Raw genomic sequence first — 57671 nt, forward strand, 5'->3', positions numbered from 1 at the left:
CGGCCGTCGGCGATCCTCCGCCAGTTGGTACGGGCCAGGACCTGCTGGACCGCGAGCACCTGGGCGGCCTGCAGATGCGCCCGGACACCCCCACCCGGCCCCCCACCCCCTCCAGCGCCAGCAGCCTCTCCTTGCGGTCGAGCCCGCCCCCGTACCCCGTCATGCTCCCGGAGGCCCCGATCACCCGGTGGCAGGGCACCACGATGCCGATCGGGTTCTTGCCGTTGGCGAGCCCCACCGCCCGGGAGGCGTTGGGTTTGCCCAGCCGCGCGGCGAGCTCCCCGTAGGACCAGGTCTCCCCGTAGGGGATCTGCCGGAGCTGGTCCCACACGCTGCGCTGGAACTCGGTGCCCTCCAGCCGCAGCGGCAGGTCGAAGACGGTCAGCTCGCCCGCGAAGTACGCCGTGAGCTGCCGCCCCACCTCCGCGAACGGCTCCTCTTCGGGATCCACCCGCGGGCCGAAGGTCTCCTCGGCCGGCCGGTGCCGCTGTCCGGTCATGTAGAGCCCGCTGAGGACCCCGTCGGTGGCGACGAGGGTGAGCGGCCCGTACGGGCTGTCGACGACGGTGTGCTGTCGGTTCTGCTGCTCCATGGCGGTGCTTTCTGTGCTGACCGGCCGGGACCGGCGGGAACGGGTCGGGGGTCGAGGGGGCCCGGGGCGGCGGAGTGCTCGCGGCCGGGCCGGTCAGTCCGGCAGCAGGTTCACCGGGTGCGAGTCGGTGGCCCACAGGTACTGCACGGCGTAGGCCCGCCAGGGCCGCCAGCTCGTGGCGCGGGCGGTGAGCGCCGCCGGGGTGTGCGGCAGTCCCAGGGCCTGTGCGGCCTTGCGCACGCCGAGGTCGGAGGCGAGGAAGGCGTCCGGGTCCCCGAGGGCCCGCATCGCGATCACCTCCACGGTCCAGGGCCCGAATCCGGGCAGCGTGCCGAGCTGGGCGCGGGCCCGTTCCCAGTCGCTGTCGATGCCGAGCGGCAGGGAGCCGTCGGCGAGGGCCGCGGCCAGGGTGGTGAGGGTGGTGCGGCGGCTGCGGGGGAGGGCCAGGGTCTCCGGGTCGAGCCCGGCCAGGGCAGCCGGTGCGGGGAAGAGCCGGGTGAGGCCGCCCTCCGGGTCGGAGACCGGCTCGCCGTGAGCGGCCGCGAGCCGCCCCGCGTGGGTGCGGGCGGCCGCCGTGGACACCTGCTGTCCCAGGACGGCCCGGACGGCGAACTCGGCGGCGTCCACGGTGCGCGGGACGCGGCGGCCGGGACCGGCCGCGACCAGCGGGGCGAGCAGCGGGTCCGCGGACAGCTGGGCGTCCACGGCCTCCGGGTCGGCGTCCAGGTCCAGCATCCAGCGGCAGCGGCTGATGGCGATGGTGAGGTCGCGCAGGTCGGTCAGGGTCAGCCGGCACTCCACGTGGCCCTCCCGAGGGGCGAGGGCGACCACCCCGGTCCCGTAGGGGAGGCGCAGGGTCCGCCGGTAGGCGCCGTCCCGCCATTCCTCGACCCCGGGCACGGCGGTGGCCGCGAGGTGCCCGAAGAGGTTGGAGGGGTTCAGCGGGGCCCGGTACGGCAGCCGCAGGGTCAGCGTGCCGGGGGCCGGCGCGGCGGTCGGGCCGCCGGATCCGCCGCCGGACTTCGCGGCGCGGGCCCGCAGCTCGCCCGGGGCCAGTGCGAAGACCTCGCGGACCGTCTCGTTGAAGGTGCGGATCGAGGAGAACCCGGCGGCGAAGGCCACCTCGGCCATGGGCAGCGCCGAGGTCTCGATGAGCAGCCGGGCGGTCTGGGCCCGCTGGGCCCGCGCCAGGGCCAGGGGGCCCGCGCCCAGCTCGGCGTTGAGCTGCCGTTCGATCTGGCGGGTGGAGTAGCCGAGCCGGGAGGCGAGCCCGGGGACCCCTTCGCGGTCCACGACGCCGTCGCGGATCAGCCGCATCGCGCGGGCCACGGCGTCGGCCCGGGCGTTCCACTCGGGGGAGCCGGGGCTGGTGTCGGGGCGGCACCGCTTGCAGGCCCGGAAGCCGGCCTGCTGGCAGGCGGCGGCGCTGGGCAGGAAGGTCATGTTCTCGGTCTTCGGGGGCACGGCCGGGCAGCTGGGTCGGCAGTAGATCCGGGTCGTCAGGACGGCGGTGAAGAACCATCCGTCGAAGCGGGCGTCCTTGGACCGCACGGCGCGCACGCAGCGCTCGGTGTCGGTGTGCATGACTCCAGCATCCGGTACCCGGACACCCGGGGCTGGCGGTTTTCCGACATCACGCTCACGGGTGAGCCGTCGCGGGGGAGCCCCTTTCACCCGGCCCGCGGACCTCGTGCGGCGCGGGCCCGGGCACGCCGGAGCCCCGGTCGCCCCGGAGCCGCCGAAGCCCCCGCGCCCCGAAGCCCCCGGGCACGCCGGAGGCCCCGGACACCGTGGGTGTCCGGGGCCTCCTCGTGATCCTCGGTTCCGCGCCCCGGGGGGGCGCGGGTACCGCTAGCGCAGCTCGGTGGCCCGGGCCTCGCGGCGGTTGTGGCGGAAGGTGTTGACCCGCCGGGTGGTCGCGAACAGCGGAATGGTCGCGGCCAGCACGATCTGCAGGGCGCAGCCGGTCTGGAGCAGGGCCTGACCGCCGGGGGCGTCGAAAGCCCAGGCGGCCAGCAGGCCCATGGCGCCGACGATCCAGCTGAGCATCGCCACCGCGAGGACGCCCCGCGGCTTCGGGTACTCGACCCGGCTCACCATCAGCCAGGCCACACCGATGATGGCCAGCAGGGTGGGCACGAAGGGCAGCTCCAGCAGCACGATCGACACGACCGTCAGCGCGCCGAAGGGGCTCGGCATGCCCTGGAACATGCCGTCCTTCATGGTGACGCAGCTGAATCTCGCGAGTCTGAGCACCACGGCGAGCAGCACCACGATCGCCGCCAGCGCCGACACCCGCTGGTGCGCGTCGTCGGCGACCATGCCGTAGACGAGCACGAAGTACGCGGGGGCCAGGCCGAAGCTGATCAGGTCGGACAGGTTGTCCAGCTCGGCGCCCATCGGCGAGCTGCGGAGCTTGCGCGCCACGAGCCCGTCGAAGAGGTCGAAGACCGCCGCGAGCAGCATCAGTATCACCGCGGTGGCGGCGCTGTGACGGGCCATGCCCGTCTCGTCACTGCCGGTGAGGTGCGGGATCAGGATCCCGGTGGTGGTGAAGTACACCGCCATGAAGCCACAGGTGGCGTTGCCGAGGGTGAGGGTGTCCGCTATCGACAGCCGCAGCGAGAGGGGCATCTCCTCGCCGTCGGTCTCCTCCTCGGCCTCCGGGACCCAGCCCGCCTGGGGCTTGGGGTGAGTCTCGGGGTCAGTCACGGTCAATTCGAGTCACTCCCGCCGTGGTGGCCTGACCGACCTCGACCGCGACCTCGACACCTTCCGGGAGGTAGATGTCGACGCGCGAGCCGAAGCGGATCAGACCGATCCGATCGCCCTGCTCCACCTTCGTGCCCGCGGGCACGTACGGGACGATGCGTCGGGCCACCGCGCCCGCGATCTGCACCATCTCGATGTCTCCGAGCTCGGTGTCGAAGTGCCAGACGACGCGCTCGTTGTTCTCGCTCTCCTTGTTGAACGCCGGGACGAAGCCGCCGGGGACGTGCTCGACCGCGGTCACCGTGCCCGCCAGCGGGGCGCGGTTGACGTGGACGTTCAGCGGGCTCATGAAGATCGCGACCCGGGTGCGGCCGTCCTTCCACGGCATGATGCTCTGCACCACGCCGTCGGCCGGCGAGATGACGCGGCCCTGGGCGATCTCGCGCTCGGGGTCGCGGAAGAACCACAGCATGCCCGCCGCGAGGGCGGTGGTGGGCACGGCCGCCGCGGCCCAGCGACCGGACTTGCGGGCGCGGGTCAGGCTGAACGCGGCCGTGGCCAGGGTCGGCAGGAGCCACGGCGATGCTCCGCGGGCGAGGCGTACGCCGGAGACGCTGTCTCGATGTGCAGAGGTTTGGCTGTGGGGCATGGATGACCTTCGTAGCGGGTGATCGCCGCGCCGCAAACAGGGGGACGGGACGGCGGCTTTACTGGAATGCTAGCGGTTACGTGTAACAACTGGGCAAGCCAGAAGCCGAGTCGATGGCCCGAAGCCGGTGACAGGGTGTGACCCTTTCGCGAACATTTTTCGGACAAAGCCCGGCGAAAGGGACGTTCAGCCCTGGAGTCGGTACTCCTCCAGCAGGCGTCGCCCAATGATCATTTTCTGGATCTCGGCGGTACCTTCACCGATCAGCAGCATCGGCGCCTCCCGGTAGAGCCGCTCGATCTCGTACTCCTTGGAGAACCCGTATCCACCGTGGATGCGGAAGGCGTCCTCCACCACTTCCTTGCAGTACTCGGAGGCGAGGTACTTCGCCATCCCGGCTTCGAGGTCGTTTCGTTCCCCGGAGTCCTTTTTGCGTGCCGCGTTCACCATCATCGCATGGGCGGCCTCGACCTTGGTAGCCATCTCGGCCAGCTTGAACTGGATCGCCTGGTGCTGGGCGATGGGCTTGCCGAAAGTGTGACGTTGCTGGGCGTAGGAGACACCCAGTTCGAAAGCACGCTGAGCGACCCCGCAGCCACGCGCCGCCACATTCACGCGGCCGACCTCGACCCCGTCCATCATTTGGTAAAACCCACGACCCGTGACCCCGCCCAGCACGCGATTGGCCGGAATGCGCAGTCCGTCCATGATGAGCTCGGTCGTGTCGACCCCCTTGTAGCCCATCTTGTCGATCTTGCCCGGAATGGTCAGGCCCGGACGGACCTCACCGAAGCCCGGCTCCTTCTCGACCAGGAAGGTCGTCATCGACTTGTGCGGGGCGGAACCCTCCGGGTGTCCTTCGTCACTCCGCACCAGCACGGCCACCAGCGTGGAGCTGCCGCCGTTGGTCAGCCACATCTTCTGACCGTTGAGGACGTACTCCTCGCCGTCCCGCACCGCCTTCGACGTGATGGCCGACACATCGGAGCCCAGCCCCGGCTCGGACATCGAGAAGGCCCCGCGCACCTCGCCCAGCGCCATCCGCGGCAGGAAGTGGTCCTTCTGCTCCTGCGTGCCGTGCTGCTTCAGCATGTACGCCACGATGAAGTGGGTGTTGATGATGCCGGAGACCGACATCCAGCCGCGCGCGATCTCCTCCACGCACAGGGCGTAGGTGAGGAGGCTCTCGCCCAGGCCGCCGTACTCCTCCGGGATCATCAGACCGAACAGCCCGAGCTCCTTGAGACCGTCCACGATCTCCTGGGGGTACTCGTCGCGGTGCTCCAGCGCCGTGGCGACCGGGATGATCTCCTTGTCGACGAACTCCCGGACGGTCTTGAGGATCTCCTGCTGGACGTCGGTGAGTCCGGCGGTCTGGGCGAGACGGGCCATCGTTACTTCCCCTGTTCCTTCAGCTGGGGCCGGCCGGGCTGCTCGCCGCCGCGCTCCTTGACGTAGGTCTCGGTCGGGACCATCACCTTGCGCCGGAAGACGCAGACGAGGGTGCCGTCCTGCTTGTAGCCCTTGGTCTCCACGTACACGATGCCGCGGTCGTCCTTCGACTTCGACGGGGTCTTGTCGAGGACCGTGGTCTCCCCGTACAGCGTGTCGCCGTGGAAGGTCGGCGCCACGTGCCGCAGCGACTCGATCTCCAGGTTGGCGATGGCCTTCCCGGAGACGTCCGGCACCGACATGCCCAGCAGCAGCGAGTACACGTAGTTGCCCACCACGACGTTCTTCCCGAAGTCGGTGGTGTTCTCGGCGTAGTTCGCGTCCATGTGGAGCGGGTGGTGGTTCATGGTGAGGAGGCAGAAGAGGTGGTCGTCGTACTCGGTGACCGTCTTCCCGGGCCAGTGCTTGTAGACCGCCCCGACCTCGAACTCCTCGTAGGTGCGTCCGAACTGCATGGCCCTACGCCTCCGGGATCTCGAACTTGGTGGTGCGCTGCATGCCCGCCGCCCGGCCCTTGCCCGCGATGACCAGCGCCATCTTCCGGCTGGCCTCGTCGATCATCTCGTCGCCGAGCATCGCCGAGCCCTTCTTGCCGCCCGCCTCGGAGGTGCACCAGTCGTAGGCGTCGAGGATCAGCTCGGCGTGGTCGTAGTCCTCCTGGGAGGGGGAGAAGACCTCGTTGGCGGCCTCCACCTGGCCCGGGTGCAGCACCCACTTGCCGTCGAAGCCCAGGGCGGCGGCGCGCCCCGCGACCTCGCGGTAGGCGTCCACGTCCCGGATCTGGAGGAAGGGGCCGTCGATGGCCTGGAGGTCGTGGGTGCGGGCCGCCATCAGGATCCGCATCAGGATGTAGTGGTAGGCGTCCGCCGGGTAACCGGGCGGCTGCATGCCCACGACCAGCGACTTCATGTTGATGGAGGCCATGAAGTCGGCCGGGCCGAAGATGATGGTCTCCAGGCGCGGCGAGGCGGCGGCGATCGCGTCGACGTTCACCAGGCCCTTGGCGTTCTCGATCTGCGCCTCGATGCCGATCCGGCCGACCTCGAACCCCATGGTCTTCTCGATCTGGGTGAGCAGCAGGTCCAGGGCCACCACCTGCTGGGCGTCCTGCACCTTCGGCAGCATGATGCAGTCCAGGTTCGGGCCGGCGCCCTCGACCACCGTGATCACGTCGCGGTAGGTCCAGTGGGTGGTCCAGTCGTTGACCCGGACCACCCGGGTCTTCCCGGTCCAGTCGCCCTGGTTCAGGGCCTCCACGATGGTGTGGCGGGCGCCCTCCTTGGCGAGCGGGGCGCAGGCGTCCTCCAGGTCCAGGAAGACCTGGTCGGCGGGGAGCCCCTGGGCCTTCTCCAGGAACCGCGGGTTCGAACCCGGGACCGCCAGGCAGGAGCGGCGCGGCCGGAGCCGGTTCACGGGCGTGGTCATGCGGGGACCTCCGTACTGATCAGGGGGCTGAGCTTGTTGGCTGTGCGGATCTCGTCGACGATACGGCCGATGATCTCCGTGATGCCGAAGTCCTTCGGGGTGAAGACGGCGGCCACTCCCGCGGCCTTCAGTTCCTCGGCGTCGGCGTTCGGAATGATGCCGCCGACGATGACGGGCACGTCACCCGCCCCCGCCAGGCGCAGTCGCTCCAGGACGTCGGGGACCAGCGCGCTGTGCGAGCCGGACAGGATGGACAGTCCCACGCAGTGCACGTCCTCCGCCAGGGCGGCCGTGGCGATCTGCTCGGGGGTGAGCCGGATGCCCTGGTAGACCACCTCGAACCCGGCGTCGCGGGCGCGGACGGCGATCTGCTCGGCCCCGTTGGAGTGTCCGTCCAGTCCGGGCTTGCCGACGAGCAGCCGCAGCCGTCCGGCGCCCAACTCCTCCGCGGTCCGGGTCACCTTGGCGCGGACCTCGGCCAGCGGGGTGCCGGGCTCGGCGGCGACCGCCACGGGGGCCGAGGAGACCCCGGTGGGGGCCCGGAACTCGCCGAAGACCTCGCGGAGGGCCCCGGCCCACTCGCCGGTGGTGACACCGGCGCGGGCGCACTCCAGGGTGGCCTCCATCAGGTTCTCGGTGCCCGCGGCGGCCTCCTTGAGGCGGTCCAGGGCCTGGCCGACGGTGGGGAAGACGAACGGGTCGCCCTCGCCCTGCCGGTCGGTGGACTCCTGCCGCTCGCCGCGCCAGCGCCCGATCCGCTCGACGATCTGCTGCTCCACCCGCCCGTCGACGGTCATGATGGCCGTGTCCAGGTCGGAGGTGAGCGGGTTGGGCTCGGTCTGCCGGAAGCAGTTCACTCCGACGATCTTGTCCTCGCCGGCCTCGATCCGGGCCCGCCGCTCGGCGTGCGAGGAGACCAGGCGGGACTTCAGGTAGCCCGACTCCACGGCCGCCATCGCGCCGCCCATCTCCTGGATCCGCTCGATCTCCTCCAGGCACTCCGCCACCAGGGCGTCGACCTTGGCCTCGATCACGTGGGAGCCGGCGAAGATGTCCTCGTACTCCAGCAGGTCGCTCTCGTGCGCCAGGACCTGCTGGATCCGCAGCGACCACTGCTGGTCCCAGGGGCGGGGCAGGCCCAGGGCCTCGTTCCACGCGGGCAGCTGCACGGCGCGGGCCCGGGCGTCCTTGGAGAGGGTGACGGCCAGCATCTCCAGGACGATCCGCTGGACGTTGTTCTCCGGCTGGGCCTCGGTCAGCCCGAGGGAGTTGACCTGGACCCCGTAGCGGAAGCGCCGCTGCTTGGCGTCCTCGATGCCGTACCGCTCCAGGGTGATCCGGTCCCAGATGCGCCCGAAGGCGCGCATCTTGCACATCTCCTCGATGAAGCGGACGCCCGCGTTCACGAAGAAGGAGATCCGCGCCACCACCTCGCCGAACCGTTCCGGCGGGACCTGCCCGGAGTCGCGGACCGAGTCGAGCACCGCGATCGCGGTGGACATCGCGTACGAGATCTCCTGGACCGGAGTGGCCCCCGCCTCCTGCAGGTGGTAGCTGCAGATGTTGATCGGGTTCCACTTCGGGATGTTGTTGACCGTGTACGCGATCATGTCCGTGGTCAGGCGCAGGCTCGGCCCGGGCGGGAAGACGTGCGTCCCGCGGGAGAGGTACTCCTTGACGATGTCGTTCTGGGTGGTGCCCTGGAGCCGGGAGACGTCCGCTCCCTGCTCCTCGGCGGCCACCTGGTAGAGCGCCAGCAGCCACATGGCGGTGGCGTTGATCGTCATCGAGGTGTTCATCTGCTCCAGGGGGATGTCCTGGAACAGCCTCCGCATGTCCCCGAGGTGGGAGACCGGCACGCCGACCCGGCCGACCTCGCCGCGGGCGAGGACGTGGTCGGGGTCGTAGCCGGTCTGGGTCGGGAGGTCGAACGCGACCGACAGACCGGTCTGCCCCTTGGCGAGGTTGCGGCGGTACAGCTCGTTGGACGCCTCGGCCGTGGAGTGGCCCGCGTACGTCCGCATGAGCCACGGCCGGTCCTTCTGGCGCTCAGTCATCTCAGGCGATCCTCAAGGCCGTTGTGGGATGGTCGGCGGTGTGGAGGGGCGGGGTCAGATGTCGCGGAAGCGGTTGATGGCGTCGAGGTGCCGGGCGCGCATCTCGTGGTCGCGGACGCCGAGGCCCTCCTCGGGCGCGAGGGCGAGCACGCCGACCTTGCCCTGGTGGAGGTTGCGGTGGACGTCGTACGCGGCCTGGCCGGTCTCCTCCAGGGAGTAGACCTTGGACAGGGTGGGGTGGATCCTGCCCTTGGCGATGAGGCGGTTGGCCTCCCACGCCTCGCGGTAGTTCGCGAAGTGGGAGCCGATGATGCGCTTCAGCGACATCCACAGGTAGCGGTTGTCGTACTCGTGCATGTAGCCCGAGGTGGAGGCGCAGGTGGTGATGGTGCCGCCCTTGCGGGTGACGTAGACGGAGGCGCCGAAGGTCTCCCGGCCGGGGTGCTCGAAGACGATGTCGATGTCCTCGCCGCCGGTCAGCTCGCGGATGCGCTTGCCGAAGCGCTTCCACTCGCGGGGGTCCTGGGTCTGCTCGTCCTTCCAGAACCTGTAGCCCTCGGCGTTGCGGTCGATGACGGCTTCGGCGCCCATCTTCCGACAGATCTCGGCCTTCTCGGGGGAGGAGACCACGCAGATCGGGTTGGCGCCGCCGGCGAGGGCGAACTGGGTGGCGTAGGAGCCGAGGCCGCCGCTGGCGCCCCAGATGAGGACGTTGTCGCCCTGCTTCATGCCGGCGCCGTTGCGGGAGACCAGCTGGCGGTAGGCGGTGGAGTTGACCAGGCCGGGGGAGGCGGCCTCCTCCCAGCTGAGGTGGTCGGGCTTGGGCATCAGCTGGTTGGACTTGACCAGGGCGATCTCGGCGAGGCCGCCGAAGTTGGTCTCGAAGCCCCAGATCCGCTGCTCGGGGTCGAGCATGGTGTCGTTGTGGCCGTCGGAGGACTCCAGCTCGACGGAGAGGCAGTGCGCGACGACCTCGTCGCCGGGCTTCCAGGCGTTGACGCCGGGGCCGGTGCGCAGGACCACGCCCGCCAGGTCGGAGCCGATGACGTGGTACGGCAGGTCGTGGCGCTTGGCGAGGTCGGAGGTCCGGCCGTAGCGCTCCAGGAAGCCGAAGGTGGAGAGCGGCTCGAAGATCGAGGTCCAGACCGAGTTGTAGTTGACCGAGGAGGCCATCACGGCCACCAGGGCCTCGCCCGGGCCCAGTTCGGGCAGCGGGACCTGGTCGACGTGCAGGGACTTGCGGGGGTCCTTCTCGCGGGTGGTGAGCCCGGCGAACATCTCCGTCTCGTCCTTGTGCACGGTGACCGCGCGGTAGGACTCGGGGAGCGGCAGGGCCGCGAAGTCCTCGGCCGTGGCGGCCTGGGACTGGATCGCTTCGAGGATGTGCTTCACGGTGGTGCCTCCGGCGAGGATGCGTCGAGGGAACGCTGAGGGTGGTCCGTTGGAGGTGCTGCCGTCGGTGCGGCGGTGCTGTGGTGCGAAGGCGCTGTGATGGGCGCGGAGCTGCCTGGTGACGCAGGCATCCGGGGCGCGTTCCGTGCACGGGTGAGGTGGACCGCGGGGACATCCGGACGCCTTCAACGTATGGCACCCCGTGTCACTCGGCAAGGCACTGCGTGCCAAAAACTTCTCTCATTTGCCGATTGACCTGCGCAGATGAGCGATGATCGATCAGAGTTACCGGCGAGTAGGGCCAACTCGGACAAACGGAAGTGGCCGCCCCCACACGGGAGCGGCCACTGTGATCCGGATCGCTTTTCGCTACGCCTGCGGTTCCTGCGACCGCTTGTTCCTGAGGGCTTCCTCGATGGTCCGCATGACCTCGTCCAGCGGGGCGTCCGTACGGGCCACCGCCACCAGCACCTCGCCCTCCGCGCGGGCCGTGGCGGCCGGCGCGGGCTCCGCCGCCGGCCCCTCCCCCTCCACCGCGGCCTGGCCGCGGCCGGCCCCGATCCCGGTGCCGAAGGTCTTGCGGACGATCCCGAAGGCGTGGTCGAGCTGGGTCTCCACGTCCCCGCGACCCCCCGCCCGCAGCCAGCGCCGCAGCACGTGGTTGTGGGCCGTCACCACGGCGGAGGCGGCCACCTCCGCCAGCAGCGGGTCGTCGTTGCCGTCGTGGTGGTCCTGCTCGTCGAAATGGGCCAGCAGGTAGCGGGTGAACAGCCGCTCGTAGCGGGCCACCGAGGCGATCTCCCGCTCCCGCAGCGTGGGCACCTCGCGGGTCAGCCGGTACCGCTCCACCGACACCGCGGGAGAGGCCGCGTACATCTTCATGACCTCTTTGATGCCCCGGCACACCGTGTCCAGCGGGTGCTCGGAGGCCGGTGCCGCCTCCAGCACCGCCTCGGCCCGGGTCAGGGTGTCGTCGTGGTCCGGGAAGATCGCCTCTTCCTTGGAGCGGAAGTGCCGGAAGAAGGTCCGGCGGGCCACGCCGGCCGTCGCGGCGATCTCGTCCACCGTCGTCGCCTCGTACCCCTTGGAGGCGAACAGCTCCATGGCGGCGGCGGCGAGCTCCCGGCGCATCTTCAGCCGCTGGGCGGCGGCGCGGGTCCCCGCGGCGCTCTCCGGGGCGTCCGGCGCGGCGGCGCGAGTGATCTTGGCGGACTGGGACATAAGGCGAACGTACTGCATGGCGCCGGGGGCGCGCGCCCGCGGGGGTGGATGCGGGGGAGGGCCCGCACTGGGCCCGGGAGGGTACGTCCGCCGTGATGAGGGTCCGGCGGACCCGAGCAGCCCTCCCCACGCATCCTGCTGGTGGGCGCCCGGCTCAGCGCCGGGCGTACTCACGGAATCCGCGGCCGGTCTTCCGGCCCAGGCAGCCCGCCGCCACCAGGTGCTCCAGCAGCGGGGACGGGGCCAGCCCCGGGTCGCGGAACTCCTTGTGGAGCACCTTCTCGATGGCCAGCGACACGTCGAGCCCGACCACGTCGAGCAGTTCGAACGGCCCCATCGGGTAGCCGCCGCCCAGCTTCATCGCCGCGTCGATCTCGTCCAGGCTCGCGTAGTGCTCCTCGACCATCTTGATCGCGTTGTTGAGGTACGGGAACAGCAGCGCGTTCACGATGAACCCGGCCCGGTCCCCGCAGTCCACCGGGTGCTTGCGGACCTTCGCGCAGACCTCCCGGACCGTGGCGTGCACCTCGTCCGAGGTCAGGACCGTCCGCACCACCTCGACCAGCTTCATCGCGGGCGCCGGATTGAAGAAGTGCATCCCGATCACGTCCTGCGGGCGGGAGGTGGCCCGCGCGCAGGCGATCACCGGCAGCGAGGAGGTGGTCGTGGCCAGCACCGCGCCCGGCTTGCAGATCCGGTCCAGGGCCGCGAACAGCTCCTGCTTGACGGCCAGGTCCTCGGCCACCGCCTCCACCGCCAGGTCCACCTCGGCGAAGGCGTCCAGGGAGCCCGCCGGGGCGATCCGGCCCAGGGTCTCCTCCCGCGCCTCCACCGTCAGGCGGCCCCTCGACACCGCACGGTCGAGGGACTTCCCGATCAGGGCCTTCGCGGCCTCCGCCTTCTCCGGGCTGCGGGCCGCGAGGACCACCTCGTACCCGGCCTGCGCGAAGACCTGCGCGATCCCGCCGGCCATCGTCCCGGACCCGGCCACGCCGACCCGTCGCACCTCGCGCCCGCCGCCCGCGCCGGCCCCGGCCGCCGGGGTGTCCGCGTCGGCCACGGTGACCCCGCTGCCCGGCTCCTCGTAGGAGTAGAAGCCGCGGCCGGCCTTCCGACCGGTCAGCCCGGCCTCGGCCAAATGCCCCAGGATCGGGGCGGGCGCGTGCAGCCGGTCCCCGGACGCCGCGTACATGGCCTCCAGGACCGTGCGGGCGGTGTCCACGCCGATCAGGTCCAGCAGGGCCAGCGGCCCCATCGGCAGCCCGCAGCCCAGCCGCATCGCCGCGTCGATGTCCTCGCGGGAGGCGTACCGGGACTCGAACATCGCGGCCGCCTGGTTCAGGTACCCGAACAGCAGCCCGTCCGCCACGAACCCCGGACGGTCCCCGGCCGACACCGGCTCCTTGCCCAGCTCCCGGGCCAGCTCCGTCACGGCGGCCACCGCCGTCGGCGCGGTCAGCACCGAGGAGACCACCTCGACCAGCTTCATCACGGGCGCCGGGTTGAAGAAGTGCAGGCCCAGCACCCGCTCCGGACGCTGTGACTCGGCCGCCAGCCGCGTCACCGACAGCGCGTTGGTGCCGGTGGCCAGCAACGCGTCCGGACGGACGATGGCGTCCAGCGAGGCGAACACCCGCTGCTTCAGGGCGAGGTCCTCCGGGACTACCTCGATCACCAGGTCGGCGTGGGCCGCCGCCTGCAGATCGGTGAACGTCCGGAACCGGGACAGGATCTCGGTGCGCTCCTGCGGGGTCATCCGGTCGCGGGACACGGCCCGACCGGTGGCGGCCTCCAGCGAGGCCGTCGCGCGGGCGGCGGCCGCCTCGCTGACGTCGATGCCGATGACCTCGCGGCCGGCCCGGGCGAGGACCTCGGCGATGCCGGTACCCATGGTGCCGAGACCGACGACGGCAATGGTGGTGAGCGGACTGGGCGGAGTGGACTGACGGTCCATCGCGGGACTCCAGTGGAATGAGGGGAGGTGACGGCTGGGCGCACGGCCGGGCGGGGCACGCGTGCGCGGGGGCGCGGCCTCGGCACCGCCGGAGCGGTGCGCACGGGACCGCGACGACCGGGCGTGCGGTGGCGCGGGGCGTACGGGTGCTGAGGGGCTGAGCGGCGGCCGAACCGGGCGGGAAGCCGGGCAGGGCCGGGCCGAGAGGACCCCGCACGGACCCGGGCGGCGCGCGGGCGCGCCGGCGGGAGAGCGGCGGAGCGGAGAACCGGCGGACCCTGTCCCGGGGTCAGCGCCGTGCGGACGTGCAGAACGTGCCGTACCGACCGGCACCCGAAACGGCTGCGTCACCAGGCCGCCACGAGTACCCGGTCCGGGACCACGGGTGGTGGTCGCCGGACTCGATGCACAGGAGACTAACTCGGCGGTAACCACTCCGCCAGTGGGCCGTCCGGGGGAACTGTGTGATGTGTGCCGCGCGCCCGCCCGCCGGGCCCTAACCTGACGGCCGTGGACGAGGAACTCGCCGCCCTCGCCGGGCGGGTACGGACCGAAGCGGCCGCGCAGGGCCCCGGGGCCGCCGCACGCGCCGCACACCTGCTGGCCGCCGACACCGACCGGGAGGAACTGGCCGCCGTGCTCACGGCCGCCGGAGCCGCCCTCTGGGAACGCGAGACGGCCGCCTTCCGACTGGGTTGCGCCGGCGACGACCGCGCCTTCGAGGCCCTGGTGCTGCTGCTCAACCACCGGGACCCGCCCCGCTGCGCCGCCGCCGCGCACGCCCTGTCCCGGCTCGGCGACCCGCGCACGGCGCGCGCCGCCGCCGCCCTGGCCACCAACCCGCTGCGGACCGCCTACGCCCTGCATCCGGTGCGGCTGCTGGTCCGGCTGCGGGCCCCCGAGTCGGTGCCCGCCCTCATCGCGACCCTGGGGCGGCTGCTGTCCCCGCAGGATCCGTACGGGCGGATCGCGCTGGCCTGCGTGGCCGGCCTGGGCGAGCTCGCGGACCCGCGGGCCCGGCCCGTGCTCACCGCCGCCCAGGCCCACCCCGGGCTGGCCGTCCCCGCCACCGAGGCCCTGCGTCGCCTCCCGGCCCCCCGGCGCGGCCGGGACTGAACCCGACGGTCCCGGCCGGCCCCGGTGCTCCGCCGCCGACGCGCCGGTGGGGGAGGGGCTACGGCCGCGGCTCTGGGACCACCGCGAACGCCTCGATCTCCAGGAGGAGTTCCGGCCGGAACAGCGCCGACACCTGTACCGCCGAGGAGGCGGGCAGGTGCTCCGGGGGGATCACCGCGTCCCGGGCCGCCCGCACCGCGGGCAGGTGCGCCACGTCCGTGACGAAGTACGTCAGCTTCACCACCGACTCGAAGCCGACCCCGGCCGCGGCGAGACAGCGGCGCAGGTTCTCGAAGACCTGCCGGGCCTGGGCGGCCGGGTCCCCGACCCCGACCACCTCGCCCCTCTCGTCGAGACTGCACTGGCCGGAGACGGCGACGAAGCGTCCCGTCCCCCACACGACGTGCTGGTAGCCGTTGCCGGGGGCCACACCCTCCGGGGCGGACACGCGGGTCAGATGATCACTGGTCATGACCGCATCCTGCCGCACCCCGCCATCCGCGCGTCACCCGCCGTCAGGAACGGAACCCCAGCAGCCCGTGCAGCGCTGAACCGCCCGCCGCGGGCACCGCCGCCCGCGTCCGCGGAACCGGCTCCGGCTCCGGGCGGGCCGGGCAGGAGGCCGTACCGCCCGCCGGGAGCTTCCCGCTCTCCAGGTAGTCGGCCAGGTGCCGGTCCAGGCAGGCGTTCCCGCTCAGCGCGATCCCGTGGTTGCCGCCGCCCTCCTCCACCACCAGCGCGGAACCCGCCAGCCGCTCCCGCATGCTCACCGCACCCGCGTAGGGGGTGGCCGCGTCCTCGGTGGCCTGGAACAGCAGCACCGGCGGCACCCGGGTGTTGGTCACGTCGGGGGCCGTCGACGGGGCCGTCTTCCAGAACGCGCACGGCGCGTTGTACCAGGCGTTGTTCCAGGTCATGAAGGGGGCCTTGGCGTGCGTGGCCCACATGTCCCGCCGCCAGGTGCTCCAGTCCCGGGGCCACGCCGCGTCCCGGCACTGCACCGCCGTGTACACGCTGTAGCTGTTCCCGGCCGCCGGGTCCACCGCCCCGAACCGCCGGTAGGCCGCCGCCAGCGGAGCCTCCTCGCCCTTCACCGCGTACGCCGCGAACGCCTCCGCCAGCGCCGGCCAGTAGCCGTCGTAGTAGCCGCCCGGCAGGTAGGTGTCCTCCAGCTCGGCCGGGCCCACCGTGCCCTCCGCGGGCCGGTCGCGCAGCTCCTGCCGCATCCGGTACCAGGCCGCCTCCACCTCCGCCGGATCCCCGCCCAGCCCGTAGGCGGCGTCGTGCCGGGCCACCCACGCCAGGAATGCCTTGTGCCGGGCGTCGAAGGCCACGTCCTGCGCCAGGTTGTCCTCGTACCAGACCCCGGACGGGTCCACCACGGAGTCCAGCACCATCCGCCGGACCCGCTGCGGGAAGAGCTTCGCGTACACCGCGCCCAGGTAGGTGCCGTACGAGTAGCCGAAGTAGCTGACCCGCTCCGCCCCCAGGGCCCGCCGCACCAGGTCCAGGTCCCGGGCCGTGCTCACCGTGTCCACGAAGGGCAGCACGTCCCCGTGCGCCCGCTCGCAGGACTCCGCGAAGGAGCGCACCCGGTCGAGGTTGGCCCGCTCGTCCTCCCACCGCCACGGCACCGGATCCGGCCGGACCGCCTCGAAGTGCCCCTTGGCGCAGTTCAGCACGGGCTCGCTGCGGCCCACCCCGCGCGGATCGAAGCCGATCACGTCGTAGCCGGCGGCCACCTTCGCGGGCAGGGCCGAGGCCACGAACCCGGCCAGGGTCCGGCCGCTGCCCCCGGGACCGCCCGGGTTCACCAGCAGCGGCCCCGCGGACTTCTTCGCCGTGTGCGGCACCCGGGTCAGCGCCAGCGCGATCCGACGGCCGGCGGGCCGCGCGTGGTCCAGGGGCACGCTCAGCGTCGCGCACTCCAGACGCGGGTACCGGGCGTCCGCGCAGCTCTTCCAGACGAGCGGGGCCACGGCGGCCGGTCCGCCCGCACCCGGTCCGGCCGCCGTACCGGACGGGGCGGACAGCACCGTCCCCGCCACGGCGCCGGCGGTCGCCAACAGCACAGCTGCGCGCTTCTTCATCGGGCCTCCCAGCCAGGTTCCTGCCGGAATGCTGCCGCGCGGAGGACCCGGAACGGTGTAATGCGGCTGCTCATTGGCCCGATCTGATGATGCTTCGGTACTCCTCCGCGCCGGTCCGGCTCCCGCCCGGCCCGGAAACGCCCCGAGGAGGGTGCGCCGGGCTGCCAAGCTGTCCCCGGCGGGCCGTGGCGCGGGACCCGCCCGGAGCTCCCGTCCCGGCGGGGATCCGGCCCCGGATTTGGGCGCCCGTGCCGAAGGTGGTTGGCTTGCCGCCGACCCCGAAGTCGAGCGTTCACTACTGCTGGAGGAACAGGTATGGCGCAGGTCGAGGCCACCACGGAGCGGATCATCGCGGCCGACCCGGAGACGGTGTTCGACGCGCTCGCGGACTACACCGGCATCCGGTCGAAGGTCCTGCCCGAGCACTTCAGCGAGTACGAGGTCAAGGAGGGCGGCGACGGCGAAGGCACCCTCGTGCACTGGAAGCTCCAGGCCACCAGCAAGCGGATCCGCGACTGCCTGCTGGAGGTGACCGAGCCCACCGACGGGCAGCTGGTGGAGAAGGACCGCAACTCCTCCATGGTGACCACCTGGACGGTCACCCCCGCCGGCGAGGGCCGCTCGCGCGCCGTGGTGAGCACCGTGTGGAACGGCGCCGGCGGCATCGGCGGCTTCTTCGAGAAGACCTTCGCGCCCAAGGGCCTCGGCCGCATCTACGACGCCCTGCTGGCCAACCTGGCCGCCGAAGTGGAGAAGTGAGCCCGCCGGTCCGTCACCGGATCGAGTGGATTCGACGGCCCGCGGCCCCGGACACGACCGGGCGGCGGGCCGTCCCGCGTTCCCGGCCCCCGCGGCCTACCCTGGGGTGCCTGCCCGGTCGGGCAGCTCGCCGCGCACCCAGCCACCCGGGGGCCCGATGAAGATCCTCATCTCCGCGGACATGGAGGGCGCCACGGGCGTGACCTGGCCCGCGGACGTCCTCCCCGGCACCCCGCAGTGGGAGCGCTGCCGGTCCCTGTTCACCTCCGACGTCAACGCCGCCGCCCTCGGCTTCTTCGACGGCGGGGCCGACGAGGTCCTCGTCAACGAGGCCCACTGGACCATGCGCAACCTGCTCCTCGAACGCCTCGACGAGCGCGTGGAGATGATCACCGGCCGCCACAAGACCCTCTCCATGGTCGAGGGCGTGCAGCACGGGGACGTCGACGGCATCGCCTTCGTCGGCTACCACACCGGCGCCGGCACCGAGGGCGTCCTCGCCCACACCTACCTCGCCAACTCCATCACCGGCGTCTGGGTCGACGGCGACCGCGCGAGCGAGGGGCTGCTCAACGCCCGCGTCGTCGCCGAGTACGGGGTGCCCGTGGTCCTCGTCACCGGAGACGACCTCACCTGCGTCGACGCCCGCGGCTACGCGCCCCGGGCCCGTACCGTCGCCGTCAAGGACCACGTCTCCCGCTACGCCGCGGTCTGCCGGCCGCCCGCGCGCACCGCCGCCGACATCCGGACCGCCGCGAAGGAGGCCGCCGCCCTGGCGGTCCGTCACGAACCGGCGCGGACCGGCCCGGTCGCCGTCGTCGTGGAATTCGACGCCGAACACCTGTCGGGCGCGGCCACCGTGGTGCCCGGTGTCGAGCGCACCGGCGAACGCCGCGTCGCCTACACCTCCGGCACCATGTACGAAGCGATCCGCACGTTCAAGGCCGTCACGACGATCGTCTCGGCGGCGATCGAGGAGCAGTATGGGTGACATGCGAACGACGGTCACGGATCCGGCCCGGCGGGCCGCCGGCGGGGCGACGGGCGCGGGCGCGCCGGCCCCCGGCCCGTCCGGGGTGGACGCCCTCGCCCTGGACGAGGTGGTCGAGTTCACCTCCGGCCTGATCCGCATCGACACCACCAACCGCGGCGGCGGCGACTGCCGGGAGCGGCCCGCCGCCGAGTACGCCGCCGAGCGCCTGGCCGGAGCCGGCGCGGAGCCGATGATGCTGGAGCGGACCCCGGGACGCACCAACGTCGTCGCCCGGATCCCCGGCACCGACCCGACCGCGGAGGCCCTGCTCGTCCACGGCCACCTGGACGTGGTCCCCGCCGAGGCCGCCGACTGGAGCGTGCACCCCTTCTCCGGGGAGGTCCGCGACGGGGTGGTCTGGGGCCGGGGCGCCGTGGACATGAAGAACATGGACGCGATGATCCTGGCCGTGGTCCGGTCCTGGGCCCGCACCGGGGTCCGCCCCCGCCGCGACCTCGTCATCGCCTTCACCGCCGACGAGGAGGACAGCGCCGTCGACGGCTCCGGATTCCTCGCCGACCACCACCCGGAGCTCTTCGAGGGCTGCACCGAGGGCATCAGCGAATCCGGCGCCTTCACCGTCCACCCGTCGCCGGGACTGTCCCTGTACCCGGTGGCCGCCGGCGAACGCGGCACCGGCTGGCTGAAGTTGACCGCCGAGGGCACCGCCGGACACGGCTCCAAGCCGAACCGCGCCAACGCCGTCAGCCGGCTCGCCCGGGCCGTGGCCCGGATCGGCGACCACCAGTGGCCCGTCCGCATCACCCCGACCGTCCGCGCCGCGATCCTCGCCCTCGCCGAGGTGCACGGCCTGTCCGCGGACCCCGACGCCCCCGACTTCGACCTCGACGGCTTCATCGCCGCCCTCGGCCCCGCCGCCGCCCTCGTCGAGGCCACCCTCCGCAACAGCGCCAACCCGACGATGCTCGACGCCGGCTACAAGGTGAACGTCATCCCGGGGCGGGCCACCGCCTTCGTGGACGGCCGCATCCTGCCCGGCGGCGAGGAGGAGTTCCGCGCCACCCTGGACCGCCTCACCGGCGAGGACGCCTCCTGGGAGTTCCACCACCGGGAGGTCGCCCTCGAAGCCCCCGTGGACGGCCGCACCTTCGCGGTGCTCCGCGAGTCCGTGGAACTCTTCGACCCGCGGGCCCGGGTGGTGCCCTTCTGCATGGCGGGCGGCACCGACGCCAAGCAGTTCTCCCGCCTCGGCATCACCGGCTACGGCTTCTCCCCGCTGAAGCTGCCGCCCGGCTTCGACTACTGGGCCCTGTTCCACGGCGTCGACGAGCGGGTCCCCGTCGACGCCCTCCACTTCGGCGTCCGCGTCCTCGACCACGCCCTGCGCACCCTGTAGCCGAAAGGCCCTGTAGCCGAAAGGCCCGCCATGGTGACCACCGCCCCGTACGGCAGCTGGCCCTCTCCCCTCACCGCGGCCCACGCCGCCGCCCTCGACGGCCGCCCCGAGCACCTGGGGGCCGTCGGCGCGGAGGTGTGGTGGACGGAGCCCCGGCCCGCGGAGGGCGGCCGCCGGGCCCTCGTCAGAGGCGTCGCGGACGGCCCGCCCGAGACCGTCCTGCCCGCCCCTTGGAACGTCCGCAGCCGGGTCGTGGAGTACGGGGGACGGCCCTGGGCGGCCGTGGACCGGCCCGGCGCCGGCCCCCTGGTGCTGTTCACGCACTTCCCCGACCAACGCCTCTACGCCCACGAACCCGGCCCCGCCGGCGGCCCGGTGACGGAGCCCCGCCCGCTGACCCCGGTCTCGACGGTCGGTGGCGGCCTCCGCTGGGCCGATCCGGTGCCCCGGCCCGAACGCGGCGAGGTCTGGTGCGTCCTGGAGGAGTTCACCGGCCCCCGCCCCACCGACGTCCGCCGGGTCCTCGCCGCCGTCCCGCTGGACGGATCGGCCGCCGAGGACCGGGCCGCCGTCCGCGAACTCACGGACGACCGGCATCGGTTCACCACCGGACTCCGGATCTCCCCGGACGGCCGCCGGGCCGTCCGGCTCGTCTGGGACCACCCCCGGATGCCCTGGGACGGCACCGAGCTCAAGCTCTCCGAGGTCACCGCCGACGGCCGCCTCACCGGGGAACGCACCGTCCTCGGCGGCCCCACGGAATCCGTGGCCCAGGCCGACTGGGCCGCCGACGGCTCGCTGCTCGCCGTCACGGACCGTACCGGCTGGTGGAACCTGCACCGGGTGGACCCCGCCACCGGCGGCACCGTTCCCCTGTGCCCCCGCGAGGAGGAGTTCGGCGGCCCCCTCTGGAAGACCGGCCTGAGCTGGTTCGCCCCGCTCCCCGAGGGCCCGGTGGCCGTCCTGCACGGCCGCGGCGAGACCCGCCTGGGGATCCTCGACCCCGGCACCGGCGACCTCGTCGACGCCGCGGGCCCCTGGACCTCCTGGCAGCCCACCCTGGCCGTGTCCGGGACCACCGTCACCGGGGTCGCCGCCGGACCGCGCAGCGGCCACGAGGTGGTCGCCCTCGACACGGCCGACGGCCACGCCCGGGTGGTCGCCGCCCGCGGCCCCGACCCCGTCGACCCCGCCTACTATCCCGAACCCCTCCTGCGCACCTTCCGCGGACCTGCCGGCCGGGACGTGCACGCCCTGCTCTACCCGCCGCACCACCCCGACCACACCGCACCCGCCACGGAACTCCCGCCCTACGTGATCTGGGCCCACGGCGGCCCCACCAGCCACGTCGAACCCGTCCTCGACCTGCACATCGCCTACTTCACCTCGCGCGGCATCGGCGTGGCCGAGGTCAACTACGGCGGCTCCACCGGCTACGGCCGCGCCTACCGGGAACGGCTCCGCGGCCAGTGGGGCGTCGTCGACGTGGAGGACTGCGCGGCCGTCGCCCTCGCCCTCGCCGCCGAGGGCACCGCGGACCCGGCCCGGCTCGCCGTGCGCGGCGGCAGCGCGGGCGGCTGGACGGCCGCCGCCTCCCTGGCCGTCCCCGGCCCCTACGCCTGCGGCACCGTCATCTACCCGGTGCTCGACGCCGCCGCCATCGCCGAGGAGACCCACGACCTGGAGTCCCGCTACCTCTGCGACCTCGCCGGACACCGCGCCGCCCGCTCCCCGGTGGCTCGCGCCGACCGGATCCGGGCCCCCTTCCTGCTCCTCCAGGGCCTGGACGATCCGGTCTGCCCGCCCGCCCAGGCCGAGCGCTTCCTGGCCCGGCTCGCGGGGCGCGGCGTCCCGCACGCCTACCTGGCCTTCGAGGGCGAGGGGCACGGCTTCCGGCGGGCGGACACCATGGTCCGCGCCCTGGAAGCCGAGCTGGGCCTGTACGTGCGGGTCTTCGGCCTCGACCGCGACGACGTCCCCCGTTCGGAGCTCAGCACATGACCGCGCGCGCCGGACGGCGGATGCTCGGGGCATGAGCTCCAAGACATCACAGGGTGGCGGTGGCGGCGGGGCCCGGGACTTCCTGACCCCGGGCCGGATCACCGCGCTGGTCCTCGCCGTACTCGGCCTGATCTTCGTCTTCCAGAACACCCGGCAGACCAAGATCCGCCTGCTCATCCCCGAGGTCACCATGCCGCTCTACCTGGCCCTGCTGGGCATGGGCGTGATCGGCGCGATCTGCGGGGCGTACCTCTTCCGCCGGCGCAAGTAGCGCGCGCCGGCGGAAGGGGCGGACCCGGGTGACCCCTCGGACCTCCGTGCGAGCCTTTCGCCCCAGGAAGCCCCAAGTAGCCTTCCGTAAAGGGCTGTTCACGGACCGCTTTGCGCAATCCTGACTGCTGGGACGCGCGGGACCCCTGTTCCCCGGCGCCCGGGACGTGTTCCATTTCCCCTGGGGGCGGATCCCGCCCCGGCGAGAAGGGGAGGTCCCTTGGCCATGTCCGCGTCCGCCACGACCGTCCGGCGTGCCGTGCTCACCCTGCCCGCGGCCCCGCTGGGCCCCGAGAACCCGCTGCCCGCCCTGCGCCCGCCGACCGGCCCCCAGGACCTCGACGCGCGCACCCGCTCGGAGCTGCCCCGGGACATGGCCCGCCAGGTCGGGTACGGACGGCTGCGCGGCCTGCTGCCCGTCCGCCTCCTCGACGGCTACCAGCGCTGCCGCACCGACACCGCCTTCGACGCCGTCGTCATCGAGAACGCCCACCTGCGGGCCACCGTCCTGCCCGGACTCGGCGGCCGGGTGGTCTCCCTCGTCGCCAAGGAACCCGCGCCCGCGCCCGCCCCGGACGGAGCCCCCGAGCCCCCTCCCGTCGAACGCGAACTCCTCTACCGCAACCCGGTGTTCCAGCCCGCCGCCTTCGGCCTCGCCGGGGCCTGGTTCTCCGGCGGCATCGAGTGGAACATCGGCGCCACCGGCCACACCGTGCTGGCCTGCCGCCCCCTGCACGCCGCGCTCGTCACCGGCCCGGACGGCGGCCCGGTGCTCCGCCTCTGGGAATGGGAACGCCTGCGGGACCTCCCCTTCCAGGTCGACCTGTGGCTCCCCGCCGACTCCCGCCACCTGTACGCCGGCATCCGCGTCCGCAACCCCCACGAACGTCCCGCCCCGCTGTCCTGGTGGTCCAACACCGCCGTCCCCGAGACCCCGGGCACCCGCGTCCTCGCCCCCGCCGAGGAAGCCTGGCACCACGGGTACGAGCGCACCCTGCGCCGGATCCCCGTACCCCACTGGGAGGGCGCGGACCGCAGCTACCCGCTGCACGGGGAACACCCCGCGGACTACTTCTACGACCTCCCCGACGAGGCCCGCCCCTGGATCGCCTCCCTCGGCCCCGACGGCCGCGGACTCGTCCAGACCTCCACCGACCTCCTGCGCGGCCGCAAGCTCTTCCTGTGGGGCGCCGGGACCGGCGGCCGCCGCTGGCAGGAATGGCTCACCGAACCCGGCACCCCCGGCTACGCCGAGATCCAGGCCGGACTCACCCGCACCCAGCTCGAACACCTCCGCCTGCCCCCGGGAGCCGCCTGCGCCTGGCTGGAGGCCTACGGACCGCTCGCCGCCGACCCCGCCCTCGTCCACGGCGCCGACTGGTCGGCCGCCCGCGCCGAGGCCGCCGCCCGACTCGCCGAGGACCTGCCCCGGGCCCGCGTCGAGGAGGCGTACGCCGCCTGGCTGGACTGCGCCGACGCCGAACCGGGGGAGCGGCTCGCCACCGGCTCCGGCTGGGGCGCCCTGGAAGTCCTGCGCGCCGGACACGAACTCCCCGGCACCCCCTTCGGCAAGGACGACCTCGACGAGGCCCAGGCGCCCTGGGCCGAACTCCTCCGCACCGGAGCCTTCCCGGCCCCCCGCCGGGCCGCCCCGCCCGGCCCCACCCTGGTCGCCCCGCACTGGCGCGACATGCTGGAGACCGCCCCCGCCGACCCGCTCACCGAATACCACCTCGGGGTCGCCCAGTGGCACGCGGGCGACCTCGCCCAGGCCGTCCGCAGCTGGGAACGCGGACTCACCCTCGCCCCCTCCCGCTGGCCGCTGCTCCGCTGCCTCGCCGTCGCCGACGAACTGGCCGGACACACCGACCGCGCCGCCGACCGCTTCGCGGAGGCCTTCGAGGACCTGTGCCTGGAGAGCCGGGGCGGCCCCGACTGGACCGCCGCCGAGGCCGCCCTCGGCCGCGAGGCCCTCACCGCCCTCCTCGCGGCCCGTCGCCCCGCCGAGGCCCGCACCGTCTGGGAGCGACTGCGCCCCGCCCTCCGCGAACGCGGCCGCTTCCGGCTGCTCGCCGCACGGCTGCTGGTGGCCGAGGGGCACGTGGCCGCCGCGCGACGCATCTTCGAGGAGGGCTTCGAGGTCGCGGACCTCCGCGAGGGCGAGGACTCCCTCACCGAAGCGTGGTCGGCCCTCAGCCCGGCTCCCCTCCCCGCCCTCTACGACTTCCGCATGCATCCGTGACGCCCCGAGGGGCCGGGGCGCCCGGTCCCTCCGGGGCCCGGCGCGGCGGCCGACCCCCGCTCACCCCCGGCACAGCACCTCGCCGTTCAGCACGGCGAACCACGCCCCCTCGGCCTTCCCCCACTCGCGCCACCCGGCCGCGATCCGCTCCAGGTCCGCCCCGGTCGCGTGCCCCCCGCCCACGGCCACCTCGGCGTAGCCGGAGGCCACCGTCCGGTCGGCCCACAGCCCGCTCCACCAGGCGGTCTCCTCCGGCGTCGCGTAGCACCATACCGACGCCGAGGAGGCCACCTCAGCGAAGCCGGCCTCCCGGGCCCACACGTGCAGCTGCCGTCCCGCGTCCGGCTCCCCGCCGTTGGCGCGGGCCACCCGCTCGTACAGGTCCAGCCACTCGTCCAGGACCGGCACGCTCGGGTAGGAGGTCATCGCCGCGTAGTCGGCGTCACGGGCGGCCACGATCCCGCCGGGCCGGCACACCCGCCGCATCTCCCGCAGGGCCCGCACCGGATCCCCGACGTGCTGCAGCACCTGGTGGGCGTGCACCACGTCGAAGCTGTCGTCGGGGAAGTCCAGGGCGTGCACGTCGGCGGTGGCGAAGGAGACGTTCCCCAGCCCCCGGCCGGCGACCTCCTCGCGGGCCCGCTCCACGACGTCGGGGGCGTGGTCCACGGCGGTCACCCGGCCCGGGGCCACCCGCTCGGCCAGGCCGGCCGTGATGGTGCCGGGGCCGCAGCCCACGTCCAGGACGGACGTCCCGGGCTCCAGGAAGGGGGTCAGGTAGGCGGCCGAGTTCTCCACGGTGCGCCAGCGGTGCGAGCGCAGCACGGACTCGTGGTGGCCGTGGGTGTAGACGGCGGTCTCGCGGTGCGGGGCAGTGCTCATGACGACGGCTCCTCCTGTTTCGCGGTCTGCCACCACCGTAGGGGATCATGTCGGATTCTGAGATATGCGTTTCATTATATGGACAACAGTCTTTTCTCCCAAGGGGATTCACCTGAGCGGTGGCGGGTGCGCCGAGGCGCGAGGAGAGTGGGACGGGAACGGACCGGCGGGGACCGGCGAGGGTCCGAGGGGGTGGCGCGGGGAGAGGACGGTGGGTCCCGTGGCCGAGGAACTCCTCGAACGGCACGCGGAGGCGGTGGCGCTCTTCGGCGGCCTCGTGCACGCCGTCCCCGAAGACCGCTGGGGTGCCCCCACCCCCTGCACCGAATGGACGGTCCGCGACCTCGTCAACCACGTCACGGGCGAGAACCTCTGGGTGGCGCCCCTCGTCACCGACGGCCGCACCATCCCCGAGGTCGGCGACTCCCTCGCCGGCGACCTCCTCGGCGAGGATCCTGCCGCCGCCTGGGACGGAGCCGCCGCGGCGGCCCACCGGGCGTTCGCCGCGCCCGGCGCCCTGGCCCGGACCGTGCGGCTCTCGTACGGACCCTCCCGGGCCTCCGCCTACTGCTCGGAACTGACCGCCGACGTGGTCGTGCACGCCTGGGACCTGGCGCGCGGCACCGGAGCCGACGACCGGCTGCCCCCGGGCCTGGTGGAGTTCGCCCTGAAGGAGGTCATGCCCTACGCGGACGGGCTCGCGGCCAGTGGCATGTTCGCCGCCCCCCTCGACATCCCGCCCGGTGCCGACGCCCAGACCCGGCTGCTCGCCCTCGTCGGCCGCCAGGGCTGAGGCCGCGCGGGCCGACGCCGCACCCCCGGACCGTGCCCCGCGCGGCACCCGCCCCCGACGCGCGGGTGTCGGTCGGGGTTCCGCCGGGTCGTCCGCGCGCGGGGGAGGGGCGTTCCGTCCGCCTCTCGCGTCTCCGCGCGCAGGCTCGGAAAGACGGGCGCAAAAAAGGGCAATCAGTACTATTTCTTCGTATAAAGGGGCAGTGGACTCAGGCGAACCGGCGGACGGCACGGAACGGGCGGTGGGGACGGTGGGGTCGGCGGCAGCGAACGGCCAGGAGCACACGGACGGCACCGGCACGCCCGCCACCGCGGCGACTCCCGGACGCCGGCCCCGCCGCCACCCGGCCCCCGAAGGCCGCGGCCCCGTCCGCTACGCCCCGCCCCCGCCCGAACCGGGACTGCCCGCCCTCCCCGAACTCACCGCAGTCCTCGCCGCCGCGGCAGCCCGCACCGAACCGGAACCCCACGGCGGCGGCGGAGCCGTCCGCGAGGCCGCCGCCGGCTACTGGGAACGCCGCGGCCTGGCCGTACCCCCCGAGCGCACCGCGGCCGCCCCCGGAGCCCCCGCCCTGCTGCTGGCCCTGCTCGCCGCCCACGGCGGGGACGTCCTGCTGCCCCGCCCCTGCCCCGCCTGGTGGACCCCCCAGATCCGCGTCCTCGGGCAACGGGCCCACCACGTGCCCACCCCCGCCGAGTGCGGCGGCGTCCCCGACCCCTACGCCCTCCTGGAGACCGTCCGCCGGGTCCGCGCCGAAGGCGGCGACCCCCGCGTCCTCGTCCTCAGCGTCGCCGACGACCCCACCGCCACCGTCGCCCCGCCCGAACTCCTCCGCGAGGCCTGCGAAGCCGCCGTCTTCGAAGGGCTCGCCGTCATCAGCGACGAAACCTGGCGCGACACGCTGCACCACCCCCGCGACACCGTCCTCGTCAGCCCCGCCGAAATGTGCCCCGACGAGGTCACCGTCCTCGCCGACCTCGCGGGATCCCTGCTCCCCGGCGGCTGGCCCGCCGCGATCGCCCGCTTCCCCGGCACCACCCGCGCGGACGGACTGCGCGCCCGCACCCTCGACGTGCTCACCGCCACCGGCGCCGCCCTCGCCGGCCCCGTGGCCGCGGCCGCCGCCCACGCCCTGACCGAACCCGACGCCGTCGCCGTCCGCGTCCGCGCCGCGGCCCGCCTGCACGGACTCCTCGCGGGCGCCGTCCACCGGATCCTCTACGAACACGGCGCCCTCGCCCTGCCCCCGCAGGCCGGCCGGCACCTCTACGCCGACCTCTCCCCGCTGCGCGCGGGCCTGGCCCGGTACGGAGTCCGGGACGCCCTGGAACTGGAGGACCACCTCGGCGCCCGCCTGGGCCGCCCCGTACCGGGTGCCCAGCGCTTCGCCGACGGGTTCGGCGCCCTCCGCGTCCGCCTCGGCACCGGCCCCCTCACCGGCGACGGCCCGGACGAACGCCTCGCCGCCCTCGCCGCCCCCGACCCCCTGGCCCTCCCGCACGTGGCCCGGTCCCTGGACCTCCTCGCGGCCGCCCTCGACGAACTCACCTGACGGCCCGCACCCCACCCCGGCCGCCACCGACCCCACCCCGCCCGCGAATGGAGTCGTCCGTATGACGGAACAGACGGAACGGCCCGCGCGCGCGGGCCGCGGCCCCCGCCCGGAGCGGGCCGCGCGCCCCCCCGCCGCGCCCCGCCCCCTCGGCGAACTCCGCAGCTGGCCGCGGTCGTTCGCCGACCGCCTGACGGTCCCGCTGCCCGGCCTCCGCGCCTTCGCCCGACTGGCCCGCGAGGGGGCCTTCCGACCCGATCCGGCGGGCCTCCTCGGAATCCCCGACCTCCCGTACGCCCCCGGCCCGCTCCCGCCCGTCCCGACCGGCGGGGTGGGCGTCACCTGGGCCGGACACGCCAGCTGGATCATCCGCACGGACGGGCTCACCGTGCTCACCGACCCGGTCTGGTCCCGGAAGATCCTCGGCACCCCGGCCCGGATGACCCCCGTCGGGGTCCGCTGGGAGGACCTGCCGCCCGTGGACGCCGTCCTCATCAGCCACAACCACTACGACCACCTGGACCTGCCCACCCTGCGCCGGCTGCCCCGCGACGTCCCCCTCTTCGTACCGGCCGGCCTCGCCCGCTGGTGCCGCCGGCGCGGATTCACCCGGGTCACCGAGCTCGACTGGTGGGAGTCCGCGGAGCTCGGCGGGGTCCGCTTCGAGTTCGTCCCCGCCCACCATTGGTCCCGCCGCGGCCTGCTCGACACCTGCCGCACCCTGTGGGGCGGCTGGGTCCTCACCGCCCTGTCCGGCCGGCGGGTCTACTTCGCGGGGGACACCGGATACGGGCACTGGTTCCGCCAGATCGGCCGCCGCCACCCCGGCATCGACCTCGCGCTGCTCCCCATCGGCGCGTACGCCCCCCGCTGGTGGCTCCGCGAGGTGCACGCCGACCCGGAGGAGGCGGTACGGGCCTGCCTGGACCTCGGCGCCCAGCGGATGGCCCCCATGCACTGGGCCACCTTCGCGCTCTCCGCGGAACCGGTCCTGGAACCCCTGGCCCGGGTCCGCGCCGCCTGGGCCCGCGCCGGCCTGGCCCGCGAATCCCTCTGGGACCTCCCGGTGGGTGCCTCCGGCGTCCTCACCTGACCCGCCGTCGCCGTCGCCGTCCCGTCCTAGCCGCCGCGGACGCGGCGCCAGCCCGCCGGGGCGGCGCTGATGAACAGGGCGAGGCCCACGGCCAGCGCCACGCCCTTCCACGGCTCGTCGAAGAGGGAGCCGCCGAGGATGCCGATCAGCTGGTAGGTCGCCGCCCAGGCCAGGCAGGCGGGCAGGTCGCCACGGGCGAACCGGCGCAACGGCATCGAGGCCAGCAGACAGGCCAGCATCACGGGGATCCGTCCCGCCGGGACCAGCCGCGACAGCACCAGGACCAGCACCCCGTGCTCGTGCAGCCGCTCCTGCGCCGCCTCCAGCCGGTCCTGCGAGACCCGCCGCCGCAACGACTCCAGCGCCCGCGAACCGTTCCGCGACCGGACCCCGCGCGAGCCCAGCCAGTACAGCGCGAGGTCCCCGAGGAAGGCACCCAGCGCCGCGACCACGAACACCAGCAGCAGCCCCAGCGGCAGCGTCTGGTGGTGCAGGGCCACCACCGCCGCCGAACTCACCAGCGCCCCCGTCGGGATCACCGGCACCAGAGCCCCCACCGACACCAACAGGAACAGCGCCGGATAGCCCACCGCCTGCTGGGTGGACTCCTGGGGCACCTGCCCCGCCGCACCCCCCGCCGCGAGCAGCAGACCCGCCGCCCAGGCCGTCCGCATCAGCCCGTCACCACGCCCTCGCCCTGGTCCAACCGGTGCACCGCCACCCCGGGCGCCAACCGCCCAGCGTGCCGGACGAACTCCGCCCCCGGCGCGTGGAACTCGTGCGGGCGCACCGCGTCCATCCCCACCGGCCAGAAGGTCCCGTAGTGCACGGGCACCGCCGCCGCCGGGGCCAGCTCGGCCAGCGCCCCCGCCGCGCCCCGCGCGTCCAGGTGCCCCGGCCCCAGGTACGGACCCCAGCCGCCCACCGGCAGCAGCGCCACGTCCACCGGCCCCACCTCGGCCGCCATTCCCTCGAACAGTCCGGTGTCCCCGGCGAAGTAGGTCCGCGCGGAACCCTCGACCACGAATCCGAGCGCCGGACTGCGCTGCGGCCCGAAGGGCAACCGGCGCCCGTCGTGCCGCGCGCTCACCGCGCGCACCCGTACGCCCCCCACCGCCGCGGCGTCCCCGGGGGCCAGCTCCGTCACCGACAGCCCGCGCTCCCGCACCAGCCGCGCCAGCCCCGGAACCGCCCGCCGGGCGTTCCGCGGCAGCAACAGCCGCGTCCCGGTCGCCAGCCGTGCCAGCGAGGGCAGGTGCAGGTGGTCGGCGTGCAGGTGAGAGACCAGCACCGCGTCGGCCACGGCCGCCTCCGGGGGCGGCACCGCGCCCCGGCGCCGCCGCAGATGAGCCAGCCGCCGTCCGAACAGCGGGTCCGTCAGCAGCCGCACGCCCGAGTCCTCGACCGTACAGGTGGCATGGCCCCACCAGGTGATCCCCACCGGCACGCGGCGCCCCTTCCCTCGCTTCCGGGCTCCGAGCTTAGGCCGAGTCCGGACAAGGCGGCGCCTCCCCCTCCTCCCGGCTGCCCGACCGGAGTAGGGTCGGGCGGCATGGATGAGGTGCGCGTGGCCGCCATCGCCAGTCTGACTCCCCTGGAGGAGCTGGACAGCGACCCCTTCGCCGTCGACACCCGCAACCAGCACGCGCTGTGCGCGCGCTGGGCCGAGGACCGCGGATACGTCGTGACCCGGCAACTGCTCTTCTACGGGCTCCGGGCCGACCACGTCGGCCTGTGGACGGACGTGGACACCGGTCAGGTGGACCTCTTCGTCGCCCCGAGCGCCCGGGTCCTGGCCCGCGCCCTGGGCTCCGTCGAGGAGTTCGCGGCCGAGTGCGCCCGGCGGGGGGTGCGGCTGGAGACGGTGGGGTCGGACGAGCCCGCGTACACCCCGGAGATGAAGGCCGAGGTGCACCGCCGGCTCTCCATGCCCACCGCGGGCTACGACGGCACCTGACCCCGCCCCGCCTCCGTCCGGCCCCCGGGCCCCGCCGGCCCCGCCCCACCCGTCACGCGCCCGCCTCCGCCCGCCCGGCCCACCGCCACCCGCCCCGGCTCCCGGCGCCCCACCTTCCCCGGCCCGAGCCCGTCCGCCCGTCCGCTCGTCCGTAGCCGTAGCCGCAGGCCCGGCGCCTCACGCCTCCCCCGGCCGGTGACCGCTCCGTGCGAGGCTGGGGGCGGGGGACCGGCCGCCGGGGCGCGGTCCGTGTGACACGAGGTGGGAGCGGCGTGCGGCGAGAGCGTTGGCGGACTGCGGGGAGCGCCCTGTTCCGGGTGACCGTGGTCTGGGCGGTGTCCACGGTGACCTTGCTGGTACTGGCCGCCGCCCTGCCGGACTTCGCCCTCCAGTCCGCGGACGGCGACAGCCTCACCCGGACCGCGCTCACCGCGGCCTGGGGAGCGGGCGCCTTCGGACTGCTCAGCGCGCTGGTGTGGCCGGTCCTGGTACGGGCGCTGCTGCTGGTCCCCGCCCTCGTCCTGGGCCTGCTGGTGTTCTTCCTCAACGGCTCGCTGCTGCTCATCGCCCTCGACCTGATCCCGGACGGCCGAGGCACCGCCGACCCGCAGACCGCGGTGGTCGTGGCGGCGGCGATGTCCGCGGTGGCCTCGGCGACCTCCACCGCCCTCGCGGTCCGGGACGACGACGCCTACCGGCGGCGGCTCTCCCGGCTCGCCGACCGCCGGCGCCGCCGGCAGGGCCGCGGGGACCTCCCCGCCGCCGACGAGGACCGCCCCGGCACCGTCTTCCTCCAGCTCGACGGGGTCGGGCACACGGTGCTGCGGGAGGCCCTGGCCGCCGGGCTGATGCCCGCCACCGCCGGGCTCCTCGACACGGGCCACCGGCTGGCCCGCTGGCGGACCGACTGGTCCAGCCAGACCGGGGCCAGCCAGCTCGGCATCCTGCACGGTTCCACCTTCGACGTGCCGGCCTTCCGCTGGTACGAGAAGGACACCGGGGAGGTCGTGGTCTGCAACCGGCCCACCAGCGCGGCCGAGCTCCAGCGCCGCGCGGTGGCCCGGACGGGCCGGCCGGGACTGCTCAGCCGGGACGGGGCCAGCCGCGGCAACCTCTTCAGCGGCGGGGCGGACCAGCTCGCCCTGGTGCTGTCGGTGTCCGCCCGCCGGGGCCGCGAGAACCGCTCGCGGGCCGGGTACTTCGCCTACTTCTCCGACCCCGCCAACGCCGTGCGGACCGCGCTGTCCCTGGCCGCGGAGGTGGCGCGGGAGCTGTTCCAGTCCACCCGGGCCCGGTTCCGGCGGGAGCACCCCCGGGTGGGCCGCGGCGGCCTGTACCCGTTCATCCGGGCCTTCGCCACCGTCGTCGAGCGGGACGTGGTCGTGGCGGCCGTCATCGGGGACATGCTGGCGGGCCGTGCCGCCGTCTACGCCGACCTGGTCGCCTACGACGAGGTCGCCCACCACTCCGGGCCGCGGGGCCGGGACACCGCGCAGGTGCTCCGCCGCCTGGACCGCAGCGTGGCCCTGCTGCTGAAGGCGGCGGCGCACGCCCCCCGCCACTACAGGTTCGTGCTGCTGTCCGACCACGGGCAGAGCCCGGGGGAGACCTTCCTCGGGAAGTTCGGGCTGACCCTGCGGGACCTGGTCCGGGCCGGCTGCGGGCTTCCCGTGCCGCGCCGGGCCCGGCACAGTCCCAGCGGGGCGGAGGCCCGCTCGGCGGTCCTGGCGGCCCTGCACCGGCCCGAGGAACGCGAGGAGCACGGGGGCGCCGGGCAGCCGGTGGCCTCCGGGGTGGCGGCCGCGGGCGGCGGCCGGGCACGGCCCGGCCGTGACCCGGACCCGGTGGTGCTGGCCTCCGGGAACCTCGGGCTGATCTCCTTCCCCGACGCGCCGGGCCGGCTCACCGCCGAGCAGATCGAGCGCCGCCACCCGGCCCTGCTGACCACCCTCGCCAACCATCCCGGCATCGGGTTCCTGCTGGTGGACGGGGTGGTGCTGGGCGCGCGCGGGGCGCGGGCCCGACTGTCGGTGCCCGGCGAGGCGGAGGCCCTGCTGGCCCCCTTCGGACCCGGCGCGGCGGAGGCGGTGCGGCGCACGGACTCCTTCCCGCACGTGGCCGACATCATGGTCAATTCCGCGTGCGACCCGGCCTCCGGTGAGGTGCACGCCTTCGAGGAGCAGATCGGCTCGCACGGCGGTCTCGGCGGGGACCAGAGCGCCCCCTTCCTGATGTGGCCCGCCGAACTGTCCGAACCGGGCCGGATCACCGGGGCCGAGCAGCTGCACGAGGTGTTCCGCCGCTGGCTCCTCGAAGCCGAACGGGAGCGGGAGGACGAGGGGGCCGAGGGGGACGAGGGCGGCGAGGCCCCCACCCATGTGCCGACCGGTGCCCCCGACCCTGTCCCCGCCCCCGTCCCCGTTACTTCCGACGCCTCCGCCCCGGAGTCGGACCGGGGTGGGAACCCGCACGCGGACCCGGTCACGGACCCGGTCACGAACCCGCACCGGCCCGTGGACCGTACGCCCGTCCTGGAAGATCCTCGTCCGGGAGGTCACTGAACCGGAATGTTTTCGTCCACCCCGGGGTCCGGCGGGACGAAAACAGGAGATTTTGCGCGGACCGGGCCGTCCCTGACGATATTCGGGTTTGTCCACGATATGAACCAGGGGCACCACCGCGCATGACCATGACCAAGCCTGCCGCCGCGCCCGCGGCCACGACCCCGGACGGGCCCCCCGCCACCGGGACCGGCGCCACCGGGACGGCGACCGAGGACGGCACGGGCTCCGCCCCCGGCACCCGGCACGCCCGCCGGTTCGGGCTCCCCGTCGCGACCGCCCTGGTCATGGGCAACATCATCGGCGGCGGCATCTTCCTGCTGCCCGCCTCCGTGGCCCCCTTCGGCACCGTCAGCCTGGTCGCCTTCGGCATCCTCACCCTGGGCGCCCTCAGCCTCGCCCTGGTCTTCGGCCGCCTCGCCGAGCGCCACCCGCGCACTGGCGGCCCGTACGTGTACGCCCGCGAGGCGTTCGGTGACTTCGCCGGGTTCCTCGCCGCCTGGAGCTACTGGATCACCGCCTGGGTCTCGAACGCCGCGCTCGCCGTGGCCTCCGTCGGCTACCTCGCGGTCCTCTTCCCCGGCCTCGACGGGCACCGCTGGTCCATGTGCCTGGCCGCGCTCGCCGTGCAGTGGCTGCCCGCCCTGGCCAACCTGGCGGGCACCCGGTACGTGGGGGCCGTGCAGGTCGTGGCGACCGTCCTGAAGTTCGTCCCCCTGCTCCTGGTCGCCGTCGGCGGGCTGTTCTTCTTCGAACCCGACCGCCTCGGCCCGTTCACCGCGGGGGAGGGCGGCTCCGCCCTCGGCGCGGTCTCCGCCTCCGCCGCCATCCTGCTCTTCAGCTACCTCGGCGTGGAGTCCGCCGCCGTCAGCGCCGGCGAGGTCCGCGATCCGCGGCGCAACGTCGGCCGGGCCACCGTCCTCGGCACCCTCGGCGCCGCCGTCGTCTACCTGCTCGGCACCCTCGCCGTCTTCGGCCTGGTCCCGCACGAGCGCCTCGTGGAGTCCACCGCCCCCTTCTCGGACGCCGTGGACGCCATGACCGGCGGCACCTGGGGCGGCACCCTGGTCGCCGGCGCCGCCGTCGTCTCCATCCTCGGCGCCCTCAACGGCTGGACCCTGCTCAGCGCCCAGACCCCGTACGCCGCCGCCCGCGACGGGCTCTTCCCTCAGGTCTTCGCCCGCAAGCGGCGCGGGGTCCCCGTGGTGGGCGTCGTCGTCACCGTGGTCCTGGCCTCCGCGCTGACCGTCTACAACTACACCGCGGGCCCCGCCGGGGTCTTCGAGACGCTGGTGCTGGTCACCACCTTCACCGCCACCGTCCCGTACCTGCTGGCCACCGCCGCGCAGATCCACTTCCTGCTCTCCGGGCAGCGGGACCGGGTGGACCGGGGCCGACTGGTCCGGGACGGCGTGCTCGCCGCGGCCGCCTCCGGCTTCTCCCTGTGGCTCGTCGCCGGCTCCGGCTACGCCGCCGTCTACCAGGGCGTCCTGTTCCTGTTCGCCGGGATCCTCGGGTACGCCGCCATGTCGGCCCGCCGGCGCCGCCCCGCCGGCGAGGAGGCCCCCACCGCCTGACCGCCGGCCCCGGACCACGGGAAGGGCCCCGCACCACCGGTGCGGGGCCCTTCCCGTGTTCTCGTGTTCCCGTGGTCCGTGGCCCCGTCGTGTGCCGGGACCGCGGATCAGTCCAGGTAGTCGCGCAGCACCTGGGAACGCGAGGGGTGGCGCAGCTTCGACATGGTCTTGGACTCGATCTGACGGATCCGCTCACGGGTCACCCCGTAGACGCGGCCGATCTCGTCCAGGGTCTTCGGCTGGCCGTCGTTCAGGCCGTACCGCATGGAGACCACGCCCGCCTCGCGCTCCGACAGGGTGCCCAGGATCGACTGGAGCTGCTCCTGCAGGAAGGTGAAGGAGACGGCGTCGGCCGGGACCACGGCCTCGGAGTCCTCGATGAGGTCACCGAACTCGCTGTCGCCCTCCTCACCCAGCGGGGTGTGCAGGGAGATCGGCTCACGCCCGTACTTCTGGACCTCGATGACCTTCTCGGGGGTCATGTCGAGTTCCTTGCCCAGCTCCTCCGGGGTGGGCTCGCGGCCCAGGTCCTGGAGCATCTGGCGCTGCACGCGGGCGAGCTTGTTGATGATCTCGACCATGTGCACGGGGATGCGGATCGTGCGCGACTGGTCGGCCATCGCGCGGGTGATCGCCTGCCGGATCCACCAGGTCGCGTACGTGGAGAACTTGAAGCCCTTGGTGTAGTCGAACTTCTCCACCGCGCGGATCAGACCGACGTTGCCCTCCTGGATCAGGTCCAGGAAGAGCATGCCGCGGCCGGTGTAGCGCTTGGCCAGGGAGACCACGAGGCGGAGGTTGGCCTCCAGCAGGTGGTTCTTGGCCCGCCGGCCGTCCTCGACGAGGATCTCCAGCTCGCGCCGGAACGCGGGCTTGTGGTCGTCCTCCTCCTCCAGCTTGTACTCGGAGAACAGGCCCGCCTCGATCCGCTTGGCGAGCTCCACCTCCTGCTCGGCGTTGAGGAGCGGCACCTTGCCGATCAGCTTCAGGTAGTCCTTGACCGGGTCGGCGGTGGCACCGGCGACCATGACGGTCTGCGCCGGGGCGTCGTCGTCGTCCTCGTCGGACAGCACGAAGCCCTGCGCGCCGGGCTTGGCCGTCTCCTCCTCGGCCTCGTCGGCGAGGTCCTCGGTCCACTCCTCGCCCTCGACCTCCGGGTTCTCCGGGTCGGCGTCCTTGGAGGTCTTCTTCGCCGCCGTCTTCTTCGTGGCGGTCTTCTTCGCCGCGGCCTTCTTGACCACGCGCTTCTTCGGCTCGGCGGCGGTCGCCGAAGCCGGAGCGGCGGACTCCTCCGCCTCCGCGCCGGGCTGTGCCGGTATCGACGCGGGCGCGGCCACGGCGGTCTTGCGGGCACCGATGGGCCGCGGCGGGGCGGCCGTCTTCTTCACGGTGGTACGGGCCGGAGCCGCCGCGGTCTTGCGGGGCTTCTTGGCAGCGGTCTTCGTGGCGGGGGCCGCACTCACGTGCAGCGCCACGCCCTCCTCGTCCAGCACCTGGTTCAGGCTGCGCAGGACCCGCTTCCACTGGTCCACCGGGATGCGGCCGGCCTCGAAAGCCTGGCGCACGTCGTCACCGTTGATGTGACCCTGCTCGCGGCCGCGCTCGACGAGCGCGACGAGGGCCTCCGATTCGGCGATCTCCGGAGGGAACGTACGGGACGGGCTGAGCGACACAAGAAGCCTCTCGTTGCGAACAGACAAAGAACGGGCGGGACATCATCGCGCGACGGACGGGACCCGGCCCCGGCGGGGTCGGTACCCGGTGCCGCGCGAGGACACCTGTCGGTTCATCGCGCGCCCGAGTCGATTCGTTACGCGCGGAATTGAGTGACCTGCGCCACGCTCCCGAACGACCGCCGCCCCGCTGCCAACGTCCCGCGGCCCGGGATCATTCCGGCTTGCGGGCTTCGATCAGGAATCGCGCCGTGTGGGCGACGAAGGGACCCTCTCGCCCGATCCGTTCGTGGAGCGAGCGCAGCCGGTCCCGGTACTGCCCGACCGTGAAGCCCGGCACCATCCAGATCACCTTACGGAGGAAGTAGATCACGGCGCCGACGTCACGGAACTCCGTCCGCAGCCGCTCCACGCGCAGATCCGTCACCTCCAGCCCCGCCGCGCGGGCCGCGGCGGCCGTGTCCTCCGGGTCCCGGGCCCGCCGCACCTCCTCCGGCTGCGGCCCCAGGAAGTACTCGACCAGCTCGAAGACGCTCGACGGCCCCACCTGCTGCGAGAAGTACGTGCCGCCCGGCCGCAGCACCCGCGCGATCTCCTCCCACCACACCGTGACCGGATGCCGCGAGGACACCAGCGAGAAGGAACCGTCGGCGAAGGGCAGCGGCGGCTCGGCGGGGCAGGCCACCACCACGGCGCCCAGCGGATGCAGCAGCCGCATGGCCTCGGCGGCGTTCGGCGGCCAGGACTCGGTGGCCGCGGCCACCGGCGGCATCGGGCCCGCGCCGGCCAGCACCTCGCCCCCGCCCGTCTCCAGGTCCAGCACGGAATCCGTCCGGGCCAGCCGCTCGCCCAGCAACTTCTGGTACCCCCAGGAAGGCCGCTGCTCGGTGGCCCGGCCGTCCAGCCAGGAGAAGTCCCACCCCTCCACGGACACCGCGTCCGCCTCCGCCACCAACCTGTCGAATTCATCGTCCATGTCCCGATCTTCCCAGTCCGTCCCCGCTGGGGGCCACCGGTTAACGGTTGGTAGGCTGGGCGCCGGGCCGTGACTGGCGCTTGGGTGGATCACCACCGGGGAGCGGCCCGACGCACGGACGCACCCGCCCACCGCGGCGGCCCGCGACCGTCCGGACCCTGCCGCGCGCCTGGGCGAACCGCGATCCCGCAGCGACGTTCAGGAGACCCCCGTGACGACTGCCACCGCCCGCCTGATGGACGGCACCGCCCTCGCCCGCCGCATCAGCGAGGAGACCGCCGCCCGCGCCGCACAGCTCACCGAGCGCACCGGCAAGGCCCCCTGTCTGGCCACCGTCCTCGTCGGCGAGGACCCCGCCTCCGTCACCTACGTACGGATGAAGCAGAACCGCTGCGCCAAGGCCGGGATCACCTCCCGCCACGTGGAGCTGCCGGCCGCGACCACCACCGAGGAGCTCGTCGCCGTCATCACCGACCTCTCCGAGGACCCGGAGATCAGCGGCATCCTGCTCCAGCACCCCGTCCCGCACCACATCGACGAGCGCGCCGCCTTCGAGGCCATCGCCCCCGGCAAGGACGTCGACGGCGTCACCATGCACTCCTTCGCCGCCATGGGCTTCGGCCTGCCCGGCTTCGTCTCCTGCACCCCCGGCGGCATCATGCGGCTGCTCTCCGCGTACGACGTGGACCTCACCGGCAAGCACGCCGTGGTCGTCGGCCGCAGCGCCATCCTCGGCAAGCCCGCCGGGATGCTGCTCCTGGAGCAGAACGCCACCGTCACCTACTGCCACTCCCGCACCCAGGACCTCTCCTCGATCGTCCGCCAGGCCGACGTCCTGGTCGCCGCGGTCGGCAAGGCCGAGTTCATCCGCGGTGAGGACATCAAGCCCGGCGCCGTGGTCCTCGACGCCGGCTACAACGAGGGCAACGTCGGCGACGTCCACTTCGAGTCCGCCGCCGCCCGCGCCTCCCTCATCACGCCCGTCCCCGGCGGCGTCGGCCCCATGACCATCGCCGTCCTCCTGGAGCAGACCGTGCAGGCCGCCGCCGCGCAGGCCGGCATCGACCTCGGCTGAACCCGCCACCGCGAGGAGCGGTGGTCCCCGGACCGGGCCCCTCGGGCCCGGCCGGCGGCCGCCCGCCCCGCACCACCGACGGAGGTCCCGCCCCCCACCTCCCCGCGCGGGCCACAGGCCCCGGGCCCAACGGCCCGGGGCCTTCCGCTTCCCCCCACCCCGGCCGAAAGGACGATGACCGGCGGCCCCCACCGGCGTGCACTGGATATGTGAACCCGCTGATGGATATGCAGAAGGCCCCCGACGGCCCCCCGGAAGGCGAACCCGGCGGCGCCGGCGCCCGCCCCTCCCGCCGTCACCCCCGCGGACTCGCCACCCTCGTCCTCGCCGAGATGTGGGAGCGGTTCAGCCTCTACGGCATGGTCGCCATCCTCGTCACCTTCCTCGCGGCCTCACCCGCCCACGGCGGCATGGGCCTCGACAGCGGCACCGCCAAGGCCGTCGAGGGCGTCTACATGGCGATGATCTCCCTGCTCGCCCTGCCCGGCGGCTGGATCGCCGACCGCGTCACCGGCGCCCGCCGCGCCGTCCTCTGGGGCGGCCTGATCATCACCGCCGGCCACGTCCTGCTCGCCGTCCCCGGCCGCGGCTTCGTCTGGCCCGGCCTCTTCCTCATCGTCCTCGGCACCGGCCTGCTCAAGCCCAACATCTCCGCCCTCGTCGGCCGCCTCTACGCCGCCGACGACGACCAGCGCCGCGACGCGGGCTACTCGCTCTTCTACATGGGCATCAACCTCGGCGCCGTCATCGCCCCGATCGTCGTCGGCTACCTCGGCGAGGAGGTGGACTGGCACCTCGGCTTCGGCGCCGCCGCCGTCGGCATGGCCCTGGGACTGGTCCAGTACGTCCTGGGCGGCCGCCGCCTCACCGCCTCCCTGCGCCACGAACCCGTGGTCCGCCTCACCCCGGCCGAACGCACCCGCCTGCTGCGCTCCGGCGGCCTGGGCGCCCTCGGCACCGCCGTCCTCATCCTGGTCCTGGTCCTCGGGCACCTCTTCGACGTGGACACCGTCACCTTCGTCCTCACCGTCGTCGCCGTGGTGGTGCCGGGCTGCGTCCTGTTCTCCATGTACCGCAGCCCGAAGGTCACCACGACGGAGCGGACCCGGCTGCGCGCCTACGTCTGGCTGTTCCTCGCCGCCACCCTGTTCTGGATGGTCTACGACCAGATGGGCAACGAACTGATCGACTTCGCGGCCACCCGCACCGACCTGTCCGTCCTCGGTTGGCACATCCCCGCCAGCTGGACCCAGACCATCCCCTCCCTGTTCGTGATCGCCCTGGCCCCGCTGTTCGCCTCCTTCTGGGTCCGCCGAGGCCGCCGGATGAGCACCCCGCTCAAGTTCGGCCTGGCCCTGCTCCTGGTCGGCGCCTCCTTCCTCGTGATGTCCGCCGCCGCGGCCATCGCCTCGCACGGGGTGCGGGTCTCCCTGATGTGGCTGGTCGGCGTCTACCTGATCCAGGTCATGGGCGAGATGTGCCTCTCCCCGGTCGGCCTGTCGGTCACCACGAAGCTGGCCCCGCGCGCCTTCACCAACCAGATGATGGGCGTCTGGTTCCTCGCCGCCGCCACCGGCGACGGCATCGGCGGCCAACTGCCCCGCCTCGACCCGGTCCTCGGCCAGAGCCTCAACTTCCTCTGGCAGGGCGCCCTGGTCATCGCCGCCGGCACCGCCATGGTCCTCTTCACCCGCCGCCTCAAGACCCTGGCCGGCGAATCCACCCCGCCCCCGGCAACCGCGCCGGCCACGGCCTGACGGGGACGGGGGAGCGGGCAGGGGCCGGGGACCGGGTCCGCTCCGACGGGAGCGGGAGCGCCCGGTCGCCTTACCTCCGGGGTAATCGACCGGAGGTGCGGGCGGCGGCATCGTGAGGGGTGTCGGGTTCCGGGGTCGCGCACTCGGGTCCGGGGCCCGGCAGTCCCCGTCCGCCTTCCGCCGAGGAGGTCCGCCCCATGTCCGCGACCCTGATCACCGCAGTCGCCCGTACCGCCCGGCCCTGGTCCGCGCTGCGCCGGTTCCTGGCGCTGGACGCCCTGGTCACCGGGGCCAACGGGCTGGCGTACGCCCTGTTCCCGGCGCCCCTCGGCCGGCTCCTCGGGGTCGAGGAGGGGCTGCTGTGCGAGCTCGGCGTGCTGCTGGCCGTCTACGCGGCGGCCGTGGGCCTGCTCTCCTCCCGGGAGCGGCCCGCCCCGGCCGGCGTCGGGGCCGTGGTCGGGGTGAACACCGCCTGGGCCGTGCTCAGCCTGGCCGCCCTGGTCCTGTACTTCGAGCCGACGACGGCCGGGGTCGTGTGGATCCCCCTCCAGGCGCTGACCGTGGCCGGGTTCGCCGCCCTCCAGGCGCTGGCGCTGCGGTCAACCACCGACTGAGCGCAGGTACTTCACCGTCGCCGGGTCGGCCGGGAGCATCGTCTCGATGGCCAGCTCGGCGACGGTCACGTCCAGCGGGGTGTTGAAGGTGGAGATCGAGGACACGAAGGACAGCAGCTGCCCGTCGTGCTCGATCACGAGCGGCAGCGCGAAGTACGGCACCGGGGCCGGTGGTTCGGCCTCCGGGGTGGGGTCGGGATGCGGGTACGCCGCCACCTCCTCGTACAGCGCGCGCAGCTCCTCCGAGCGCCCCAGCACCAACTGCCGCTCCATCTGAGCCAGCAGGTGCCCCCGCCACTCCGGCAGGTTGCGGATCCGCGGGGCCAGGCCCTCCGGGTGCAGGGTGATCCGCATCGCGTTGAGCGGCGGTTCCAGCAGGTGCTCGGGCAGCCCGTCGAGGAGCATCAGTACGCCCCGGTTCGCCGCCACCACCCGGTACGCGCCGTCCACGATCAGCGCCGGATAGGGCTCGTATCCCGCGAGCAGCCGCTCCAGCCCCTCCCGCAGGGTGTCCAGCGCCGGGTCCTCCAGCGGGGTCTGCCGGAACCGCGGCTCGTAACCGGCGGCCACCAACAGCGCGTTGCGGTCCCGCACCGGCACCTCCAGCCGGTCGGCCAGCCGCAGCAGCAGCTCCTCACCGGGCCGTGACCGGCCCGTCTCGATGAAGCTGAGGTGCCGCGAGGAGGAGTCGGCCCGCTGGGCCAGTTCCAGCTGGCTCAACCCCCGCCGCACCCGCCACGTGCGCAACAGCGCCCCCACCGCCGTACCGGTACCCGTCGTCGTCATGGTCGTGACAGTAGCGGGGAGCGGTCCGGGCCGCTCCCCGCCGTCATTCCGGACGGGGCCGGATCAGCCCAGGTCCAGGGCGTTGCGCAGGCCCAGCCGGTAGCGGAACAGGTCCTGCCGTCGCACCTCCGCCAGCTCCGGGGGCCGGAACATCGACACCACCCGACAGGGCTCGGCCGCGGAACCGGACTGTCCAAGAAGGGCGTTCACCGCGGCCCGCGCCGACGCGTTCGCCCCCTCCATGGTGGCCAGGTCGATGTCCACCGCCACGTAGTCCCCGCACAGGAAGAAGTTCGGGACGCGGGTGCGCGCCGTCGGCCGGTCGTACAGGGTGCCCACCGGGTGGATCAGCAACTCGTCCTCGTTCACCGGGTGCGGGGTGCCCAGGCCGTCCACCCCCGGGTCCAGGAACCACGAGTGCAGGGCGGAGTCCCGCAGCACGGTCCGCCCCGAGTCGTTCAGGGCGGCCTTCAACTGCGCCCACACCTCCCGGGCGACCTCCTCCCTGGTGCACTGCTTGGCCGTCCGCCCGTACAGGATCCCCGGCTTGTCCCACTCGGACACGTCCACGGACAGGCAGTCCACCACCGACCCGTCCCCGTAGTCCGTGGCGAACCGCCGGCGCGGCCAGTGACCGGCCTGCTGGATCCCCGTCAACGCCCAAGGGGAGTCGACGCAGTTGAAGTGGCCGCGCACCAGTGGGGCGCGCTCGGTGAGGTAGAACTGGATCCCGGTCATCCAGTCCGTCCGCAGCCGGTCGCAACGCCCCAGCATCGGGTCCGCCGACCGCAGTCCGGGACTCCAGGTGCGGCGGGCGTGCTCCACCGGCAGGGCCGACACGTAGTGGTCGGCCGTCTCGGTCCGGACCGCCCCGGTCGGGTCCGCCAGCTCCACCCCGCTGACCAGGCCGTCCGCCCACCGCACCTGACGCACCGTCCAACCCATCCTGAACTCCACGCCGAGGGAACGCAGATGGGTCTCCCACGGGTCGATCCACGCCTCGTTCGTCGGCAGGTTCAGGATGCGGTCCGGCGGGCCGTCCGCGCCGCGCCCCAGCGCGTTGAACACGAAGGCCTCGCCCAGGGTGCCCACCGTGCGCGTGGACGCCTCCTCGGCCTTCGTCGCCACGATGTTGCGGGTCACGCCGACCGCGAGGATCCGCTGGTACTCGTACGACATCCGCTCCGCCCGCACGAACTCCCACCAGGGCGTCCGCTCCCATACCTCGTCGCGGCGCTCCTGGCAGCTCGTCAGGAACACCAGGGCCCGGTTCACGAAGTACGCCGTCTCGTGCAGCGGCAGCCGCCCCAGGGTCTCGACCAGCCCGGTCAACGCGCGCCGCAACTCGTCCAGGGTGAGGCGGGCCGGCCGGTGCCCGGGCCACGGAATGGGGGCCCGCAGGTCCTCCCGACCGCCCGAACGGGCGAACATCATCTCCGGGGGAGCGACCAGGTTGTCCCAGACGCCGTTCGGATTCCCCTCGAACGGGATCCGCCGCAGCGTGTCGGGGAGGTTGTGGTAGATCCCCGGGATGAAACGGAACCCGTGCTCGGCAGGCAACGGCCTGCGACCGCCGCGCGCGCTGCCCGGCACCCCCATGCTGCGGGCCTTCCCGCCCAGGGCCCGTCGCTCGTAGACGGTCACCGCGAAGCCCCGCTCGGCGAGTTCGTGCGCCGCGGTCAACCCGGCGACCCCGCCGCCGAGCACCGCCACCCGCGGGCCCGTCGCCCGGGCGGGTTCCGTGGCGCCGGACCGTTCCGGCCGTGGCGAGGCCGACGCCCCGCCCGGTAAGGCTCCGGCCGCGGCCGTGCCCGCGGCCACTCCCGTGATGAACGTACGTCTCGACGTCATGCGCCCTCCGCTGCTCCCGCTACTGCCCGGTAACCGTCGCGTCCGGCGCAGGAGCCTAGAAGGGCCGCCCCCGGCACGGAAGGCACGGGAGCGGCCCCGCCGCACTATGGCGCGAACCCTTCCCCCCGCGCCCCCCTGTGGGACGCTGGAGGTCCACCGTTCACGGGAGGAGCCGCCATGGCGCTGGAACCGCTGTCGCAGAAGGAGATCGAGGACCGGCTGCGGGAGCTCCCCGGCTGGGCCGTCACCGGGGACCGGCTCGGCCGCACCTTCCGCCTCGACGGTCATTTCGCGGCGGCCGCCCTGGTCCTGGCCATCGCCGCCGTCCAGGAGGAGCTGGGCCACCACGCCGACCTCACCCTCGGGTACGACACCGTCGCGCTGGCCGTGAACACCCACTCGGCGGGCGGCTCGGTCACCGCGAAGGACTTCGCCCTCGCCGAACGCGTCCGCGACCTGGCCCCCGGCCTCGGCGCCCACTGACCCCTCTCGCCCGATGACGCCCGGCGGCCGGTACCGCACCCCCGGGCGGGCCCGGACGACGCTGTGGGGAGCGGGCCGCCGCCTCCGGGGGCGCGCCCGCCCGCGCACGGACGGGGCGGCGGTCGCGGTACGAACCAGCGGCCCTGGACGACGTCACCCTCCCCCGCGCGGACGGGGCGGCGGAAGCCCGGCGGACGCCCGCCCCGTACCGGCGTGATCGTGATCCGGCCCCGTCCGGCACGGACCCGTCCGCCCCTCAGCCCCCGGGCCCCAAGGCCCTTCCTGCCCCGGGGCCCCGTCAGTCCCACGCCCCCGCGTCGGCCGCCTCGCGGGCGTACGCGGCGAACTCCCGCGGGGCCCGGCCCAGGGCCCGCTCCACCCCGTCCGACACGGGCGTGTTCCGGCCGTCGAGGATCCCGGCGAACAGCTCCGCCAGGAATCCCGCCTCCGGCCCGGGCAGTCCGTACCCCTCCAGCAGGGTCGCGTACTCGGCCGTCGACACCGCCTCGTAGCGCACCTCCCGGCCCGCCGCCCGGCCGATCTCCATGAGCGCCTCCCCGAAGGTGAGCGCCCGTGGACCGGTCACCTCGTACACGGCCCCGGCCGGCGCGGCACCCGTCAGGACCGCCGTCGCCACCTCCGCCACGTCCTCGGCCGTCACGAACGGCTCGGCCGTCGCGCCGGCCGGGAACGCCAACCCGCCCCCGATCACCGCCTCCCGGAACAGGCCCTCGCTGAAGTTCTCGGCGAAGAACGCCGCCCGCACCGCGGTCACCTCCGCCCCCGCCTCCCGCAGCGCCGCTTCGGCACGGACGGCCCCCGCCTCACCTCGTCCCGACAGCACCACCAGCCGCCGCACCCCGTGCGCGACCGCCTGCCGCCCGAACTCCCGCAGCGCCGGCACCGCTTCGGGTACCGCCAGCTCCGGGTAGTACGCCACGTACGCGAGGTCCGCCCCCGCCAACGCCGGTCCCCAACCCGCCGGATCCTCCCAGTCGAAACGGACCTCCCCGGTACGGGAACCGGCCCGCACCCCGTACCCGAGCTCGGTCAGCCGCTCCGCCACCCGCCGCCCGGTCTTCCCCGTCGCCGTCGTCACCAGCACGACCGGCGCGCTCCCGTCCCCCCGCGGTCCGGACTGCCGCTCTCCGTACTGCCCGGTGTTCCGGCCCGTGTGCCGCCCCGTGTACTGCCCCGTGTTCTGAGTCATGGCACCAGCCTCGCCGCCGCGCCGCCCGACGACCATGTCCCACCGGCTCGTTCCCATGTCCGTGCGTCCAGCCGCCGTTAAGCTCGCACGGGTGGACGCGCTGACGGGACTGCTGAACGGGCCGAGGGCCCAAGGGGCCTTCATCCTGCGGATGGTGATGCGGACGCCCTGGTCGGTACGGATCGAGGACGAGGCCCCGCTGTGCCTGATGCGGGTCCGCCACGGCGAGGTGTGGATCGAGCCGGCGGAGGGGGAGCCGGTCCGGCTGGCCGCCGGGGACGTGGCCGTCACCCGCGGACCCGCCCCGTACACCGTGACCGGCCGCCCCGGCACCCCGCCGAGGGTCGTCGTGGACGCGGCGGGGGACTGCCGCACGCCGGAGGGCGAACCCCTCGGCTCCGTCATGAAGCTCGGCGTACGCGCCTGGGGCGACGGGGACGACGGGGACGCGGGGTTGCTCGTCGGCACCTATCGGATGGCGGGGGAGATCGGCGGCCGGCTGCTCTCCGCCCTGCCGCCGCTGCTGGTGCTGCCCGCGGGGGAGGCGGACTGCCCGTTCGGGCCCGTGCTCGACGCGGAGAGCGCCAAGGAGGGGCCCGGCCAGGAGGTGGTCCTCGACCGGCTCCTGGACCTGCTGCTGATCGACGTGCTCCGGGCCTGGTTCTCGCGCCCCGAGGGGCGACCGCCGGGCTGGTACCGGGCGTTGGGTGATCCGGTGGCCGGGCCCGCGCTCCGACTGATCCACGACACCCCGGCCCGGCCCTGGACGGTGGCCTCGCTGGCCTCGGCCGCCGGGGTGTCCCGGGCTGCCTTCGCACGTCGCTTCACCGAACAGGTGGGAGAGCCGCCCATGGCCTATCTGACCGGTTGGCGGCTCTCCCTCGCGGCCGACCTGTTGCGGGACACCGACGACACGGTGGAGTCGGTGGCCCACAAGGTCGGCTACAGCGGTTCCTTCGCGCTGAGTTCGGCCTTCAAACGGGTCCGGGGGATCAGCCCGAGCCGCCACCGCGAACTCGCCTGAGGGCCCCGCGGACCACCCGCCCGGCGCGCCGCCGGGCCCGGGTCCTTCAATTCCAGTCGAAGCCGTCCGGGTCCGGACCGATCCGCTTGCCGGAGTCCAGGGCACCGAGCGCGGCGAGGTCGGCCTCGTCCAGCTCGAAGCCGAACACGTCCAGGTTCTCCCGGATCCGCGACGGGGTCACGGACTTCGGGATGGCCACGTTGCCCAGCTGGAGGTGCCAGCGCAGCACCACCTGGGCGGGGGTGCGGCCGTGCTTGGCGGCGGCGGCCGTCACGGCCGGTGCCGCCAGCAGCTCCTTGCCCTGGCCCAGCGGGGACCAGGCCTCGGTGGCGATGCCGTACTCGGCGTGCACCGCGCGCAGTTCGGCCTGCGAGAAGAACGGGTGCAGCTCGATCTGGTTCACCGCGGGCACGAGACCGCTCTCGGAGCGCAGCCGCTCCAGGTGCGCGGGCTGGAAGTTGGACACGCCGACGGCCTTGGCGCGACCGCTGTCGGCGATCTCCTCGAAGGCCTTCCAGATGGCCGGGTAGTCCCCGCGCATCGGGCGCGGCCAGTGGATCAGGTACAGGTCGACGTAGTCCAGGCCGAGCCGGGACAGGGAGGCGTCGAACTCGCGGAGGACGTTGTCCCGGCCCCAGGACTCGTTCCCGCTGTTCCACAGCTTGGTGGTGACGAAAAGTTCCTCTCGCGGCAGACCCGCGTCGGCGATGGCCTTGCCGGTGCCGGTCTCGTTCTCGTAGACGGCCGCGGTGTCGATGCTGCGGTAGCCGGCCTCCAGGGCCGTGCCGACCGCGGCGGCCGCCTCGTCGTCCGGCACCTGCCAGACGCCGAAGCCGAGCTGCGGCATCAGCGTGCCGTTGTTGAGCTTGATGGACGGGACCTGCTGGGCATCCTGGTTCACGGCGGGCGATTCCCTCGTGTAGTCGTGCACGTACGAGGACCCACAACCGGCCACCGGTCCGCCCTATTCCCGCCGGCCTGACCGGATCGTGCGGGTCTACCGGGGCGATGGGCGGCGGATGCCTTGCCGCGCCCGGGGCGCCTGCCGCGTCACGTGTGAAGGTGCAATGTCACAGGTGAGCCCGCAACGTCACCCCACACCGTGACACCCCACCCACCCCGACATGCGCCGCCCCGCCTCACCCCGCCCCCCGCGTCACTCCGTCCGCCCCAGGTACGCCTCCCGGACCGCCGGGTCGGCCCGCACCTCCGCCGGAGTCCCGGCGGCCAGGACCCGCCCCAGGTCCAGGACGACCACCCGGGTGCACAGCTCCATCACGAAGGCCACGTCGTGCTCGACGAGCAGCACCCCGCACCCCTCCTCCTCGGCCAGCCCCCGGACGACCGAGGCCAGCACCTCCCGCTCGGGTCCCGCCATGCCGGAAGCCGGCTCGTCGAGCAACAGCACCCGGGGCGGATCGGCCACCGCCCGGGCCAGCTCCACCATCCGCGCCCGCCCCACCGGCAGCCCTCCCGCCGGCCCCTCCGCCGCCTCCGACAACCCGCAGGCCGCCAGCACCGCCGCGCCCCGCTCCCGCCGGGCCCGCAGCGCGGCCCGCCGGGACCGCCCCGGCCCCCGCCACTCCTGGGCCACCAGCAGGTTGTCGGCGACGCTGAGCTGACCGAACAGCTGCTGGCGCTGGAAGGTCCGGCGCATCCCGTGCCGGGCCCGCCACACGGGGGACCGCCCCGTGACGTCCGCGCCCTCCAGGAGCACCCGCCCCCGGTCCGGGCGCCGGATCCCGGAGACCACGTCGAAGAGAGTGGTCTTGCCGGCCCCGTTCGGCCCGATCAGCCCGCACACCTCCCCGGCCGCCAGCTCCAGGGAGACCCCGTCCAGGGCCGTGACCCCGCCGAACCGCACCCCCGCCCCCCGGACCTCCAGCACCGTCCCACCCGCCTCCGCCCCCGACCCAGCCTCCGCCCCGAGCCCGTTCACACCCGCTCCTCCCTCACACCCGCTCCACCCGCGTTTCCGGCCCTCCGCCCGGCCCCACCCCCGCCCCACCCGAGCCCGCCCCGCCCGTTCACGGGGCGATCCCCAGATAGGCGTCCGCGAGCCGGTCGGCGCGGACCTCCGCGCGCGGCCCGCACCAGGTGACCCGGCCGTCGGCGAGGTAGGCCACCCGGTCCGCGATCGCCAGCGCCCCGACCGCCCGTTCCTCGACCAACAGCAGGGCCGTCCCCGCGTCGCGCAGCTCCGCGAGCAGCGCGTACACCTCCTCCACCACCTGCGGGGCGAGCCCCAGCGCGGGTTCGTCCGCGATCAGCACCCGGGGCGGCCGCTGGAGCAGCGGGGCCAGGGCGAGCATCTGCTGCTCCCCACCGGACAGGGAACCGGCGGGCACCCCGCGGCGGCGGCCCAGCCGCGGGAAGCGTTCGTAGACCGCGGTCCGGTCGGCGGCCCCCGGCAGCTGGAGGGCGAGGTTCTCGGCGATGCTGAGGCCCGGGAAGATCCCGCGCCCTTCGGGGGCCAGCAGGATCCCGCCGCGGGCCCGCCGCACCGGCCCGTCCGCGGTGGCCTCACGGCCGTGCGCGAGCACCCGCCCGCGCACGACGGGCAGCGCGCCCGCGGCCACCCGGCAGGCGGTGCTCTTGCCGGCGCCGTTCGGCCCCAGGAGGGCGAGTACCTCTCCGGCCCGTACCGACAGGTCCACCCCGCGGAGCACGCTCCCGCCGTCGTAGCCCGCCCACACGCCCCGCAGCTCCAGCGCCGCGGCCCCGTCTCCGCTCCCGCCGAGAGATCCCGGGCCCGCGGGCGTCGCATCCCCGCCCGCACCCCCGGAAGCCGCACCGGGACTCCCGCCCCCGGCCCCCGAAACCTCGTGCCCGGACCCGGAACCCGCTCCGGCCCCGGACCCGGCCCCCGAAGCCGCGCCGTCCGGCACGGGCCCGGTCCGCGCATCCTCGGCCCCGGCCTTCGCCCGCACTCCCGCGCGCCGGCGCGCCAGCCGCTGCGGGACCGCCGCGCAGTACCCGTCCGGATCGTTGGCGAGAGCCAGGCCCGCCAGGCCGAACAGCATCACGGGCAGGTGCGCGGAGTCCGTGACGTGCCGCTCCAGGAGGGGCGGTACGAGGACGAACACCAGCCCGGCCACCACGGCGTACTGCGGCCTGCGCACCCCCGCCGCGACCACCACCGCCAGCCACACCAGGCCGGTCATGGCCGTGAAGTCGGTGGCCGTGATCCGGGTGCTGAACGAGGCGTACATGACACCACCGAAGCCCGCGAGCCCCGCCGACAGGGTGAACAGCAACAGCTGGGTCCGGACCACGGAGATCCCCGAGGCCATCGCGGCGGCGGGCGCGGACCGCACGGCGAGCATGGCGCGGCCCGCGGGGGAGCCCCGCAGCGCCGTCAGCCCGGCCGTCACCAGCACCACCAGGACGAGGGCGGCCACCCCGAAGGCCCGGTCGTCGGCGAGGTCCACGGGCCCGATGACGGGCCGCGGCACCGCCCAGCCCTGGTCGCCGTTGCGCAGCCATCGCAGTTGGAAGAGGACCTGGTCGGCGAGGAAGGCGAGGGCCAGCGTCGCCAGGGCCAGGGTCCGGCCGCCGAGCCGCAGCGCGGGCAGCGCCACCACGGCGCCGAGCACCGCCGCCCCGCAGGTGCCGACGAGGGCGGCCGCCAGGAAGGGCCAGCCGTGCCCCATCAGCAGCCCCGCCAGCAGGGCCGCGCCCGTCACGAAGGCCGCCTGCGCCAGCGACACCATCGCGCCGAGCCCCGTGACCACCGTGAACGACATGAAGACCAGCCCCAGCGCCAGCCCCTGGGCCAGCGCCCCGCTCCAGAACGGCGTGGTCACGGTGTAGAAGGCGGCGCCCAACAGGGCCGCGGCGATCGCCCAGGGCCCCCACCGCCGCCACCAGGACAGTCCGGCCAGGTGGTCGGGCGCGGGGGCGTCGGCGGCCGCGGTGCCCGCCGTCCGGCGGCGCCGGGTCAGGACCAGCAGCCCCGCGAAGAGGATCAAGAAGGGCACCGCCGTACGGAATCCGGTGATCCGCTCGGCGAAGGAGGCGTACCCGGCCACCAGGTTCTGTACGACGCCCAGGGCCAGCCCGCCCGCGAAGGCCAACGGCACCGACACGAAGCGGCCCAGCGCCGCCGCCGTGGCCGACACGAACAGGAACAGCGTGAAATCGTGCGCGGACAGCCCCAGCAGGGGAGTGGCCAGCACCCCGGCCAGTCCGGCCAGGGCCGAGGCCAGCATCCAGGCCGTCGTGGACAGCCGGTCGGCGCTGACGCCCCGCAGCTCGGCCAGCTCCCGCTGGTCCACGGCCGCCCGCAGCCGCAGTCCGAGCCGGGTGTGCCGCATGAGCGCCCACAGCGCGGCCGCGACCACGGCCGTGGCCACCCAGGTGATCACCTGGTCGGAGTCCACGCCCACGCCGTCCATCAGCTGCCAGGACACCGCCGGGCTGGGACCGACGCCCGGCAGCCCGAACTGGTTCTCCGCCGGCACCACCGGCGCCCCGGCCCGCTCCAGCAGCTCCACCGCCCACAGCCCCGCCGCCGGCAGCGCCACCAGCAGGCCGATCGTCGCCACGATCTGCGCGGTCTCGCCCGCCTTCGCCAGCCGCCGGAACATCAGCCGGTCCAGGCCCCAGCCGATCCCGGGCGCCAACACGCACACCGTGAACAGCGCCGTCGGCACCGCCGGCCAGCCGAAGCCCGACCGCAGCTCGTGGAAGGCCAACGCGCACAGGTAGGCGGTGGCCCCGTGCGCGAAGTTGAACAGCCCGGACGCCGAGTACGACAGCACCAGGCCGGTGGCCAGGAGCGCGTACAGCGCCCCCGACACCAGCCCGCTCAGCACGAAGGCCAGCAGGTCACCCATGCCCGGACCCCGCTTCCCGGTCCCCGCTCCGCGACCCGGTCACCCGAAGGGGACGGGCCGGTGGCAGGCGAACGGCACCGAGACCTCGTACCGGCCGTTCCTGAGCTGCACCAGTGCCCCGCAGCCGAAGCTCTCCTTCTGCGCCTTGGCCCCGCTCCGGTCGCCGACGAGGGTCCCCGTGTCGGAGAAGGCGGCCGCGGCGGCCTGGAAGGACTCCGGGGTGAGGTTCCGTCCGGCCTTCTGCGCGATGGCGAGGAACAGGTCGGCCGACATGTACCCGGTCAGCATGTGCATGTTCAGGGGGACGTCCTTGCCGCCCGCGGCCGCCTTGATGTCGGCCTTGAACCGCTCCATGGCCGGATCGGCGGACTCGAAGGGCTGGAACTGGAGCAGCACGTGCACCCCGTCCAGGGCCTTGCGGGTGGTCTCCTGGGCCAGCAGTCCCGGGTCGTAGTCGGTGGGGTCGGTGAGCAGGCCGGTGTACCCGCCGCGCTTGAGCGCGGTGAACAGGCCGATGTTGCTGGGGGTCTGCATGACGGAGACCACGGCGTCGGGGGCCTTGCCGCCGTTGCTGCGGAGGATCTCCTTCGTGTAGGCGGACCAGTCGCTGGGGACGGCCGTCGCCGGTACGGAGGGCTTGGCGTAGGACACGGTGAACCCGGCGGCCGCGAAGCCCCGGCCGAAGGTGCGCACGCCGAACTTCCCCGCGTCGCTGTCGTTGGCGATGATCGCGACGGACTTGCCCGCGCTGCCGCCGAGCACCTTCTTCACGCCCTCGGGCCAGGTCTGGTTGATGGTGCCGCCGGGCATCGGGACGAGGCAGCCGTTGAAGCCGTAGATGTACTTCGGCCCGCAGAAGGAGGGCAGGGTGCCCCAGCCGAACACCGGCACCTTCGACTGCTCCAGGAAGTCCGCTCCCGAGAAGGTCACCGAGCTCATCGGCGCCACCGCGAACACCTTCTCCTGCTGCACCAGCTTGCGGGCCGCGGCCATGTTCCGGCCGGGGTCCTGACCGTCGTCCTCGGCGCCCAGGTACGCGACGCGGCGGCCGTTCACCCCGCCCTCGGCGTTCGCGCGCTGGTAGCGGGCCCGGGCTCCGAGGTCGGTGTCCTTCTTGCTGTAGCCGCCGGCCGTGGTCATGGAGACGATCCCGCCGACCGTGATGGCGTCGGCGCTCACCCCGCGCACGGCGGCCCCGCCCGGTGCGGCCGAGCCCTTCGGGTCGCGGCTGTCGGCGGCGGAGTTGCAGGCGGTGACGAGCGCGAGGGCCGCCACCGCGGCGGCCAGCGTACGGAACGGTCGCGACATGGACTCTGGTCCCCTCCGTCGGAATCCCCGCATTCTGGAGCGGACCTGACGGGTCGTCAATATTCATCGCAGGGTAAAATGACGATGCGTCAGATTGCTCGGACGCGTCGGGGCGCCGGGTGCGCGGGGCGGGAGTCGCCGGTCCGAGGTCCGACCCAGGTGCCATGTCACGCATCAGCCCGTAACGTCACACATGAACCAACAACGTGACGCATCAACCAACAACGTGACGCGTGAACCGACAACGTGACGCGCGAACCCCACCATGTGCCGCCCGGCCCCGCCCGCCACCGAGCCGCCCCCGGACGCTCACCTCCGCGCGCGCCTACTCCGGATACAAGGCGGCGACCTCCGCCGCGTACGCCCGCTCGATGGCCCGCCGCTTCAGCTTCAGCGAGGGCGTCAACAGACCCCGCTCCTCCGTGAACGGCTCCGCCAGCACCCGGAAGGTACGGATGGCCTCCGCGCGCGAGACGAGGCTGTTCGCCGCCACCACCGCCCGCCGCACCTCCGCCGTCAGCTCAGCGTCCCGCACCAGCCGGTCCGGCGGCACCGCGGGCCGCCCCCGCATCGACAACCAGTGCGCCACCCCGTCCAGGTCCAGGGTCAGCAGCGCCGCCACGTACGGCCGGTCGTTCCCCAGCACGATGCACTGGTCCACCAGCGGATGCGAACGGACCCGGTCCTCCAGCGCCGCGGGGGAGACGGTCTTCCCGTTCGAGGTGACCAGGACCTCCTTCTTCCGGCCCGTGATCGTCAGGTACCCGTCCTCGTCGAGCCGCCCCAGGTCCCCGGTGGCCAGCCAGCCCTGCCGCAGCACGGCCGCCGTCGCCTCCGGATCGTTGAGGTACCCGGCGAACACGTGCGGCCCGTGCAGCCACACCTCGCCGTCCGGGGCGATGTGCACCGTGGTCCCCGGCACCGGCCGCCCCACCGTCCCGTACTTCACCGCCTCCGGGGGGTTCGCCGTCGCCGCCGCGCAGGTCTCGGTCAGCCCGTACCCCTCCAGCACCGACACCCCGGCCCCCTCGAAGAACAGCCCCAGCCGCCGCGACATCGCCGAACCCCCCGACATCGCGTACCGCACCCGCCCCCCGAGGGCCTCCCGCACCTTCGCGTACACCAGCCGGTCGAAGACCTGGTGCTGGACCCGCACCACCGCCGAGGGCCCCGTCCCCGCCCCGAACCGCTGCTGTTCGCGCGCCTCCGCGTACCGCACGGCCGTCTCCACCGCCCGCTCGAACGGCGCCGACCGCCCCTCCGCCTCGGCCTTCCGCCGCGCCGCCGCCAACACCTTCTCGAAGACCCGGGGCACGGCCAATACGAACGTCGGCCGGAAGGCCGCCAGATCCGGCAACAACCGGTCCGCCGTCATCACCGCCTGGTGCCCCAACTTCACCCGGGCCCGGACCGCCGCCACCTCCACCATCCGCCCGAACACGTGCGCCAACGGCAGGAACAGCAAGGTCGCCGGAGCCTCACCCGGCCGGTACCGGAACACCTCCGCCCACCCGGCGACCATCGTGTCCGTCTCGTACATGAAGTTCGCGTGCGTCAGCACGCACCCCTTCGGCCGGCCCGTGGTCCCCGAGGTGTAGATCACCGTCGCCACCGAATCGGGGGTCACCGCCCGCCGGTGCCGGTGCACCAACCCGTCGGAGACCTGCGCCCCCGCGGCCGTCAACCCGGCCACGGCCCCCGCGTCCAACTGCCACAGCCGGGCCAGCCGCGGCAACCGGTCCACCACCGACCCCACCGTCATCGCCTGGTCCTCGTCCTCCACCACGCAGGCCGTCACTCCCGCGTCGTGGAGCATCCACCACACCTGCTCGGCGGAGGAGGTCGGGTACACCGGCACCGGCTGCGCCCCGACCGACCACAGGGCGAAGTCGAAGAGCGTCCACTCGTACCGGGTCCGCGCCATGATGGCCACCCGGTCCCCGAATCGGACCCCCTCCGCCAACAGCCCCTTCGCCAGGGCCAGTACCTCATCGCGGAACTCCGCCGAGGTCACGTCCCGCCACGCCCCGTCCGCCCCGCGACGCCCCATCGCGACCCGGTCCGGATCCGTGCCGGCGTGCGCGTACACCGCGTCGGCCAGCCCGCCGACCGGAGGAGCCGTCACCACGGCAGGTACGGTGCATTCGCGCAAGGCCGCTCCCCCATCCGCCGCTCCGCATCAGCACAGCGGCGGCGACGCTACCCGACCGACGGGCACTCCGCGCCCCGGTCGCAAGATCCCACCCCAACTCGTCACCGGCGGGCTCCGACAGCCGGGACCGGGGCGACGCCGATACCCGCCGGCCCCGGCCGGGCGGCCCCACCGCGGCCCCCGCCCGGACCGAGGCCCGGCGGAGGAACCTCCAGCTCCGCAGGCGCCCCGGCCCGTCACCCCCGCCCCTCCGGAAGCAGCCGATCCCCACCCCCCAGAATCGCCCCGGCCAACGCCTCCACCGCCCCCGCGACCCCATCCGACCCCCGCCCCTGCTCCCGCTCACCCCGCACGAGCACGAACTCCACCGCCCCCAACTCCGGCAGCCCCGCCCGCTCCGGCACCCGCACCAGCCCCGGCGGCACCAGCCCCTTCGTGTGGGCCATCACCCCCAGCCCGGCCCGCGCCGCCGCCGTCAGCCCGCTCAGGCTCCCGCTCGTACACGTGATCCGCCAGGACCGCCCCTCCCTCTCCAGCACCTCCAGCGCCCGCGCCCGGGTGATCGCCGGCGGCGGGAAGAGGATCAGCGGCACCGGACGATCCGGGTCCACCCGCACCCCCTCCGCCCCGATCCACACCATCCGGTCCCGCCACACCAACTGCCCCCGCCGGTCCCCGGGCCGCCGCCGCTTCGCGAGGACCAGGTCCAGGGCCCCCGCCGCCAGCCGCTCGTACAGCACCCCCGACAGCTCCACCGAAAGCTCCAGGTCCACCTCCGGATGGGCCCGCCGGAAGGACTCCAGGATCTCCGGCAGCCGCGTCGACACGAAGTCCTCCGAGACGCCGAACCGCAGCCGCCCCCGCAGCCGGGTCCCCGAGAAGAAGGCCGCGGCCCGCTCGTGGGCCGCCAGGATCGTCCCGGCGAAGCCGAGCATCGCCTCGCCCGCCTCCGTCAGCTCCACCCGGTGCGTGTCCCGTGTGAACAGCCGGCAGCCCGCGGCCTCCTCCAGCCGCCGCACGTGCTGGCTCACCGTCGACTGCCGCACCCCCAACCTCCCCGCGGCCCCCGTGAAGCTCAGCGTCTGCGCCACCACCAGAAAAGTCCGCAGGTGGGCGGGCTCGTACAGGTCATCGGACATGCCCCCACGCTACGCCCGCCCATCGCGAAGAGCGATGACAGTGACCACGGCGTACGGGATTCCCGATCGCCACCCCACCCCGGAAGATGGAAAGGACCCACCCGCCCGATCCACCCCGCCCCGCCCCGCCCCCACGGACCCGACCGCCTCACCCCCCCCACACCCGCCCACCCACCACCGAACCGAACGAGGCCATGCCCGCCCCGCGCCCCACCACACCGCACCCCAACCCCGGCCACGCCACCACCCCCGGCCGCCCCACCCTCCGGGCCCGCCTCACCCGCAAGAACGGCGGCGGCCCCCGCCGCCCCCGCCGCTTCCCCCTGGACCCCTACGTCCTCGCCCTCCTCGCCACCGTCGGCGTCGCCGCCCTGCTCCCCGCCCGCGGAGCCACGGCCACGGCCGCCGGCACCGCCGCCGACGCGGCCGTCGCCCTGCTCTTCTTCCTCTACGGCGCCCGCCTGTCCACCCGCGAGGCCCTGGACGGACTGCGCCACTGGCGGCTCCACCTCACCGTCCTCGCCTGCACCTTCCTGCTCTTCCCGCTGCTCGGCCTGGCAGCCCGCGGACTGGTCCCCACCCTGCTCACCGAGCCCCTCTACCAGGGCCTGCTCTTCCTCTGCCTGGTCCCCTCCACCATCCAGTCCTCGATCGCCTTCACCTCCATCGCCCGCGGCAACGTCCCCGCCGCGCTCTGCGCCGGGTCCTTCTCCAGCCTCGCCGGGATCGTCCTGACCCCCCTCCTCGCCGCCCTCCTCCTCGGCGGCGCGGGCGGATTCTCCGCCGACTCCCTGCTCAAGATCGCCGTGCAGCTCCTGCTGCCCTTCCTCGCCGGGCAACTCCTGAGGCGCTGGGTCGGCGGCTTCCTCACCCGCCACAAGAAGACCCTCGGGTACGTGGACCGGGGCTCGATCCTCCTCGTCGTCTACAGCGCCTTCAGCGCGGGCATGACCGCCGGGATCTGGCACCGGGTCAGCCCCGGCCGCCTGGGCGCCCTCTTCCTCGTGGAAGCCGTACTGCTCGCCGCGATGCTCGCCCTGACCTGGTACGGGGCCCAACGCCTCGGCTTCGGGCGCGAGGACCGCATCGCGATCCAGTTCGCCGGCTCGAAGAAGAGCCTCGCCGCCGGCCTCCCCATGGCCAGCGTGCTCTTCGGGCCCCAAGCCGCCCTCGCGGTGCTCCCGCTCATGCTGTTCCACCAGATGCAGCTGATGGTCTGCGCGGTCATCGCCCGCCGCCGCGCCGACGACCCCCTGCCCGCCGATGGTGTGGCGCAGGTCTCGGTCCCGGCCGCTCGGCCCTGATGGCCAGGGCCGATAGCTTTCCGTGGTGACCTGGATACGGCCCACCGCACGGCCCTGCACTCTCGTCGTCTGCCGCGGCTGCTGCTGCGGCAACTCCCGCAAGCACCCCGACGTCGACCACGACCGGCAACTGGCCCGGCTGGAGTCCGCCGCCGCGGAGTCCGGCGGCACCCTCGCCGTCCGCACCTCCGAATGCCTCGGCCCCTGCGAGCAGGCCAACGTGATCGTCGTCCAGCCGTCCGCCGAAGGACGCCGCCGCGGCGCCCGCGCCGTCTGGATCGGCTGGGCGAAGGACGACGACTGCACCGACGCCCTCCTGGAGTGGGCCGCCGCCGGCGGCCCCGGCGTCACCCCGCTGCCCCCCGTCCTCGACCTCCAGCGCATCGAACCACCAGCGGACCGCACCGACCGACCCGCCCGCGCGGCCCGCTCCGCCCGCGTCCGCTCCGGCCGCCGCCGCTGACACCCGGCCCGGCACGGCGCCCGTGGACACCGGGCCCGTGCCCGCCGAGCCCCTACCCGCCGAGGGGGAAAGCGCCGGAACCGTGGGGCCCGCGCACGCCGCGCCCGCCCCCCTACCCCCCGACTTCCCGCTCCTCGGGAACGAGCACCCGCTCCGCACCGGCGTACACGTTCATCGAATCGCCCCGCAGGAAGCCCACCAGCGTCAGCCCGGACTCCACCGCCAGGTCCACGGCCAACGACGAGGGCGCGGACACGGCCGCCAACACCGGGATCCCCGCC

48 protein-coding genes (1 of these 48 running past the window's edge) are annotated in these 57671 nt (G+C 74.1%); 20 read left to right on the forward strand and 28 right to left on the reverse strand.

What is annotated here, in order from left to right; genetic code table 11:
- From ABTZ17_RS11825 to ABTZ17_RS11875, 11 genes are all read right to left on the reverse strand, one after another.
- Positions 1-592 (reverse strand): methylated-DNA--[protein]-cysteine S-methyltransferase (locus tag ABTZ17_RS11825; RefSeq protein WP_502994647.1); only part of this gene is annotated, 592 nt, incomplete at its 3' end.
- A 93-nt stretch (positions 593-685) separates the two neighbouring features.
- A complete protein-coding gene (locus tag ABTZ17_RS11830) occupies positions 686-2176 on the reverse strand; it encodes an AlkA N-terminal domain-containing protein (protein WP_352195414.1) in 1491 nt (496 codons plus the stop codon).
- A 267-nt stretch (positions 2177-2443) separates the two neighbouring features.
- On the reverse strand, positions 2444-3310 hold the full coding sequence (pssA, locus tag ABTZ17_RS11835) for a CDP-diacylglycerol--serine O-phosphatidyltransferase (protein WP_352195415.1): 867 nt from the start codon (positions 3308-3310) through the stop codon (positions 2444-2446).
- Positions 3297-3953 carry a phosphatidylserine decarboxylase gene (locus tag ABTZ17_RS11840; protein ID WP_352195416.1) on the reverse strand — a complete coding sequence of 219 codons (657 nt, stop codon included), beginning with the start codon at positions 3951-3953 and terminating at the stop codon, positions 3297-3299. The genes pssA and ABTZ17_RS11840 overlap by 14 nt, the downstream gene beginning before the upstream one ends.
- Before the next feature lie 186 nt (positions 3954-4139).
- Entirely contained in the window at positions 4140-5345 is a 1206-nt protein-coding gene (locus ABTZ17_RS11845) for an acyl-CoA dehydrogenase family protein (protein WP_352195417.1), read from the reverse strand.
- Positions 5346-5347: 2 nt separating this feature from the next.
- Positions 5348-5860, reverse strand: a complete 513-nt coding sequence (locus ABTZ17_RS11850; RefSeq protein ID WP_352195418.1) for a MaoC family dehydratase — start codon at positions 5858-5860, stop codon at positions 5348-5350.
- 4 nt (positions 5861-5864) lie between these two features.
- Entirely contained in the window at positions 5865-6830 is a 966-nt protein-coding gene (locus tag ABTZ17_RS11855) for an HpcH/HpaI aldolase/citrate lyase family protein (RefSeq protein WP_352195419.1), read from the reverse strand.
- Entirely contained in the window at positions 6827-8887 is a 2061-nt protein-coding gene (locus ABTZ17_RS11860; RefSeq protein WP_352195420.1) for an ethylmalonyl-CoA mutase, read from the reverse strand. Before ABTZ17_RS11860 ends, ABTZ17_RS11855 begins: the two co-directional genes overlap by 4 nt.
- Before the next feature lie 54 nt (positions 8888-8941).
- Entirely contained in the window at positions 8942-10279 is a 1338-nt protein-coding gene (ccrA, locus tag ABTZ17_RS11865; RefSeq protein ID WP_352195421.1) for a crotonyl-CoA carboxylase/reductase, read from the reverse strand.
- A gap of 369 nt (positions 10280-10648) precedes the next feature.
- Positions 10649-11518 carry a TetR family transcriptional regulator gene (locus ABTZ17_RS11870; RefSeq protein WP_352195422.1) on the reverse strand — a complete coding sequence of 290 codons (870 nt, stop codon included), beginning with the start codon at positions 11516-11518 and terminating at the stop codon, positions 10649-10651.
- Between the two features lie 136 nt (positions 11519-11654).
- The gene (locus tag ABTZ17_RS11875) at positions 11655-13454 is read right to left on the reverse strand and encodes a 3-hydroxyacyl-CoA dehydrogenase family protein (RefSeq protein WP_352195423.1); all 1800 of its coding nucleotides are present in this window, start codon (positions 13452-13454) and stop codon (positions 11655-11657) included.
- 510 nt (positions 13455-13964) lie between these two features.
- Between ABTZ17_RS11875 and ABTZ17_RS11880 the strand changes: the two genes are divergently transcribed.
- Complete coding sequence (locus ABTZ17_RS11880; protein WP_352195424.1) at positions 13965-14570, forward strand: HEAT repeat domain-containing protein; 606 nt, start codon at positions 13965-13967, stop codon at positions 14568-14570.
- A 58-nt stretch (positions 14571-14628) separates the two neighbouring features.
- Here the strand turns inward: ABTZ17_RS11880 and ABTZ17_RS11885 are convergent, their stop codons facing one another.
- Together ABTZ17_RS11885 and ABTZ17_RS11890 are read right to left on the reverse strand one after the other, a co-directional pair.
- Entirely contained in the window at positions 14629-15042 is a 414-nt protein-coding gene (locus tag ABTZ17_RS11885; RefSeq protein WP_352195425.1) for a RidA family protein, read from the reverse strand.
- 43 nt (positions 15043-15085) lie between these two features.
- Positions 15086-16660 (reverse strand): alpha/beta hydrolase, encoded by a 1575-nt coding sequence (locus ABTZ17_RS11890; protein WP_352195426.1) that lies wholly within the window; start codon positions 16658-16660, stop codon positions 15086-15088.
- 315 nt (positions 16661-16975) lie between these two features.
- Here ABTZ17_RS11890 and ABTZ17_RS11895 point away from each other — a divergent pair, with 315 nt between their 5' ends.
- The 6 genes from ABTZ17_RS11895 (at position 16976) to ABTZ17_RS11920 (ending at position 24322) form a co-directional block, all read left to right on the forward strand.
- Positions 16976-17419 (forward strand): SRPBCC family protein, encoded by a 444-nt coding sequence (locus tag ABTZ17_RS11895; RefSeq protein WP_352195427.1) that lies wholly within the window; start codon positions 16976-16978, stop codon positions 17417-17419.
- Positions 17420-17576: 157 nt separating this feature from the next.
- Positions 17577-18410 (forward strand): M55 family metallopeptidase, encoded by an 834-nt coding sequence (locus ABTZ17_RS11900; RefSeq protein ID WP_352195428.1) that lies wholly within the window; start codon positions 17577-17579, stop codon positions 18408-18410.
- A 1-nt stretch (position 18411) separates the two neighbouring features.
- Positions 18412-19809, forward strand: a complete 1398-nt coding sequence (locus ABTZ17_RS11905; protein WP_352195429.1) for a M20/M25/M40 family metallo-hydrolase — start codon at positions 18412-18414, stop codon at positions 19807-19809.
- 30 nt (positions 19810-19839) lie between these two features.
- Positions 19840-21810, forward strand: a complete 1971-nt coding sequence (locus tag ABTZ17_RS11910; RefSeq protein ID WP_352195430.1) for a prolyl oligopeptidase family serine peptidase — start codon at positions 19840-19842, stop codon at positions 21808-21810.
- A gap of 31 nt (positions 21811-21841) precedes the next feature.
- On the forward strand, positions 21842-22081 hold the full coding sequence (locus ABTZ17_RS11915; RefSeq protein WP_352195431.1) for a LapA family protein: 240 nt from the start codon (positions 21842-21844) through the stop codon (positions 22079-22081).
- 225 nt (positions 22082-22306) lie between these two features.
- Positions 22307-24322: a DUF5107 domain-containing protein gene (locus ABTZ17_RS11920; protein WP_352195432.1), complete on the forward strand. Its 2016-nt coding sequence runs from the start codon at positions 22307-22309 to the stop codon at positions 24320-24322.
- A gap of 60 nt (positions 24323-24382) precedes the next feature.
- Here the strand turns inward: ABTZ17_RS11920 and ABTZ17_RS11925 are convergent, their stop codons facing one another.
- Positions 24383-25204, reverse strand: coding sequence for a class I SAM-dependent methyltransferase (locus ABTZ17_RS11925; RefSeq protein ID WP_352195433.1), 822 nt, complete (start codon positions 25202-25204; stop codon positions 24383-24385).
- Positions 25205-25424: 220 nt separating this feature from the next.
- On the opposite strand from ABTZ17_RS11925, the gene ABTZ17_RS11930 reads away from it, so the two are divergent.
- The 3 genes from ABTZ17_RS11930 to ABTZ17_RS11940 all read left to right on the forward strand — a co-directional run bounded on the left by ABTZ17_RS11930 (position 25425) and on the right by ABTZ17_RS11940 (position 28642).
- Positions 25425-25997 carry a TIGR03086 family metal-binding protein gene (locus tag ABTZ17_RS11930; protein ID WP_352195434.1) on the forward strand — a complete coding sequence of 191 codons (573 nt, stop codon included), beginning with the start codon at positions 25425-25427 and terminating at the stop codon, positions 25995-25997.
- Positions 25998-26199: 202 nt separating this feature from the next.
- Positions 26200-27549, forward strand: a complete 1350-nt coding sequence (locus ABTZ17_RS11935; protein WP_502994648.1) for a pyridoxal phosphate-dependent aminotransferase — start codon at positions 26200-26202, stop codon at positions 27547-27549.
- 61 nt (positions 27550-27610) lie between these two features.
- The gene (locus ABTZ17_RS11940) at positions 27611-28642 is read left to right on the forward strand and encodes an MBL fold metallo-hydrolase (RefSeq protein WP_352195435.1); all 1032 of its coding nucleotides are present in this window, start codon (positions 27611-27613) and stop codon (positions 28640-28642) included.
- Between the two features lie 26 nt (positions 28643-28668).
- Here ABTZ17_RS11940 and ABTZ17_RS11945 read toward each other — a convergent pair whose 3' ends face one another.
- Both ABTZ17_RS11945 and ABTZ17_RS11950 read right to left on the reverse strand, forming a co-directional pair.
- Positions 28669-29316, reverse strand: a complete 648-nt coding sequence (locus ABTZ17_RS11945) for a DedA family protein (RefSeq protein WP_352195436.1) — start codon at positions 29314-29316, stop codon at positions 28669-28671.
- Complete coding sequence (locus ABTZ17_RS11950; protein ID WP_352195437.1) at positions 29316-30089, reverse strand: MBL fold metallo-hydrolase; 774 nt, start codon at positions 30087-30089, stop codon at positions 29316-29318. The genes ABTZ17_RS11945 and ABTZ17_RS11950 overlap by 1 nt, the downstream gene beginning before the upstream one ends.
- A gap of 105 nt (positions 30090-30194) precedes the next feature.
- On the opposite strand from ABTZ17_RS11950, the gene ABTZ17_RS11955 reads away from it, so the two are divergent.
- From ABTZ17_RS11955 to ABTZ17_RS11965, 3 genes are all read left to right on the forward strand, one after another.
- The gene (locus ABTZ17_RS11955) at positions 30195-30599 is read left to right on the forward strand and encodes a hypothetical protein (RefSeq protein WP_352195438.1); all 405 of its coding nucleotides are present in this window, start codon (positions 30195-30197) and stop codon (positions 30597-30599) included.
- A 272-nt stretch (positions 30600-30871) separates the two neighbouring features.
- Positions 30872-33160: a phage holin family protein gene (locus ABTZ17_RS11960; protein ID WP_352195439.1), complete on the forward strand. Its 2289-nt coding sequence runs from the start codon at positions 30872-30874 to the stop codon at positions 33158-33160.
- 122 nt (positions 33161-33282) lie between these two features.
- The gene (locus tag ABTZ17_RS11965; protein ID WP_352195440.1) at positions 33283-34737 is read left to right on the forward strand and encodes an amino acid permease; all 1455 of its coding nucleotides are present in this window, start codon (positions 33283-33285) and stop codon (positions 34735-34737) included.
- Positions 34738-34844: 107 nt separating this feature from the next.
- On the opposite strand, the gene ABTZ17_RS11970 is transcribed toward ABTZ17_RS11965, so the two are convergent.
- Both ABTZ17_RS11970 and ABTZ17_RS11975 read right to left on the reverse strand, forming a co-directional pair.
- A complete protein-coding gene (locus ABTZ17_RS11970) occupies positions 34845-36410 on the reverse strand; it encodes an RNA polymerase sigma factor (RefSeq protein WP_352195441.1) in 1566 nt (521 codons plus the stop codon).
- A gap of 214 nt (positions 36411-36624) precedes the next feature.
- Positions 36625-37386 (reverse strand): methyltransferase domain-containing protein, encoded by a 762-nt coding sequence (locus ABTZ17_RS11975; protein WP_352195442.1) that lies wholly within the window; start codon positions 37384-37386, stop codon positions 36625-36627.
- A 235-nt stretch (positions 37387-37621) separates the two neighbouring features.
- Here ABTZ17_RS11975 and ABTZ17_RS11980 point away from each other — a divergent pair, with 235 nt between their 5' ends.
- The 3 genes from ABTZ17_RS11980 (at position 37622) to ABTZ17_RS11990 (ending at position 40832) form a co-directional block, all read left to right on the forward strand.
- On the forward strand, positions 37622-38461 hold the full coding sequence (locus ABTZ17_RS11980) for a bifunctional 5,10-methylenetetrahydrofolate dehydrogenase/5,10-methenyltetrahydrofolate cyclohydrolase (RefSeq protein ID WP_352195460.1): 840 nt from the start codon (positions 37622-37624) through the stop codon (positions 38459-38461).
- Between the two features lie 221 nt (positions 38462-38682).
- Positions 38683-40218 carry a peptide MFS transporter gene (locus ABTZ17_RS11985; protein ID WP_352195443.1) on the forward strand — a complete coding sequence of 512 codons (1536 nt, stop codon included), beginning with the start codon at positions 38683-38685 and terminating at the stop codon, positions 40216-40218.
- Positions 40219-40415: 197 nt separating this feature from the next.
- A complete protein-coding gene (locus tag ABTZ17_RS11990) occupies positions 40416-40832 on the forward strand; it encodes a hypothetical protein (protein WP_352195444.1) in 417 nt (138 codons plus the stop codon).
- Here the strand turns inward: ABTZ17_RS11990 and ABTZ17_RS11995 are convergent.
- Positions 40818-41618, reverse strand: coding sequence for a helix-turn-helix domain-containing protein (locus ABTZ17_RS11995; protein ID WP_352195445.1), 801 nt, complete (start codon positions 41616-41618; stop codon positions 40818-40820). The two genes, ABTZ17_RS11990 and ABTZ17_RS11995, sit on opposite strands and share 15 nt — an antisense overlap.
- Before the next feature lie 63 nt (positions 41619-41681).
- Positions 41682-43469, reverse strand: coding sequence for a hydroxysqualene dehydroxylase (locus tag ABTZ17_RS12000; protein WP_352195446.1), 1788 nt, complete (start codon positions 43467-43469; stop codon positions 41682-41684).
- Between the two features lie 177 nt (positions 43470-43646).
- Here ABTZ17_RS12000 and ABTZ17_RS12005 point away from each other — a divergent pair, with 177 nt between their 5' ends.
- Positions 43647-43952 carry a 4a-hydroxytetrahydrobiopterin dehydratase gene (locus ABTZ17_RS12005; RefSeq protein ID WP_352195447.1) on the forward strand — a complete coding sequence of 102 codons (306 nt, stop codon included), beginning with the start codon at positions 43647-43649 and terminating at the stop codon, positions 43950-43952.
- A 298-nt stretch (positions 43953-44250) separates the two neighbouring features.
- On the opposite strand, the gene ABTZ17_RS12010 is transcribed toward ABTZ17_RS12005, so the two are convergent.
- Positions 44251-45162, reverse strand: coding sequence for a Rossmann-fold NAD(P)-binding domain-containing protein (locus ABTZ17_RS12010; protein WP_352195448.1), 912 nt, complete (start codon positions 45160-45162; stop codon positions 44251-44253).
- Between the two features lie 91 nt (positions 45163-45253).
- On the opposite strand from ABTZ17_RS12010, the gene ABTZ17_RS12015 reads away from it, so the two are divergent.
- Positions 45254-46186, forward strand: coding sequence for an AraC family transcriptional regulator (locus ABTZ17_RS12015; protein ID WP_352195449.1), 933 nt, complete (start codon positions 45254-45256; stop codon positions 46184-46186).
- A gap of 46 nt (positions 46187-46232) precedes the next feature.
- Here ABTZ17_RS12015 and ABTZ17_RS12020 read toward each other — a convergent pair whose 3' ends face one another.
- The 6 genes from ABTZ17_RS12020 to ABTZ17_RS12045 form a co-directional block, all read right to left on the reverse strand.
- The gene (locus tag ABTZ17_RS12020) at positions 46233-47033 is read right to left on the reverse strand and encodes an aldo/keto reductase (RefSeq protein ID WP_352195461.1); all 801 of its coding nucleotides are present in this window, start codon (positions 47031-47033) and stop codon (positions 46233-46235) included.
- A 309-nt stretch (positions 47034-47342) separates the two neighbouring features.
- On the reverse strand, positions 47343-48125 hold the full coding sequence (locus ABTZ17_RS12025) for an ABC transporter ATP-binding protein (protein ID WP_352195450.1): 783 nt from the start codon (positions 48123-48125) through the stop codon (positions 47343-47345).
- An 88-nt stretch (positions 48126-48213) separates the two neighbouring features.
- Entirely contained in the window at positions 48214-51024 is a 2811-nt protein-coding gene (locus ABTZ17_RS12030) for an ABC transporter permease subunit (RefSeq protein WP_352195451.1), read from the reverse strand.
- 39 nt (positions 51025-51063) lie between these two features.
- Positions 51064-52332, reverse strand: coding sequence for an ABC transporter substrate-binding protein (locus tag ABTZ17_RS12035; protein ID WP_352195452.1), 1269 nt, complete (start codon positions 52330-52332; stop codon positions 51064-51066).
- 325 nt (positions 52333-52657) lie between these two features.
- Positions 52658-54484 carry an AMP-dependent synthetase/ligase gene (locus ABTZ17_RS12040; protein WP_352195453.1) on the reverse strand — a complete coding sequence of 609 codons (1827 nt, stop codon included), beginning with the start codon at positions 54482-54484 and terminating at the stop codon, positions 52658-52660.
- A 236-nt stretch (positions 54485-54720) separates the two neighbouring features.
- Complete coding sequence (locus ABTZ17_RS12045) at positions 54721-55611, reverse strand: LysR substrate-binding domain-containing protein (RefSeq protein ID WP_352195462.1); 891 nt, start codon at positions 55609-55611, stop codon at positions 54721-54723.
- A 206-nt stretch (positions 55612-55817) separates the two neighbouring features.
- Between ABTZ17_RS12045 and ABTZ17_RS12050 the strand changes: the two genes are divergently transcribed.
- Both ABTZ17_RS12050 and ABTZ17_RS12055 read left to right on the forward strand, forming a co-directional pair.
- Positions 55818-56927, forward strand: a complete 1110-nt coding sequence (locus tag ABTZ17_RS12050; protein ID WP_352195454.1) for a bile acid:sodium symporter family protein — start codon at positions 55818-55820, stop codon at positions 56925-56927.
- A gap of 25 nt (positions 56928-56952) precedes the next feature.
- On the forward strand, positions 56953-57390 hold the full coding sequence (locus tag ABTZ17_RS12055; RefSeq protein WP_352195455.1) for a (2Fe-2S) ferredoxin domain-containing protein: 438 nt from the start codon (positions 56953-56955) through the stop codon (positions 57388-57390).
- A 112-nt stretch (positions 57391-57502) separates the two neighbouring features.
- Here ABTZ17_RS12055 and fdhD read toward each other — a convergent pair whose 3' ends face one another.
- Positions 57503-57671, reverse strand: the final stretch of a protein-coding gene (fdhD, locus tag ABTZ17_RS12060) for a formate dehydrogenase accessory sulfurtransferase FdhD (protein ID WP_352195456.1). The gene runs 683 nt beyond the window's last position; 169 of the gene's 852 nt are visible here — the last part of the coding sequence; its start codon lies off the right edge, out of view — the gene reads right to left on this strand; its stop codon occupies positions 57503-57505.

The sequence above is a fragment of the Streptomyces sp. NPDC097619 genome (assembly GCF_040302735.1).
GTDB lineage: Bacteria > Actinomycetota > Actinomycetes > Streptomycetales > Streptomycetaceae > Streptomyces.

Bases quoted from the DNA above. Each gene is read 5' to 3' on its own strand.
- ABTZ17_RS11830 (WP_352195414.1), bottom strand. From the start codon at position 2,176: ATGCACACCGACACCGAGCGCTGCGTGCGCGCCGTGCGGTCCAAGGAC.
- ABTZ17_RS11840 (WP_352195416.1), bottom strand. From the start codon at position 3,953: ATGCCCCACAGCCAAACCTCTGCACATCGAGACAGCGTCTCCGGCGTA.
- ABTZ17_RS11845 (WP_352195417.1), bottom strand. From the start codon at position 5,345: ATGGCCCGTCTCGCCCAGACCGCCGGACTCACCGACGTCCAGCAGGAG.
- ABTZ17_RS11850 (WP_352195418.1), bottom strand. From the start codon at position 5,860: ATGCAGTTCGGACGCACCTACGAGGAGTTCGAGGTCGGGGCGGTCTAC.
- ABTZ17_RS11855 (WP_352195419.1), bottom strand. From the start codon at position 6,830: ATGACCACGCCCGTGAACCGGCTCCGGCCGCGCCGCTCCTGCCTGGCG.
- ABTZ17_RS11860 (WP_352195420.1), bottom strand. From the start codon at position 8,887: ATGACTGAGCGCCAGAAGGACCGGCCGTGGCTCATGCGGACGTACGCG.
- ABTZ17_RS11870 (WP_352195422.1), bottom strand. From the start codon at position 11,518: ATGCAGTACGTTCGCCTTATGTCCCAGTCCGCCAAGATCACTCGCGCC.
- ABTZ17_RS11875 (WP_352195423.1), bottom strand. From the start codon at position 13,454: ATGGACCGTCAGTCCACTCCGCCCAGTCCGCTCACCACCATTGCCGTC.
- ABTZ17_RS11885 (WP_352195425.1), bottom strand. From the start codon at position 15,042: ATGACCAGTGATCATCTGACCCGCGTGTCCGCCCCGGAGGGTGTGGCC.
- ABTZ17_RS11890 (WP_352195426.1), bottom strand. From the start codon at position 16,660: ATGAAGAAGCGCGCAGCTGTGCTGTTGGCGACCGCCGGCGCCGTGGCG.
- ABTZ17_RS11895 (WP_352195427.1), top strand. From the start codon at position 16,976: ATGGCGCAGGTCGAGGCCACCACGGAGCGGATCATCGCGGCCGACCCG.
- ABTZ17_RS11900 (WP_352195428.1), top strand. From the start codon at position 17,577: ATGAAGATCCTCATCTCCGCGGACATGGAGGGCGCCACGGGCGTGACC.
- ABTZ17_RS11905 (WP_352195429.1), top strand. From the start codon at position 18,412: ATGCGAACGACGGTCACGGATCCGGCCCGGCGGGCCGCCGGCGGGGCG.
- ABTZ17_RS11910 (WP_352195430.1), top strand. From the start codon at position 19,840: ATGGTGACCACCGCCCCGTACGGCAGCTGGCCCTCTCCCCTCACCGCG.
- ABTZ17_RS11915 (WP_352195431.1), top strand. From the start codon at position 21,842: ATGAGCTCCAAGACATCACAGGGTGGCGGTGGCGGCGGGGCCCGGGAC.
- ABTZ17_RS11920 (WP_352195432.1), top strand. From the start codon at position 22,307: ATGTCCGCGTCCGCCACGACCGTCCGGCGTGCCGTGCTCACCCTGCCC.
- ABTZ17_RS11925 (WP_352195433.1), bottom strand. From the start codon at position 25,204: ATGAGCACTGCCCCGCACCGCGAGACCGCCGTCTACACCCACGGCCAC.
- ABTZ17_RS11940 (WP_352195435.1), top strand. From the start codon at position 27,611: ATGACGGAACAGACGGAACGGCCCGCGCGCGCGGGCCGCGGCCCCCGC.
- ABTZ17_RS11945 (WP_352195436.1), bottom strand. From the start codon at position 29,316: ATGCGGACGGCCTGGGCGGCGGGTCTGCTGCTCGCGGCGGGGGGTGCG.
- ABTZ17_RS11955 (WP_352195438.1), top strand. From the start codon at position 30,195: ATGGATGAGGTGCGCGTGGCCGCCATCGCCAGTCTGACTCCCCTGGAG.
- ABTZ17_RS11965 (WP_352195440.1), top strand. From the start codon at position 33,283: ATGACCATGACCAAGCCTGCCGCCGCGCCCGCGGCCACGACCCCGGAC.
- ABTZ17_RS11975 (WP_352195442.1), bottom strand. From the start codon at position 37,386: ATGGACGATGAATTCGACAGGTTGGTGGCGGAGGCGGACGCGGTGTCC.
- ABTZ17_RS11980 (WP_352195460.1), top strand. From the start codon at position 37,622: ATGGACGGCACCGCCCTCGCCCGCCGCATCAGCGAGGAGACCGCCGCC.
- ABTZ17_RS11985 (WP_352195443.1), top strand. From the start codon at position 38,683: ATGGATATGCAGAAGGCCCCCGACGGCCCCCCGGAAGGCGAACCCGGC.
- ABTZ17_RS11990 (WP_352195444.1), top strand. From the start codon at position 40,416: ATGTCCGCGACCCTGATCACCGCAGTCGCCCGTACCGCCCGGCCCTGG.
- ABTZ17_RS11995 (WP_352195445.1), bottom strand. From the start codon at position 41,618: ATGACGACGACGGGTACCGGTACGGCGGTGGGGGCGCTGTTGCGCACG.
- ABTZ17_RS12000 (WP_352195446.1), bottom strand. From the start codon at position 43,469: ATGACGTCGAGACGTACGTTCATCACGGGAGTGGCCGCGGGCACGGCC.
- ABTZ17_RS12005 (WP_352195447.1), top strand. From the start codon at position 43,647: ATGGCGCTGGAACCGCTGTCGCAGAAGGAGATCGAGGACCGGCTGCGG.
- ABTZ17_RS12010 (WP_352195448.1), bottom strand. From the start codon at position 45,162: ATGACTCAGAACACGGGGCAGTACACGGGGCGGCACACGGGCCGGAAC.
- ABTZ17_RS12020 (WP_352195461.1), bottom strand. From the start codon at position 47,033: ATGCCGCAGCTCGGCTTCGGCGTCTGGCAGGTGCCGGACGACGAGGCG.
- ABTZ17_RS12030 (WP_352195451.1), bottom strand. From the start codon at position 51,024: ATGGGTGACCTGCTGGCCTTCGTGCTGAGCGGGCTGGTGTCGGGGGCG.
- ABTZ17_RS12035 (WP_352195452.1), bottom strand. From the start codon at position 52,332: ATGTCGCGACCGTTCCGTACGCTGGCCGCCGCGGTGGCGGCCCTCGCG.
- ABTZ17_RS12050 (WP_352195454.1), top strand. From the start codon at position 55,818: ATGCCCGCCCCGCGCCCCACCACACCGCACCCCAACCCCGGCCACGCC.